A 57671-nucleotide genomic window follows, 5' to 3' on the forward strand; every position below is an offset into this window, starting at 1 on the left:
ACGTGAAGGGCCCGCGCCGGGCAGATCCCCGGCGCGGGCCTTTCGTGTACGAGCACGGGGGTGCAGGAGCCCGGCCTGCCGCGGGTCCGGGCCGTGGCAGGAGACCGGCGTGCACGCAGGGCCCGGCCAGCGGCAGGAAACCGGCCCCCCGCAGGGCCCGCCCGTGGCAGGAGACCGGCCCCTCCGCGGGACCCTGCCGCGCCAGGAGGCCTGGCCTACCGCGGGTCCGGGCCCGTGGCCACCGGGCGGGTCGGGTCGCCGGACCACTCCGACCACGAGCCGGCGTAGAGCGCGGCCGGGATGCCCGCGATCTCCAGGGCCAGGACCTCGTGCGCGCCGGAGACGCCGGAGCCGCAGTAGACCGCGACCGGAGTGTCCTCGGTCGCGCCCAGGGCGGTGAAACGGTCCCGCAGAGCGTCGGCGCCCAGGAACCGGCCATCCGGGTCCACGTTCTCCGTCGTCGGGGCCGAGACCGCACCCGGGATGTGCCCGCCGACCCGGTCGATCGGCTCCACGTCGCCGCGGTAGCGCTCCGCCGCCCGGGCGTCCAGGAGCAGCCCGGCCCGGGCCAGCTCGGCCGCCCCGTCCGCGTCGAGCAGTCCGAGGGCGCCCGGCTCCGGCCGGAAGTCGCCCGGCTCCGGCTCGGGGGTCTTCTCGGAGAGCTCTCCCGTCCAGGCCGCGAGGCCACCGTCCAGGACCCGCACGTCCGGGTGGCCCGTCCAGCGGAGCAGCCACCAGGCGCGGGCGGCGCCCCAGCCGAGACCGCCGTCGTAGACGACGACGGGCCGGTCCGCCGAGACACCCGCCCGGCGCATCGCGGCCCCGAAGGCCGCCACGTCGGGGAGCGGGTGCCGCCCGCCCTTGCCTGCCGGTCCGGCCAGTTCCGCGTCCAGGTCGACGTAGACCGCGCCGGGAAGATGGCCGGCCTCGTACGCGGGCCGTCCGGGCGGTCCTGCGAGCGTCCAACGGACGTCCAGGAGCACCGGCGGCCGCTCCCCGGCCGACTCGCTCAGAAGTTCGCTTGCGGAGATGATGGGCTTCATGGGTGCCATCCTCGCGCAGCCGGCACGGCCGCGGGAGGACCATCCTCGCGTCCTCCCGCGACAACGCGCCCCCGAAAAGCGGTGCGGCCGGGACGCGCCGCCCGCCCGTCGGTGCGACCATCGGCCATGGGGTCGGTCCGGCGGTCAGGGTCGGACAGGGCCCTGAGGCACGCGGCACGGCCACGACGATGGTCCGAGGAGAGAGTGACGATGACCGAGGCGACTCGGCGGACACCAGGCACGCCCTGCTGGGTGAGCCTGATGGTGCACGGGCTTGACGCGACACGGGAGTTCTACCACGCGCTCTTCGGCTGGGAGTTCGTGCCCGGCCCGCAGCACCTCGGCCCGTACGTCCGGGCGCTGCTCGACGGCAAGGAGGTGGCGGGCATCGGCCAGCTGCCGCCCGACCGGCATCTGCCCATCGCCTGGACCACCTACCTGGCCACCGACGACGCCGACGAGACCGCCGAGACGATCCGCGGCTGCGGCGGCACGGTCGCGGTCGGCCCGCTGGACGCGGGCGAGGCCGGCCGACTGGCGATCTGCTCCGACCCGGTGGGCGCGGTCTTCGGCGTCTGGCAGGCGGAGGCGCACCACGGCACGGCGACCGCCGGCCCGCCGGGGACCCCGGTGTGGAACGAGCTCCTCACGTACGAGACGTCCTCGGTCGGCAAGTTCTACCGGTCGGTCTTCGGCTACGAGGTGGAGCCCTTCGTCTCCGCCGACTTCGACTTCGCCACGCTCCACCTGGACGGCCGCCCGGTGGCCTCCCTGCACGGCGTCGGGAACGCGCTGCCGAGGGACCGGGGCGCGCACTGGATGACGTACTTCGAGGTCGAGGACACGGACGTGTCCGCCCGGCTCGTCGTGGAGCTCGGCGGTCATGTGCTGAGGCCGCCGAGGGAGGGCACGGCGGGGCGGCACACGCTGGTGACGGACCTGGAGGGCGCGGTGTTCACGCTCGTCAGGTCCGCCAAGCGCTGACCGCGGTTCAGGACCTTCTGGCCCGGGCGAGACCGCGGCGGAAGCGGGACGTTCCGGTGTCGGCCTGCTCCGGGACAGCGGCGTCCGCCCCGCCCGGCAGGCCGAGCTGGGCCAGCCGCTCGGCGGTGAAGTGGTGCGCGATGCCGGGCTCCGCGTGGTGCTCGGCCAGGAATCGGGTGGCCTCCTCCCGGAGCCCCGGGTGGCTCTTGTGCCGCATGCAGTAGCCGACGGCCCGTACCAGGGGCGCGAGGGAGTCCGGGGCCGCTCCGGGGACCGCGGGCGCCTCGCCCCCCTCCAGGTCCGCGACCAGGTGGTCGACGACGGTGAGCGGGATCCGGTTGCTGTTCTCGAAGGGTGTGAGCCGTTCGAGAACCTCGGCCGTGCCGACGCGGGCGATCGGGATGCCGTAGTAGACGGCGGCGGTCAGCATCGCCGTGGAGAAGCAGCCGACGACGAGTCGCGGCCGGCACCGCTCGTAGAAGGTCTCGGCGAGCAGCGGCCCGTCGAGGACCGTCAGCCGTACGCCGAGCTCCGCCGCCTCCTCGTGGAGGGCCTGGGAGTAGCGGACGGGTGCGGTCGGGTGCGGCTTGAAGACCACCGAACCGTGTCCGGCGGCGGCTGCTCCCCGCAGCATCCGCACGTGCAGCTCCTCTTCCTCCTCTGCGGTGAGGAGGTTGAGGGCGGCAAGGTACTGGCCGAGCAGGAGGGCCGTCGGCCCGGCGGCGACGGCGAGCGCGATCGGCGAACCCGGGTCCGCGCCGGCGCGGGAGGCCTCGGCGATCTCGGCGAGCACCGCCCGGAAGGCGCTGTCGGGGACGAGCTCGGGCTCGACCCCGTACTCGCTCAGGAGCAGGGGCCGCAGCCCGGGCACCAGGTCGAGGTGGAGGACCCGGCGGACGCGGATGGCGATCGACTGGGCGAGGTCGGTACGCGTCGGGCCGTAGCTCATGAGGCCGTCCGCGTAGACCTCGACCGAGCTCTCGGGGAAGGCGGCGGCGAGTGCCTTGGCGGGGTTGACCTGGATCGATTCGACGATCAGCTCGACGCGGGCGGTGCCGAGGTCCCAGGCGCTCCGCAGCACGCGCTGCCACAGCGGGGCCTCCTCGGGCCGGGGTGCCCAGGCGGCGGGGTGGTACGGGTGGATCGTCTCGTTCCAGTCGAGCGTGCCGTCGAAGCGGGCGGCGATCCGCTCGTAGCCGGTCATCGTCTCCAGGCGCAGCGCGGTCTCCGGGATCTCCGCGTTGTGCGAGATCAGCAGGAGGCGGCGGGCCTCCTCGCGGGGGCCGAACTGTCCGGCGTCCAGCGCGGCAGCCAGGGTGGCCGCGCCGTAGAGGGTGGACACCTGGAAGATCTGCACCCGGCGGGCGTCGGGAGCCGTGGTGGGCATGGCGTCGGGAGCCACCGTGGGCGTCGCGTCGGGGGCCATGGCCGGGTTGGCGTCGGGAGCCATGGGCCAGACGGTCCTTCCGGGTTCGCGCAGGCTCCGGAGGAGGGTGCTGCGAGGGATGTCCATGGTGGTCAGGGTCTCGTCGAGGACGTGCTGCGGCATGCGGCGCAGGGCGTCGCCGACGTCGGTGCGCAGCCGTGCGGCGACCTCGGGCTCGTACGTGCCGACCTTGCCCATGTGGAAGGCGATCATCGCGCAGTAGGTGCGGACCGCCTTCGGCAGGAATCGGTCCGCTTCGGCGTCCTGGGAGACGTCGTCGAGCAGGAGATCGTACGAGGGAATGAAGTCCAGCTGCCGGTTGTCGGTGATCTGGGTGAGCGACGTGGTGACGCCCCGTCGGTAGAAGACACCGTGCAGGGAAAGCGCCGCGAAGGTCCGCGCCTTGAGGTGGAGACGCCAGATCCAGAGGCGGTCCTCCGCCGTTCGGAGAGAGGTCTCGAAACGCGAGGCGCCGTTCTCGAAGAGCCGGCCGCTGTAAATACCGAAGGGGACGAAGGGATAATCGACCATCGTCACCATACTGGCGGGCGAGATGCCGTCCCTGGGGTCCATCACCGCGTCGCGGATCTTGGCGGGGGCGTAACGGATCTGCCGCTTCCGGCCCTCGGACAGGACGTGGTCGGTACGGGCGAAATCGCAGTCCAGACGGGAGATTCCGGCCACGGCGGCGCTCAGGTGGCCGGGCGCGTACCAGTCGTCGCCGTCCAGGAAGGTGAGGTAGTCGCCCCGCGCCGCGTCGATTCCGGTGTTGCGCGCCTGGGCGACGCCGAGATTCGTCTCGTGCCGGATGACGGTGGCGTTCGGAAGTCGGTCACGCCAGCGGTCGAGGATTTCCGGGGTGTCGTCCGTCGAACAGTCGTCGATCAGCAGGAACTCGAATTCCGGGTTCGCGTTGTTCGCGAGACTGCGCAGGGTGTCGGGAGCATACGGCCCGACATTGTGGAACGGGACGACGACGGACAGTTTTGGCACTCGGAATCCCCACACTGAATCGAACGATCAAACGCCGGTACGGCGGGCACGTTAGCCGTCCACTTTTCCGGCCCGACGAGCCACGGGTGCACTCCGGGTGAACTCTTGTCGTCCCTGATGGAAACCCGTCAGGGACGCGACCCGCCTGACGGGCGGCGGTCACGCCACCGCTGGTGGCCGAGCGCCTGGCGGTGCCGGAGTGACCGGCGGTGGAGGAGCGCGGTCGCGGCCAGGGCGAGGAGCGCGGCGGCTCCGGCGGCGCCGCCGAGCCGGAGCCCCGGCGGCCGGAAGGAGCAGCTGACCGTGGTCGCCCGCCCGTCGAGGGGGACGGCGACGAGCCCCTGGTACGCGCGGGCGGGCGCGGCCTCCGCGTCGCCCGCGGCGCAGCGCCAGCCGGAGATGCGGGGCACGGCGAGCACGGCGACGCCCGTGCTGCCCGGGGGCAGTTCGGCCGTGACGCTGTGGCCGCCGGCGCTCACCCGGGTGGCTCCGGTGGCGGTGAGCTGTCGTACGGCGGAGTCGAGCCGCGCGCGGTCGAGGCAGGCGACCGGCCGGCGGGGCAGCCGGATCCCGGCCTTGGGCAGCAGGTCGATCCGCACCTCGCCGGAGGCGGGCACGGTCCCGAGGGCCCGCATGGGGGCGCGTACGGCGGGGGGCTTGCCCTCGAAGGTGACGGGACGCTCCCCAGCTCCTGTTCCTGTTCCCGTTCCCGTTCCCGTTCCCGTTCCCGTTCCCGTTCCCGTTCCCGTTCCCGTTCCCGTTCCCGTTCCCGTTCCCGTTCCCGACAGCGTCGCCGAACCCTTGTACTCGGGGGCCCAGAACCAGACTTCGGAACCCGCCGTGCAGCGGGCGGTCAGCGTGCGTCCCGTGCGGCGCGTGTCCCGCGGCAGCTCATACACCGAGGAGCCGAGCAGGAGCTCCTGGCGGACGAAGGCGGAGTCCTCCGGGCGCGGGGCGCGTGCCTCGCGCGGACGGACGGTCACCAACGGCGGCACGGGCGTCGTCGTGACGGTGACCGTGGCGCGGGGCCGGGCGTCCTGCCGTACCGGCTCCGTGGGCTCCGAGCGCATCCGGGTGCCGATGGAGAAGAGCGCGTCGGTCACGGGGTTGTCGAGGGTGACCGGGTGCCGGCCCTTGGCGTAGTAGCCGAAGCCCAGGGCGGCGAGGGTGGAGGAGGTCACGTCGGAGGTGAGGCTGCTGTAGTAGTCGGCGCCCTGGCCTCCGACGAGCAGGACGTCGTTGCCGCCGGGCACCTCGCCCGGGTCCGTACGGGAGCGGGGCCAGGCGTCCGCGCGCGCGACCTCGCGGGCGGCGGCTGCGTGCCAGGGGCCGGTACGGGGCGACCAGGCGACCTCGCTCCGCTGCTGCTCCTCGATCCGCTTCCCGGTGACGACCGTCTCGCCGGCCTGGGCGACGACGAGGAGGACCACGGCGAGGGCGGGCAGGAGGGGCAGGAAGCGGGCGGCGTTCCCAGCGGCGCGGGCGGTGTTCCGGCCGACGCCGGCCACGTTCCGGCCGATCTGAGCGGGGTCTCCGCCGACCTGAGCGGGGTCGCCGCCGACCTGCGCGGCCTCGCCGCCGACCTGCGCGGCCTCCCCGGCGGCGTTCCGCCGGACGCCTGCCCGGGCGAGGAGGGCGGCGGCGAGCGCCGTCGCCGCGGCGGCGAGGAAGGCGGGAAAGGTCCAGTCGTCGATGTCGGCGCTCCCCCGGGCCGCCCAGGCCAGGAGTCCGAGCAGGGCGCCGCCCGCGAGGAGCGCGGCCGGCCGGGGTACGCCCTGGGCGACCGAGAACCAGGCGGCGACGAGCAACAGCCCGCTCAGGACGAAGGCCTGACGGTACGGAGCACCGTTGGGGGAGGCTCCCGCGTGCCAGAGCAGATGGGTGGGCTCCCACTGGAGGGAGAGCGTCACCAGGACGATCGCCGCCGTCCACCCGGCCCGGACGCGCGGGGCGACGGCCCCGTTGAAGGGCAGCGTCAGGGCGAGCGCGAGGGCGGGCGTACCGATGAAGAGGGCGGGGCTGGCCAGGCTCGCGGTGGCGGGCAGGAACCGGGCGAGGAGGTCCGTCCAGGCGGCGGGCGCGAAGGTGGTCACGGGGGTCGGGTCGGCGACCTTGGTGCCGAGGAAGACGACCACGACGAGCGGTGCGGCCAGCCCGACGCCGATGAGCACGCTCCGCGCGGCGCGGAACGCCCCGGCGATCCGCTGCCGGGCGGCCGCGTGCTCGTCCGCGGTGAGGAGCCTGACGCCGAGGAAGACGGCCGCGCCGAGGGTGGCCATGTACGCGGTGTAGAAGTTGGCGATCCAGGCCAGGGCGACGACCAGGGGGCCGAGGACGGGGCGGCGGCCGGTGCGCGCCCACTCGCCGACCAGGCAGAGCAACGGGAAGGCGACGAGCCCGTCGAGCCACATCGGGACGGTGGCGCCGAGGTTGAGGGTCCAGCCGGAGAGTGCGTACGCGGTGCCGAGGACGGCGGCGACGGGCCAGGGGCCGGGGCGCAGCCGCAGGAGCAGGAGCGCCGCGGCGGCTCCCGCGGCGCTGATCTTGACCGCGGTGGCGACGTAGAGGGCGAGCTCGATCCGGTCCGCCGGGAAGAGGACGACGAGCAGATCGAACGGGCTGCTCAGATAGGTCCCGATGTCGCCGAGGAAGTTGGAGCCGAAGCCGGAGTTCCAGTTGAGGAAGGCGTCGCCGTGCGTCTCACCGAGGAGGAGGGCGCGCCAGTAGGCGTGGAACGGCAGGTACTGCTGGCCGAGATCGACGATGTTCCTGGTCACCGGCCCGAAGGGGTACGTGCGGGACAGCGCGGTCGCGAGGCAGAGCAGCGCGGCGGTGAACAGGGACGCGGCGAGCGGGGCGGCGGCGGCCGGGGCGAACGGGCGACGCGGCGACCGGAGCGGTGACCTGAGCGCCGACCGGAGTACCGATCGGAGGCGAGGGGGACGCCGGGACCCGCCGCTCCCCTCCTCGCCGTCGACCTCGTCGAGCACGGCGTCGGCGGCGGGGGGCACACGTCCTCCAGGGGGCACACGGAGCGGGAGACGCCCGGAGGTGGAGACGTCACGGGCCGACCGCCATTACCGCCGAGGCGGACGACCCGTAACCGATCACCAGGCGGTTTTCCGGCGCACCCCGGGTGAACTCCCGGTGCCGCCCCACCGGCTGGGTCAGCCGGCCGGTGCCGGAGACACGAGGTCGTCGACCGTGCGGGCGACGGTTCCGAACAGGTCGGAGACCGTCGTCAGGCTCGCGACCTGGAGCGCGTCCGAGGCGACGACGGTGCCGTCCGGCGCCGGCAGGGAGCGGGTGGCGGTGGCCTCGGCGACCACGGTCGGGCGGTAGCCGAGGTTGAAGGCGCCCTGCGCGGTGAAGAGGACGCACATGTGCGTCATGAATCCGGCGATGACGAGGTCTCCGCCGGCGACGCCGAGGTCCTTGAGGGTCTCCTCGAGCTCCGTCGCGTGGAAGGCGTTCGGGAACTGCTTGACGACCACCTTCTCGCCCTCGACCGGGGCGACTTCGGCACTGATCGAGCCGATCTCGGCCCGGATGTCGTACGGAGTGCCCTCGCCGCCGTCGTTCACGACGTGCACGACGGGCGCGCCGGCGGCACGGGCGGCCGCGAGCAGGCGGGCGCCGGCGGCCACGGCCTCCTCGGCCCCGTCGAGCCGCATGACGCCGGCGCGGTAGGTGTTCTGGAAGTCGATCATGATCAGGGTGGAGTCGCCCAGGCGCGGGAGCTCCTGGGGCAGGCCGATCACATCGCGCAGGGTGGCGGACACGGTCATGGCGGTTCCTTCCGGTTCGGTACGAGGGGAGGTGCGGGAGGGTTGCGGGAGGTGCGGGAGGTGACGGCGGGGCCGGTCAGGAGAGGTCCTCCTCCGCGCCGTGGGGCGCGAGGTCGACGAGCTTCCCGTCGATGCCCTGCTCCTTGAAGGCCCCCACCAGGAAGGTCAGGTCTTCGGAGTAGATGTTCCAGCTGTCGGTGTGGACCGGGACGACCTTGCGGGGGTCGAGCTCCTTGGCCACGAGGGCCGCGTTCTTCGAGGTGAGGGTCAGCGGCGCGTTGTCGAGGATCGCGGGGGTGCGGGCGGCGCCGGCGAAGAGGACGGCCGTGTCGATGGGGCCGATCTCCTTCCTGACGCGGTCCCCGACCTGCCCGGCGACCGTGACCGAGGCGTTGTCGCCGGAGATGTAGGTGGTGGGGACGCGCTCGCCGCTGAGGACGAAGCCGGTGACCTCGCCGTCCGCGCCGCGGTCCACGCCGTCGGGTCGTTCCCCGAACTCTTCACGGGCGACGAGATCTCACACGTGGTGCGCGACGCCGTGATCGGCAAGGCCACCGGGGACGAGCGCGAGGACACCCGGATCGGCGCGGCGACGGTCCTCGCCCAGGCGCTGGTCGGCACCCTCACGGGCACGGCACCCGCCGACGGCGCCGCCCTCGACCACCTGACCCGCTCGCTCCGCCCGCCTACCGCGCCCCCGGAGACGTAACGGGGCCGAGGCCGGACCCCGCGCCGCGCGACCGCGAACGGAAGGTACGGCGGTACGTGTCCGGCGGTACGCCGACCGTGCGGTTGAAGTGCCGGCGCAGCGTCGTGGCGGTGCCCATGCCGGTCGCCGTGGCGATGGCGTCGACGCTGTCGTCGGTGGCCTCCAGCAACTCCTGGGCGCGGCGGATGCGTTGCGTCAGGAGCCACTGCAGCGGCGTGGTGCCGGTCGCCGCCCGGAAGTGGCGGCCCAGGTTGCGCGAGCTCATCCGTGCCCGGCGGGCCAGGTCCTCCACGGTCAGCGGGTGGTCGAGCCGTTCGACGACCCAGGGGAACAGCGCGGTGAGCGGGTGGTTCTCCTGGGCCGGCACCGGCGTGGTGACGAACTGCGCCTGGCCACCCGCCCGTTGCGGGGGTACGACCAGGCGGCGGGCGACCGTGTTGGTGATCGCCGAGCCGTGGTCGAGGCGGACCAGATGCAGGCACAGGTCCATGGCGGCGGCCTTGCCGGCGGAGGTGAGCACGCTGCCGTTGTCCACGTAGAGCACGTCCGGATCGACCTCGACCCGGGGGTAGCGCTCGGCCAGGACCCGGGTGTGCGCCCAGTGCGTGGTCGCGCGCCGCCCGTCGAGGAGTCCGGCGGCAGCCAGGACGAACGCGCCGGTGCACAGGGAGGCCACGCGCGCGCCCGCCTCATGGGCGGCGCGCACCGCGTCGACGAGCTCGGCGGGCGGGTCCACGTCGACGTCGGCCCAGCCCGGGACGATCACCGTGTCGGCGTATGGGAGCCGGTCGAGTCCGGCGTCGGGCTCCAGCTGGAACCTGCCGACCCGCACGGCACCGGGCCCGTGGAGGGAGAAGCCGTACCAGGGGTCGACCAGGTGGGTGAGGTCGGATCCGAAGACCTCGCAGGCCAAGGCGAGTTCGAAGTGCAGCATTCCGTCCGTGACGGCCAACGCGACTGTCTTCATGTCCGAAATTGTACGCACCATGTCGTTCCAGACACTCACGCCGGACGACCGCCACCGTGCAAGATGTTCACAGTTGAACAAACGAGAGCGGCAGGAGAAGTCGATGACACAGGTTCAGACGGTCACGGGTCAGGCGGTAGCGGGTCAGGCGGTAGCGGTGTTCGGTGCCTACGGGCACACCGGCCGTTTCGTGGTGGCGGAGCTGCTGAACCGGGGGTTCGCGCCGGTCCTCACCGGGCGCGACGCCGACAAGCTGGAGGCGCTCGGCGCGTCCTACCCGGGCCTCGCCGTCCGGCCGGCCACGGTCGACGACCCGGCCTCGCTGGACCGTGCCCTGACCGGCGTGGCCGCCGTGATCAACGTCGCCGGGCCCTTCGCCTCGACCGCGGCCCCCGTGATCGAGGCGGCACTGCGCGCCGGGATCCCGTACGTGGACGTGGCCGCCGAACTGGAGGCCAACGCCGACACGTTCGCGCGGTTCGCGGACCGCGCCGCCGAGGCCGGCACCGTCGTGATCCCGGCGATGGCCTTCTTCGGCGGCCTCGGGGACCTCCTGGTCACCGCGGCGATGGGCGACTGGACCTCGGCCGACGAGGCGCACGTCGCATATGCCCTGAGCAGCTGGCACCCCACCGCCGGAACCCGCAGCGCGGGCACCGTCTCCCGGGAGCGCAGGGAGGGCCGGCGCGTCGTCTTCAGCGAGGGCCGCATGCAGTACCGCGACGACGCTCCCCCGGCGACGAAGTGGTCCTTCCCCGACCCGACGGGCGTCCGGTCCGTGATCGGCGAGTTCACCATGGCCGACGTCGTCACCGTCCCGAGCCACCTGGCCGTCCCCGAGGTGCGCACGTACATGAACGTGGAGGCGGTCAGGGACGTGGTGGCTCCGGAGACGCCGGCGCCGACCGCGGTCGACGAGAGCGGACGTTCGGACCAGACGTTCGTCGTCGACGTCGTCGTGCGCTCCGGCGACGAGGAGCGGCGCCTCACGGCGAGCGGCCAGGACATCTACGCCTTCAGCGCGCCGCTCGCGGTGGAAGCGGTCCACCGCGTCCTCACAGGCCGGATCAGGACGGTCGGCGTCGCCTCCGCCGGCGCGATCTTCGACGCGCCCGACTTCCTCCGCACGCTCTCCGAGCAGACGTCGCTGTCCGTCGAACCCAGCGCGTGACGCGCTGCCGTGGCGGCCGACGAGGCGCCTCGTCAGGCGTGGTCGACGGGCACCCACATCGGACCCATCCTGGCCCGACGACCGCTCGCCGGTCGCCGGCGCCCACCGGGCTGCCGGAGCGCCTCGATGATGTCGGCGGGTTCGGTACGACGCCGGTAGTCGCCATCGACCCGCGCGAACAGGACCTTGCCGTCAGGCGCTATGACGTAGGCGGCCTGGGCGGGCAGTTCCCAGCTGCGGCGGTCGCCGCCGTTGGACGCGAGCGGATCGCTGCCCACCCGCGGATAGGTCTCGCGCATGGCCTCGTCGACCTCGAACAGCAGTCCGTAGGCGCGCGGTCTCGTTGCCCTCGTCAGACAACACGGAGAACGCGAGTTCGTTCTTCTCGGCGAACGACAGGGAATGGTCAGGCGTCTGCGGCGAGACGGCGATCAGCTGTGCGCCGAGAGCCTGGAACTCACCGAGCGACTGCTGATAGCTGCGCAGTCGCAGGTTGCAGTACGGGCACCACTCGCCCCGGTGGAAGGTGAGCACGACCGGGAGCCCGTGCGACTCGTCGCCGGGACCTGGCCGACTGCCTGCGGATGCTGGCCTCGGAACTCCTCGAACGCGGCCCGGGGTCCCAGACCCTCGTCGACCGGCTCGTCGACGTCCTGCTGGCGCACGTCGTCCGGCAGTGGCTCGCCTCCCACGACGACGCGGGGGCCTCCTGGCTGTGTGGCCTGCGTGATCCCGAGGTGGCCGCGACGATCACCCTCATGCACGAGCAGCCCGCCCACCCCTGGACCACGGAGGAACTCGCCCAGCGCGGCGGCGTCTCCCGCGCCACCCTGACCCGGCGGTTCACCGCCCTGGTGGGCGAACCACCGCAGTCCTGCCTCACCCGCCGGCGGATGGAGCTGGCGGCGCGAAGTCTGCGCGAGGACCGTGAGCCGCTGAGCATCATCGCCAAAAGCATCGGCTGCACCAGCGAGTTCGCGTTCTCCCGCGCCTTCACCCGGGCCCGCGGCCAGTCCCCAAGCCGCTACCGCTCCGCACACCGCTCAGGACGACCGCAGCCCTGACCCCGCCGGGCGAGCCGGCCCGGCTCGGGGCTCCAAAAAGCCTGTCCGTCAGGCGTGGTTGACCGGGAGGACGTCCGGGGAGAGGGCGCCCGCGTGGGCCGTGGCGGACGTCATGCGCTTGCGGTGGTGGCGGCGGCAGAGGACCTCGTAGCCGATCTCCTCCGCGGGCCGGTTGACGTCGCCGACCACGACCTGGGCGCCCTCGACGACCATTTCGCCGCCCACCGTGCGGGCGTTGTGCGTGGCGCGGGCTCCACACCAGCACAGGGCCTCCACCTGAAGCTGCTCCAGACGGTCCGCCAGCTCGACCAGACGCTGGGAGCCGGGGAAGAGCTTGGTGCGGAAGTCCGTGGTGATGCCGAAGGCGAACACGTCGAGGCCGAGGTCGTCGACGATCCTGGCCAGCTGGTCGATCTGCTCCGGGGCGAGGAACTGCGCCTCGTCCACGATCACGTAGTCGGCCTTGCCGCCCTTCGACAACTGGGCCACCAGGTACGCGTACAGGTCCATGCCCTCGGGCGCCTCCACAGCCTCTGTCACCAGCCCGAGCCGGGACGAGAGCTTGCCCTCGCCCGCCCGGTCGTCACGGGTGAAGATCACGCCCTGGAGCCCGCGCGCGTCACGGTTGTGGGCGATCTGGAGGGCCAGGGTCCTTTTGCTTGGGCATCCGCCATGTGTGAGGAGCGTCCAATCCCTCCCGCGACTGACGGCGGATCATGGTTCAATTCCGTGCGTGACAGCACCCATACCCCCCGATGGAACCCGGCAGCCCCCCGCCGGGCCTCTGCGCCCCGGCGATCCCCGGTCCGTCGGCCCGTACCGGATCGAGGGACGTCTGGGAGCGGGAGGCATGGGCCAGGTCTTTCTCGGTACGTCGGCGGCCGGGCGCAAGGTGGCGGTGAAGGTGATCCGGCCGGAGCTGGCCGCTGCCGAACAGTTCCGGGAGCGGTTCGCGCGAGAGGTGGCGGCGGCCCGGCAGGTCGGCGGGTTCCACACGGCGCAGGTCGTGGATGCCGATCCGGAAACGGAATCTCCGTGGCTGGTCACCGCGTTCGTGCCGGGGCCGACGCTTCAGCAGGTGGTGGCCGGCGGCGGTCCGCTCGGTGCGGGGGCGGTGCTGCGGCTCGGGGCCGGGATCGCCGAGGGGCTCGCCGCGATCCACCGGTGCGGGCTCGTACACCGGGATCTCAAGCCGGGCAACGTGATCATCGCGGAGGACGGGCCACGCATCATCGACTTCGGGATCGCGCACGCGCCGGGCGCGGACGCGATGACGCGGACCGGATCGGTCATCGGGACGTACGCCTACATGTCACCCGAGCAGATACGGGCCGAGGCGGTCTCGCCGGCCAGTGACGTGTTCGCGTTGGGCTCGGTGCTCGCGTTCGCGGCGACCGGCAGCAGCCCTTTCGACGCGTCGACGGTGCCGGCCATCGTGCACCGGGTCGCCGCCGAACAGCCCCGGCTCGACGGACTGACTGGCCCGCTGCGCGATCTGGTCGAGGCGTGCCTCGCCAAGGACCCCGCCCGACGCCCTTCCACGGATGAGGTGTTGGCCCGGCTCTCGGTCACCGGGGCCGGTGGGGTGCCCGGCGTCGGGTTCCACGCGCTGCCGACACAGCCCGCCACCCCGCCCGCCCTGCCGGGTACGCCTGGCGTCCTCAAGACGGAGCCCGTTGCCGCGGCCAGGCAGTTCTCCCGCCGCACCCTGCTCCTCGGCGGGGTGGGCGCCGCGGCGGCCGCAGCCGCCGTACCCGCTTACCTCTTCCGGGACTCCTGGTCCGAGCCGGAGCAGGACCCCACGCGGCCCGTGGCCCGCCTCGAAGGGCACGCCCAGTCGGTGGAGTGCCTCGCCTTCGGCCCGGACGGCCGCACCCTGGCCAGTGGCGGCTCCGCCGCAAACGAGCTGTGGCTGTGGGACACCGTCACCCGCCGTACGGTCGCGAAGTTCGAGGGAGAGATCCCCCAGGTCTACGCGTTGGCCTTCACGCCGGACGGCCGGACGCTGGTGAGTAGTTGCGACGACCGGACCATGCGGCACTGGGACGTACGGACCCGTACTCCGCTGCCGGAGCTCACCGGATTCGACGGCCGGGGCGGGACCGCGTACTCGATTGCGGTCAGCCCGGACGGTACGGTGCTCGGAGCGGTCTCCGGAGGCACGCTCCAGCTTCTGGACATGGTCAGCGGGCGCCACCTCCAGACCTTCGACGCGGGCAACGACGCCGTCTCCGATGTGGTGTTCAGCCCGGACGGCAAGGCGGTGGCCGCAGTCTCCGGCAAGCGCGTGCTGCTGTGGGAGCTCGACGGCGGGGGCCGGGCCAGGACGTTCACCGACGACGCTCTCGAGTTCCGCTTCTCCACGGTGCTGATCAGCCCGGACGGAAAGACCATCGGCGGTGCCGGACCCGGCATCAGGCTGTGGGACAGGACGAGCGGGCAGCCCACCGCCGCCCTCAAGGCGCCGCAGGCGCAGATCGACAAGGCCGCGTACCGGCCGGGCCGTGCGGTGATCGCGGGCGGCGGCTTCGGATTCGGTCCGGGCGACGACGTCGGTGACAAGGCCAAAGCGGACCTGGGTAAGACGATCAGCCTGTGGGACCTGCGGACCGGGCGGATCAGCACCACGTTGACCGCCACCATCGAGGAATCGGCCGGCGCACCCCTGATCTCGGCCCTGGAGTTCAGCCCGGACGGCAAGACCCTCGCGGCGGCCTTCAGCCCTTCCGACGCCTCGATCCAGCTCTGGAAGCTCACCTGACGGGGGCTTCCTCTCTCAACGGACGGTATTCATGGATGCGTTGCTGCCCTTCGACCCGCAGTGGGTCGGCCCCTACCGCCTGGAGGGACGCCTGGGCGAGGGTGGCATGGGCCAAGTGTTCCTCGGTACGTCGCCGGGCGGCCGCAAGGTCGCGGTGAAGCTGATTCGGCCGGAGCTGGCCGCCACCGCGCAGTTCCGGGACCGGTTCGCCCGAGAGGTGGCGGCGGCCCGGCAGGTCGGCGGGTTCCACACGGCGCAGGTGGTGGACGCCGACCCGGGGGCGGAGTCCCCGTGGCTGGTCACCGCGTTCATCCCCGGCCCCACCCTCCACCAGGTGGTGGCCGAACGTGGACCGCTCGCCCCGGCGGCGGCACTGCGGCTCGGGGCGGGGCTCGCCGAAGGCCTCGCCGCGATCCATGGCTGTGGTCTCGTCCACCGCGACCTCAAGCCCGGCAACGTGATCATCGCGGACGACGGGCCGCGCATCATCGACTTCGGCATCGCGCGGGCCGTGGACGCGAGTTCGCTGACCGCGACCGGATCGGTCATCGGCACGTACGCCTACATGTCGCCGGAACAGATCCGTGCGGACCGGGCCGGGACCGCCAGCGACGTGTTCGCCCTCGGCTCGGTGCTCGCCTTCGCCGCCACCGGCCGCGGCCCGTTCGACGCTCCGAACCTGCTGACCGTCGTCCAGCGGATCCTGGACGAACCGCCCGCCCTCGACGGCCTCGACGGCGAGTTCCTGCGCATCCTCACCGACTGCCTGGCCAAGGACCCCGGCGCACGCCCCGCCGTCCACGACTTGCCCGCCCGGTTCGCGGGTGCCGTCGACGGGGTGGCACTCCCCTCGCCCCGGTACGACCCGACGGTGGTGTCGACCCCGGCCGGACAGACCCCGCATCCGGCCGTCGCCGGGCACGAATCGCAGGCGACGCCGGGCGGGGACGGGCAGCCGTACTCCCCGCCGAACCCGCGAGTGCACCTCGCCCAGGGCACGCCTTCCGGCGCTGGGCCGGGCACCTCCGTGCAGAATGCGGCGCCGGTGCGTGCGGCCGTACCCGCGGGCACGATCAGCCCTCCCGGCCAGGCTGCCGGCGCAGCGCGGCACCCGGGCGCCCTGGCGGACGCGGCGACCCAGACGTACGTGCCGGCCATGCCGCTGGCTCCGGGCCCGGACACCCCCGTGCCGGGCCCGGCCCGCCGGGGGCCCTCGCGGCGCACGCTGCTCATCGGCGGCATCTCGGCCGCCGCGGCCGCCGCGATCGGGGTCCCCGCCTACCTGCTGCTGAGGAACGGCGACACCCTCGACGGCCCCAGCAGTGCGTACGAGATCGCCTTCAGCGAGGACGGGAAGACCCTGGCCGCCGCCGGAGGGGACGGCTCGATCTGGCGCTGGTCCATGCCCGGCAGGGAAAGCAGGTCCACACGCATCAGTGTTGCCAAGTACATGCAGCCGTACGTCTTCAGCCCCGATCTCAAGGTGCTGTACCGGGCGGAGGAGCACCAGATCCTGAAGTGGGACGTCGCCTCGGGCCGTACGGTCGGGACGTTCACCGGCGAGACGACGGGCGAGCTCCAGAGTGGGTACGTGCACGGGCTGGGGCTCAGCCCGGACGGGAAGACGCTGGCCGCCAGCAGCGGCCTCGGCCTGTACCTGTGGGACACCGCTTCCGGATCCCGGCTCGCCCTGAACAAGGATGTGAAGAACGGCCCGGCCGCGTACAGCCCGGACGGGACACTCCTGCTTACCAGCTCGCCCGTCCAGCTGCGGAGGATGCCGGAAAATTCGGTCGCGGCCACGCTCAAGGCCACGGTCGCGACCGACGCGGTCTTCAGCCCCGACGGGCAGCTCCTGGCCTTCGGGGATCAGGGTGACGGGGTGCAACTGTGGAACACCAGTACCCACCGGGACGTCGCCACCCTGGAGGGGCACGACGCCCCGGTCCAGGCGCTCGCCTTCCACCCGAGCGGGAGCCATCTGGCCAGCGGTGACCGGGACGGCAAGGTCGTCGTGTGGTCCACGGCCTCGGGTACCTCCACCACAACCTTCGACACCGGCGCCTCCGTCGAGTCGCTGGCATACAGCACGGACGGGAAGACGGTGGCCGCAGGATGCAGTAGCGGCAGCAGCCCCGGCAGCGACGACACGGTGTGGCTGTGGAAGGTGGAGTGACCTGGACTCTCCTGATCAGCCCTGGGGGAGCAACACCAGCCGGTCAGCCCGACGTGACCGGCAGCACATCAGGCGACAGTGCCGCCGCCCGCGCCGACGCGCTCGTCATCCGCTTGCGGTAATGACGGCGGCACAGCACCTCGTACCCGACGATCTCCGCGGCCCCGCCCACATCCCCCACCACGACCTGCTCACCCTCCACGACCATCTCACCACCCACCGTGCGCGCGTTGTGGGTGGCCCGCGCCCCGCACCAGCACATCGCCTCGACCTGAAGCGTCTCCACCCTGTCCGCCAGCTCGATCAGCCGCTGCGAACCCGGGAACAACTTGGTCCGGAAGTCCGTGGTGATACCGAACGCGAACACATCGAGAGACAGATCGTCCACGATCCGGGCCAGCTGATCGATCTGCTCTGTCAAGAGGAACTGGGCCTCGTCCACGATGACGTAGTCGACCTTGCCGCCCCGCGACATGAGTTCCACCACGAACCCGTAGAGATCCAGCTCGGGCGTGGCCTCCACCGCCTCCGTGACCAGGCCCAGGCGGGAGGACAGCTTGCCCTCGCCCGCCCGGTCGTCACGCGTGAAGATCACGCCCTGGAGTCCCCGAGCGGAGCGGTTGTGGCCGATTTGGAGAGCCAGGGTGCTCTTCCCGCAATCCATGGTTCCGGAGAAGAAGACCAGCTCGGGCATGACGGGTCAGGGACCTTTCAGGTCGTGGGGAGGGCGTGCGGCGCAGGGTTCAGGAACGGACTTCGAGCAGCGGGACGAGCTGCTCCGCGGGGGTCATGGACCCGTGCATGCCGACCATCGCCGACTCGTGGGGCTCGTTGACGGACGCGGTGATCGCGACGTCGTCGTGGGCCGCGGCCACCACGTCGCCGATCCTGCCGAACACCCGCTCGTCGATCTCGTCGCCGAACCAGCCGAGGGCGATGGCCTCGTCCCGGCTCGCCACCCAGAACTGCTCGCCGATCACCTCGCGCCAGCAGGTGAGGACGTCCGCCTCGGCGCCGGGCACGGCGTACACATGACGCGCACGGCCCTCGCCGCCGAGCAGGGCCACGCCCGCGCGCAGCTCCCAGTCCTCGTCGAAGTCGATGCGGTGCTGCTCGTCGAAGGGGATGTCGACCATGCCGTGATCGGCCGTGACGTACAGCGCCGAGCGAGGCGGCAGCTGCTCGGCGAGACGCTGCACGAGCCGGTCGACGAACATCAGCTGGCCGCGCCACGCGTCGGAGTCGATGCCGAAGCGGTGTCCCGCGCCGTCGAGTTCGCTGTAGTACGTGTAGACCAGCGAGCGGTCGCCGGCGGCGAGCTGCTCGGCGGCGAAGTCCATGCGCTCCTCGCCGGAGAGCCGTCCGTGGAACGTTCCGCCGCTGAGCGCGACCATCGTGAGCGGGGTCTGTTCGAAGATCGGGGAGGACACCTGGGCGGTGTGGACCCCGGCCTTGTGCGCGAGCTGGAAGACGGTGGGGTACGGCTGCCAGACGCGCGGCTCGCTCCACGGCCTCCAGCGCAGCTGGTTCATCAGCTGGCCGGTGTCGGGGTTGCGCACGGTGTAGCCGGGCAGTCCGTGCGTACCGGGGTAGCGGCCGGTGCCGACCGAGGCGAGCGAGGTCGCGGTGGTGGCGGGGAAGCCGGCGGTGATCGGCCGGCCCGTGTCGCCGCGCGAGGAGCCGAGGAGCGAGGTGAGGTACGGGGCCTCGTCCGGATGGGCCTTGATCTGCTCCCAGCCGAGCCCGTCGATCAGGAAGACGCAGTTCCGGTCGGCCGGGGTCAGCTCGGCGATCCTCGGGGCGAAGCCGGGCACGCCCTGTGCCGCGACGAGCGTCGGGAGCACGTCGCCGAGGGAGCCGAAGGTGTACTCGGGCACCGGTGCGGTGTCCGGGGACAGCGGGACCGGGTCGTCGGGCCAGCCGTGAGCGACGGCGGTGGGCTGGACCATCAGCGCGTGGGCGCGGCGGTGGCCGCGATGGCTTCGGAGAGCGCCTGGGCGAAGGCGAGGGTCTGCCGGACGGTGTCCGGGCCGTCGCCGGCCTCGCTCACCCGCAGGCTGAGGTCGTCGGCGGTGGCGTTGCCCGTGTAGCCGTGGTCGGCGTCACAGTTGGCGTCGCCGCAGGCGGCGGGCTCCAGGTCGATCCGGGAGACGGCGCCCCAGCCGATGGTGAGCACCACCTCGCGGGGCGGCGTGCCCGGGGTGTACGACTCGGGGTTGGCCACGACACGGCTGACGACGACCGAAGCGATCCGGTCGAGCTTCACGGACTCGGTGGACGTCGTGGCGTACGGGGTCGGGGAGCTGGTGTCGGCAGCCTGCTCGTCGGTGTGGCTCACGATGAAGCGGTGCGGCGTCAGGACGAGCACGGTGACGTGGCGCCGGACCTCGTTCGCGTCGAAGGTGGTCTCCTGGTGCACCACGTACGACGCCACGGCCTCGCCGCCGACAGCGGCCTCCACCGCCTCGGCCACGAGGGCCGGGTAGTAGCCGCTGCGCTCGATCGCCGCGCGCAGCCCCTGGGTCGTCGTACCGCTCTTCGCCATGGGCTCCATCCTAATCCGTATGTAAGGACGGCTTGGCCGATTGTGAAGGGGGCCGGGCCGTTCGAGAGCGCCGGGGCTGTGACATCTGACTCCATCCGGGCTCGTGAAGCCTTCCCGTAGATCGGTGGGCGGTCCTGGCGCTCGTTGTGATGGTGGTCGGGCGGGTGTCGAGGCGACGCCTTCCGTAATCCGGGCACGCGATGCCTCTACGGAGATCGTGCGGGTCTCGGCACCTTCCCGGCCGCCACCACAGTGCGGATGTTGATGTTCGTCGGTGCTGGGCGTGACGCCTTGAGTTCTCACGGCCTGAACGCCTCGCGACAGATCGTGCGCCGCCCAGGACCGTCCAGCGTCAGCACCCGCACCTTGATCACTCGTTGGTGTTGGTGGTGCGAGCCCGCCACACGGTGACCTCTTGATACGCCCGAGCCATCCCGAGCTCCCGCATAGACCGAGGCCCGTGGGGTGAGCTGGTGCCACGAACAGCTACTGAGGTGGCGGACCGACCCTCGTGTCGAGTCCTGGGATTAGGTCGCTGCGTGGTTCCGCATGAGCTCGTGATCAGCAAGAACAGTCCATGGGGAGGAAAACTCTGGCAAAGCGCCACATCACTGACGACGCCACCGGGTACAAGATCCTGCTGGATCTGCTCGCCGAATACGGAGACACTGAGGACAGCCCGATCCCGGTCGCGATCGAGACCTCCCGCGGCCTGCTCGTCGCCGTGCTGCGGACCGGCAAGCGGCAGGTGTTCGCGATCAACCCGATGGCCGCCGCCCGCTACCGCGACCGCCACTCGGTCTCCCGGAAGAAGTCTGACCCCGGCGACGCACTGGTCCTGGCGAACATCCTCCGCACCGACATGCACGCCCACCGGCCGCTCCCGGACGACTCCGATTTAGCCCGGGCCGTCGCGGTTCTCGCCCGAGCCCAGCAGGACGCGACATGGAATCGGCAGCAGATCTCCAACCAGCTCCGATCCCTGCTGCGGGAGTACTACCCCTCCGCGCTGGCCGCCTTCGACCCCTGGCGCAATGACCTGTGCCGGCGCGAGGCCCACGAACTCCTCAAGACCGCACCCACACCGGCCCGTGCGGCCCGATTGACCCGTACCCAGCTCCAGGCTGCACTCAAAAGGGCAGGTCGCCAGCGCGGGATCGAGGCCGAGGCCGAACGGCTCCGCGAGGTCTTCCGGGCCGACTGGGCCCACCAGCCCGCGCTGGTCGAGGACGCGCTCGGCAAGCAGATGCTCGCCCTCCTCATTCAGCTGGAGGCCGCGTGCACCGCCGCCGGCCAGCTCGCCGAAGCGGTGGAGGAAGCGTTCCCTCAGCACCCGGACGCTGAGATCATCCTCAGCTTCCCCGGCCTGGGCACCCAGCTCGGCGCCCGGATGCTTGCCGAGCTCGGAGACGACCGCAGCCGGTTCGCCGACGCCCGCGGCCTGAAGGCATACGCGGGCTCCTCGCCCATCACCCGGGCCTCCGGCAAGAAGTCGTCCATCACCAGACGGTGGGTGAAGAACGACCGTCTGAACGCCGTCGGCTACCTCTGGGCCTTCTCGTCAATCACCGCATCGCCCGGCGCCAAGGCCCACTACCGGCGCCGCCGCGACCAGGGCGACTGGCACGCTTCAGCCCAGCGCAACCTGTTCAACCGCATGATCGGACAGCTCTACCACTGCCTCCAACACGGCTACCACTTCGACGAGGCTGTGGCCTTTGCCGCACCCGCTTCTGCGGTCGCGCAAGTGGCCTGAGGGCGGAAGCCTCACAGGAGTCCGGCGGCCTGCCGAAGCGTCGCTCGATCGGCAGGGCTGATCAGTTCCTCCGCCAGCGTCGCCACCACGCTCGCGTGTTCCGTGAACACGGCCCGGCACTGCTCACGCTCGGGATGATCGTTGTCGCTGCCGAACCAGCGCACCATGGCCTCGTTGCGCCCATCGATCGGCTCGGAGAACCCGGCGACAGCGACCAGAAGATCCAGCAGTCCGGACCGCGCAGGGACCTGTGGGTCGCTTGCCAAGCGGAACAGGAACGGCAGCACTGTCGGCATGGCCGCGTTCATCTCGGCGATGCTGTTGAGAATGGAGTTGGTGAGCACTCGCTCCGCCTCGGACGCCGCGGTCTGATCGAGAAGACCGTGCAGCAGCACCGGAATCTCGGCGGGGCACTCCGGGAACTCGGACCAGCGCACATCCTGACATCCCTGGAGGGCAGGATGGCCACGGCCAGCATCAACAGCCTGCGGGTACTCGTGGAGGAACCGAGCGATCGCCGCCTCCTTGGCGGCCACATCCATCTTGCACACGTGACTCTCCCCCCCCCGGCTCTACCGTCGCAAGCCCTAATCTCCGTGCCAGCCGCACTCTTGCGCGACCGGAGATCCGTGCGCAACCCAAGACCGCGAACCGACTGTGTTCGAATCCCGAGCCACACAGAGCAGCGCGACTTGACGAGTTGGGCGCCTGAGGTGTCTACGGGGCCCAGGGGCCCCTCCGATCCTCAGTAACTCGGGAGGCGGCGCGGGCCGAGGTCGGTGCGGGGCGGGGGCGGGGCCAGCCGGACGGTGGCTCCGAGGACGGAGAGGCCGCCCGGCGCCACGACGACCGGCTCCAGGGAGACGGCCACCACCTCGGGGTGGTCGTCGACCAGCCGGGAGACCCTGAGCAGGAGTTCCTCCAGCGCGGGGGTGTCGACGGGGGCGGATCCGCGCCAGCCGAAGAGCAGCGGGGCGGTACGGATGGAACGGACGAGCTCGGCGGCGTCCCGGTCGGTGGCCGGGACCAGTCGGTGGGCCGTGTCGCCGAGGAGCTCGGAGGCCGCGCCCGAGAGCCCGAAGGAGAGGACGGCTCCGACGGCGGGGTCGATGGCGGAGCGGACGAGGGTGTCGACGCCCCGGGGCACCATCGCCTGGACCACGGGCTGGAGCTCCTCGGGCTTGCCGAGGACCTCGGTCAGCTCGGCGTAGGCGGTACGGAGCTGCTCCTCGGTGGCCAGGTCCAGCCGGACGCCGCCGAGGTCGGGGCGGTGGCGCAGGTGGGGCGCGGTGGTCTTGAGCGCGACGGGGTAGCCGAGCCGGCGGGCGGCGGCGACGGCCGCGTCGGGGGTGGGCGCGGGGAGGGTGGGCAGCACGGGGATCCCGTACCGCGAGAGCAGCTCCCCCGTGTCCGCGGTGTCGAGGGTCACACCCCGCGTGTCCGCGTCACCGCCGGCACCGAGCACCCGCTCGATGAGCGTGGCGGCCCCGGCCTCGTCGATGTCCTCGTACTCGGGCACACGCCCGGGCTCGGCGGCCTGCCGCCGCCACTGCCCGTACCGCACGGCCTCGGCCAACGCCCGCACGGCCCGCTCGGCGGCGGGGTAGGCGGGGATGCTGGTCGGCTGGGGGGTGGAGGCCGGGGCGGGGGCGGGGGCTTGGGTGGCGGCTTGGTCGGCGGGCGGCTCGGTGGTCTGGGCGGGGGTCCGGCCGGTGGGCGGCTCGGTGGTCGGGCGGGGGGCCTGGGCTGGGTCTGGGCCGGCGCCTCGGCCTCCCGTCGCGTCGGCGACCGGGGTGCCGGCCCGCGTGCCGGTTGCGGCCGTGGACGGGGTGGCGGCCGTCGCGGGGCGGACCGGCGTCGGCGACGTACGGGGCCCCGTCGGCGCCGGTCCTGTGGTCGTCGGCGCCGGCCTGGTGCTCGTGGCGATCGCGAGGGCCTCCGCGAGGCCGCCCATCTCGACGTGGACGACGACGACGGGCTTCGCCGGGGCGGGGACGGACGCGACGGCCTCGCGCAGGGAGGCCGCGAGGACCTCTCCGTCGCCGGACTCGGTGGCGCCGTTCTCCCCCACCCACGGGATCGCGGTCACCACGACCGCGTCGGACGTCTCGTCCGCGAGCGCCGCCGCCAGCGCGTCCCGGAAGTCCGCCGGGCCCGCCGCGGTCGTCAGGTCGAGCGGCCGCAGCGGGCGCAGCCCCTCGGTCAGGCACGCGTCGTACGTGAGGAGTCCGAGCGACTCGGAGTTGCCGAGGATCGCGACCCTCGGCCCGGCGGGAAGGGGCTGCGCGGCGAGGAGCAGTCCGGCGTCCACGAGTTCGGTGACGGTGTCGACGCGGATCACCCCGGCCTGGCGCAGCAGCGCGGAGACCGTGGCGTGCGGGATGCGGGTGACGGGCACCCGGTGGCCGGGCGGCGCGCTGCCGCTGTGCCGGGCGCCCTTGACGACCACGACCGGTTTCACCGCGGCGGTGCGGCGGGCCAGCCGTGTGAACTTCCGGGGGTTGCCGATCGACTCCAGATAGAGGAGGACGACGTCCGTGCCCGGGTCGTCGTACCAGTGCTGGAGGAAGTCGTTGCCGGAGACGTCGGCGCGGTTGCCGGCCGAGATGAAGGAGGAGAGTCCCGCGCCGTGCCGGTGGAGCCCGGCGAGGAGCGCGATGCCGATCGCGCCGGACTGTGTGAAGAGCCCGATCCGCCCGGCGGCCGGCATGTGGGGGGCGAGGGAGGCGTTGAGCCGGACGGCCTCGGAGGTGTTGATGATCCCGAAGGCGTTGGGCCCGATGATCCGCATGCCGTACGAGCGGGCCTGCCGTACGAGCTCGCGCTGCCGCTCCCGGCCGGCCGGGCCGCTCTCCGCGTATCCGGCGGAGAGGACGACGAGGCCCCGTACTCCGTGCTCGCCGCAGTCGGCGACGACCTCGGGCACCCGGTCGGCGGGGACGGCGACGATCGCCAGGTCCACGGGTTCGCCGATGGCCTGTACGGAGGGATGGGCGGGGACGCCGTCGAGCTCGGCGGGACCGTCGGTGAGTGCGGCGTTCACCGCGTGGACGCGGCCGGTGAAGCCGGCGCCGAGAAGATTGCGCAGGACGGTCCGCCCGACCCCGCCGGGGGTGCGCCCGGCGCCGACGACGGCGACGGACCGGGGGGTGAGGAGCCGCTGGACGGAGCGGGCCTCCGCCCGCTGCTCCCGCGCGCGCTGGACGGCGAGGGAGCGGTCGGTGGGTTCGAGGTCGAGGTGGAGCCGGACGGAGCCGTCCTCGAAGCTCCGCTTCTGGGTGTAGCCCGCGTCGGTGAAGACCTTGATCATCTTGTTGTTGGCGGGCAGCACCTCCGCGGCGAAGCGCCGGATGTCCCGCTCGCGCGCGACCGCCGCGATGTGTTCGAGGAGGGCGGAGGCGACGCCGCGCCCCTGGTGGGCGTCCTGCACGAGGAACGCGACCTCGGCCTCGTCGGCCGGACCGGAGGCGGGCATGCCGCGGTCGTCGATGCGGTCGTAGCGGACGGTGGCGATGAACTCCCCGCCCACGGTCGCGGCGAGACCCACCCGGTCGACGAAGTCGTGATGGGTGAACCGGTGGACGTCCTTGGCGGAGAGCCGCGGGTAGGGAGCGAAGAAGCGGTAGTACTTCGACTCGTCCGACACCTGCTCGTAGAAGCTGACCAGCCGGTCGGCGTCATCGGCGGTGATGGGCCTGATGCGCGCGGTGCCGCCGTCCCGGAGCACCACGTCGGCCTCCCAGTGATCGGGATAGGCGTGCTCCGGTGTGGAGGCCGGTGCCGGTGATGCCGGTCGATCCGCCGCTTCCGACTGCTCCGACGCGCTCTGCATGGGGCCAGCCTACGGCCGGTACGGGCCACCGGCACCGGTCGCGCCGCGGGTGCGCGCCGTGCAGGGTGGGGAGGGCCGAAGGGCGGTCCGATCCGGTTCGAAGGTCGGCACGAGCACCGCGCACCGCATGAGAGACTGGTCTAGACAACCCGCTTGAGACTTGAAGGGCAACACCATGGCTGAGCGCCGCGTCAACGTCGGCTGGGCCGAGGGCCTCCACGCCCGCCCCGCGTCCATCTTCGTCCGTGCCGCCACGGCTTCCGGCGTTCCGGTGACGATCGCCAAGTCCGACGGCACCCCCGTGAACGCCGCCTCGATGCTCGCGGTGCTCGGCCTGGGCGCGCAGGGCGGCGAGGAGATCGTCCTCGCCTCGGAGGCCGAGGGCGCCGAGATCGCGCTGGACCGCCTCGCGAAGCTGGTCGCCGAGGGCCTCGACGAGCTCCCCGAGACCGTCTGACCCCGCCTTTCCCGTACGACGAAACCGCGGCTGCCGGAATTCCGGCGGCCGCGGTTTTCGCTTTTCTGGAGCCGGTATTTCCGGCAGCGCACATCAGCTCCAGCGAATTCCTATTCTTTGTATACGGTGCACGTGTTAATTCCGGACGCTCGCCGTGTTGACGACATGTTGCGAAACCCTCACACGGCCGCGCTCGGGCCTTTTCAGCCGGTGCAGCACCAGCGAGCGCTCCGCATGCAGCGCCGTCAGCGCCCTGGCCCGCTCGGCGTCGCCGCGCGCGACGGCGTCCACGATCGCGCCGTGCTCGGACCAGGCCTCGGTGGGGTGGGCGGGCTGGTCGACCGCGTACATCCAGGCGATCTTGTGCCGTAGCTGGGTGAGCAGCGCCGTCAGGGCCGGGCTGCCGGAGGCCTGCGCCAGCGTCTCGTGGAACCAGCCGCCGAGCGAGCGCAGGTCCTCGCCCTGGCCGCGTCTGGCCCGCTCCTGACCCAGCCTGACCAGGCCCCGCAGCACCTTCAGATGTGCCTCGGTGCGCCGCTGTGCGGCGCGGGCGGCGCCCAGGGGTTCGAGCAGGGCCCGCATGTCGAGCAGATCGGCCGCCTCCTGCTCGGTGGGCTCGGCGACATGGGCGCCTGCGTGGCGGCGGGTGACGACGAAGCCCTCGGACTCCAGGGTGCGCAGGGCCTCGCGGACCGGGACACGGGAGACCCCGTAGCGGCGCGCGAGCTGCTCCTCGGTCAGTCGCCCGCCCCGCTCGAAGACGCCGGAGACGATGTCGTCCCGGATCGCCGTGCATACCGATTGCGCGGGAACGCGCATGTCCGACCTCCGCCTTGGTCCGCGAGAGACAATTCGAGCGACGCCTGTTCTGCGTCCGCTCTGCGACTCTATTGCAGCAGGCCGGAATTTCCGATGCCCCCATGGAATCCGCGCATATGTTTCGGTCAGCGAAAAGCCCCGGCTCAGTACGAGCCGGGGCTTTTGCGACGCGATGCGTGTGACGCCAGGGGCTTCCGTGTGGCGTCAGCGGCTTCCGCCTGGGGTCAGAGGCTGACGCCGCGGGAGCGGAGGTACGAGATGGGGTTGAGGTCGGAGCCGTACTCGGAGCTCGTCCGCGCCTCGAAGTGGAGGTGCGGGCCGGTCGAGTTGCCGCTCGAACCCGAGACGCCTATCTGCTGGCCCGGCTCGACGCTCTGGCCCACGTAGACCCCGATGGACGAGAGGTGCCCGTACTGGGTGTACGTGCCGTCGTTCATCCGGATGACGATGTTGTTGCCGTACGCGCCGCCCCAGCCGGCCTCGACGACGGTGCCGGAGCCGACGGAGACGACCGAGCTGCCGTAGGACGCGTGGAAGTCGATGCCGGAGTGGCTGCCGGAGGACCAGAGGGAGCCGCCGGTCTTGTAGCCGGTGGTCACGTACGAGCCGGCCACGGGGAGCTGGAAGGAGTTGAGGCGGCGGCGCTCGGCCTCGCGGGCGGCGCGCTCACGCTCCTCACGGACCTCCTTGGCGCGGGCCTCGGCCTTGCGCTTCGCCTCGGCGCGAGCCTCGGCCTGGGCCTTCGCCTTGGCGATGGCCTCGAAGGCCTCCTGCTCCTGCGCGGCGACCTGGGCGTTGACGCGGTCCGCGAGGGAGTCCTCGGTGATCACCTGCGTGAGGCCGGTGTCCTCGACGGAGCGGTTGTCCGTGTCGGCGGCGAGCGCCGGGGAGGCGAGGGTTCCGATGACGCCGGTGGTGGCGAGTGTCGCGACGCCGGCGATGCCCACGCTGCGACGCGCCATCCGGCTCGGCCCACGATGCTTCCCGGTGGCACGGGTGAACGCCATGTAGGGGCTGTTCCTTTCCTTCCTTCTCGCCTACCGGGTTAGCTGACGGGTTCGGAGCAGGAAGGTCTCCTACGAGCCCCTCCGTGCGTGACGAAGGCGCCCGATTCACCCCAGGGACTGTGTGGGTCCCCGGCTCCCCAGGCTCGCGCCTGACGGGGACTCGGCGATGACTGTCCGCTGCCGCGAATGCGGCACGTGCACTGACGAACAGCCGCACCGACGCTATGCGGATCGTCTTTCAATAGCCAAACAAACACGCCTGTTTGTAAGACATGCCACAGGGCAGACGCCCCATTCCTCTCAATTCGGGCAAAGCGGAAGGCCTCGACGAAATCGTGACGTCGAGGCCTTCCTTGCCGGGTCCGCGGGTGCGATCAGCCGGTCACGACGGTGACTTCACCGATGCCGAGCGCGCGCACCGGCTCCGCGATCTGCGCCGCGTCGCCCACGAGCACGGTGACGAGCCGGTCCACGGGGAAGGCGTTGACCACGGCCGCGGTCGCCTCGACCGTGCCCGTCTCGGCGAGACGCGCGTACAACTGCGCCTGGAAGTCGTCCGGAAGGTGCTGCTCGACCTGGTCGGCGAGCGTCCCGGCGACCGAGGCGGCCGTCTCGTACTTGAGCGGCGCCACACCCACGAGGTTCTGCACGGCCGTCTCGCGCTCGGCGTCGGTCAGGCCCTCCGCGGCGAGGGTCCGCAGCACCTTCCACAGGTCGTCAAGTGCCGGGCCGGTGTTGGGGGTGTCGAACGAGCCGCTGATGGCGAGCATCGACGCGCCGTTCCCCGCGGCGTCCGAGCGGAGCACCTGCCCGAAGGCCCGCACGCCGTACGTGTAGCCCTTCTCCTCGCGCAGGACCCGGTCGAGGCGCGAGGTCAGCGTGCCGCCGAGGGAGTACGTGCCGAGGACCTGGGCCGCCCAGACGCTGTCGTGGCGGTCCGGACCGATGCGCCCGATCAGCAACTGCGTCTGGACGGCGCCGGGACGGTCGACGATGACGACCCGTCCGGTGTCGTCCGCGGTGATCGGCGGCATCGGCAGCGGCTCGGCCGGCTCGCCGGACCAGGCGCCCAGCGTCTCGGCGAGGACCTTGTCGAGGTCGACACCCGTCAGGTCGCCGACGACCACGGCGGTGGCCGTGCCGGGGCGGACGTGCGCCTCGTAGAAGGCGCGGACGGCGGCGGAGTCGATCGCGGCGACCGTCTCCTCCGTGCCCTGGCGCGGCCGGGACATGCGCGACTCGGCCGGGAAGAGCTCCTTGGAGAGCTGCTTCGCGGCGCGGCGGGACGGGTTGGCCGTCTCGTGCGGGATCTCGTCGAGGCGGTTGCGCACGAGGCGCTCGATCTCGGTGTCCAGGAAGGCCGGGGCGATCAGCGCCTCGGAGAGCAGCCCGAGCGCCTTGGGCAGCCGGGAGACGGGCACCTCAAGGGAGACCCGTACGCCCGGGTGGTCCGCGTGCGCGTCGAGCGTGGCGCCGCAGCGCTCCAGCTCGGCCGCGAACTCCTCGGCACCACGCTGGTCCGTGCCCTCGGAGAGCGCGCGGGCCATGATCGTGGCGACGCCGTCGAGACCGGCCGGCTCGGCGTCCAGCGGGGCCGGCAGGAAGATCTCCACGGCCACGACCTGCTGGCCGGGGCGGTGGCTGGTGAGCACGGTCAGGCCGTTGGCCAGGGAGCCTCGCTCCGGGGCCGGGAAAGCCCAGGGCCTGGCGATGCCCGGCTCGGGCCGCGGGTGGAAGTCCATGCTCGTCAAAGACACGGCAGCGTCGGTCACTGGTCCGCTCCCTCTTCCTCGTCGCTGTCGCTCTCGCTCTGTTCGGTGGCCACCGGCTCGTAGACGAGCACCGCGCGGTTGTCGGGGCGCAGTCGGGCCTTGGCGGCCGCCTGCACCTCCTCGGCGGTGATGTCGAGGACCCGGTCGACGGCCGTGAGGGCGAGCTGCGGGTCGCCGAACAGCACCGCGAACCGGCACAGTTCGTCCGCGCGGCCCGCGACGGTGCCGAGCCGGTCGAGCCACTCGCGCTCCAACTGGGCCTGCGCGCGCTCCATCTCCTCGGGCGTGGGGCCCTCGGCGGCGAAGCGGGCGAGCTCCTCGTCGACGGCCGCCTCGATCTGCGGGACCTCGACGCCACCGGAGGTCTTGACGTCCAGCCAGCCCAGCGAGGGGGCACCGGCGAGCCGCAGCAGGCCGAAACCGGCGGCGACGGCCGTCCGGTCGCGGCGGACCAGACGGTTGTGCAGACGGGAGGACTCGCCGCCGCCGAGGACCGTCAGCGCCAGGTCGGCGGCGTCGCACTCGCGCGTGCCGTCGTGCGGCAGCCGGTAGGCGGCCATCAGCGCGCGGGCCGGAACCTCCTCGACGACGACCACACGCTGCTCCCCGCCCATGACGTCGGGCAGCGAGCCGTCGCGCGGGGGCCGCTTGCCGTCGTGGGAGGGGATCGAGCCGAAGTACTTCTCGACCCAGGCGAGGGTCTGCTCCGGGTCGATGTCGCCGACGACCGACAGCACCGCGTTGTTCGGCGCGTAGTACGTGCGGAAGAAGTTCCGCGCGTCCTCCAGCGTCGCCGCGTCCAGGTCCGCCATGGAGCCGATCGGCGTGTGGTGGTACGGGTGGCCCTCCGGGTAGGCCAGCGCGGTCAGCTTCTCGAAGGCCGTGCCGTACGGCACGTTGTCGTACCGCTGGCGGCGCTCGTTCTTGACGACGTCGCGCTGGTTCTCCATGGACTCGTCGTCCAGGGCCGCGAGCAGCGAGCCCATGCGGTCGGCCTCCAGCCAGAGCGCGAGCTCCAGCTGGTGGGTGGGCATGGTCTCGAAGTAGTTGGTGCGCTCGAAGCTCGTCGTGCCGTTGAGCGAGCCGCCGGCGCCCTGCACCAGCTCGAAGTGCCCGTTGCCGTGGACCTGCTTCGAGCCCTGGAACATCAGGTGCTCGAAGAGGTGGGCGAGACCCGTGCGGCCCTCGACCTCGTGGCGCGAACCGACGTCGTACCAGAGGCAGACCGCTGCGACCGGGGTCAGGTGGTCCTCCGAGAGCACCACGCGCAGGCCGTTCGCCAACCGGTGCTCGGTCGCTGTCAGGCCGCCGGAGCCGGCCTCGGCCGTGGCCGTGTGACCCATGGGCATGTACGTCCCTTCGATCGCGATGTGAAAAAGTCCTGCCACTGTATGCAAGCGCGTCGACACCTCGCGAAGTTCCCGCCCCTTCCAGATGTCCCTCTTCCGGGTCGCGGTCGGCGTTGTCGGTGGCACGGTCCACAATGGTCCGCGTCAGATCAACCTTGTTGGTGAAGGAGCCGCAGCCGCGATGGCCCGCCGCAGCACGAAGACACCGCCGCCGGACGACGCGTACGAGGAGAGGATCCTCGACATCGACGTCGTCGACGAGATGCAGGGCTCCTTCCTCGAGTACGCGTACTCGGTGATCTACTCGCGCGCTCTCCCCGACGCCCGAGACGGCATGAAGCCCGTCCAGCGCCGCATCGTCTACCAGATGGGCGAGATGGGGCTCCGACCCGACCGCGGGTTCGTCAAGTGCGCCCGCGTCGTCGGCGAGGTGATGGGCAAGCTCCACCCCCACGGCGACGCGTCGATCTACGACGCCATGGTCCGCATGGCGCAGCCCTTCTCCATGCGGCTGCCCCTCGTCGACGGCCACGGCAACTTCGGCTCCCTGGGGAACGACGACCCGCCCGCCGCCATGCGGTACACGGAGTCGCGGATGGCCCCGGCGGCGCTGATGATGACCGAGTCCATCGACGAGGACACGGTCGACTTCACGCCGAACTACGACGGCCAGGAGCAGGAGCCGGTGGCCCTGCCCGCCGCCTACCCGAACCTGCTGGTCAACGGCGCGTCCGGGATCGCGGTCGGCATGGCGACCAACATGCCGCCGCACAACCTCGGCGAGGTGATCGCGGCGGCCCGCCACCTGATCCGCCACCCGAACGCCGACCTCGAGACGCTGATGCGCTTCGTGCCCGGCCCCGACCTGCCGACCGGCGGCCGGATCGTCGGCCTGTCCGGCATCAAGGACGCGTACGAGAACGGCCGCGGCACGTTCAAGATCCGCGCCACGGCGACCGTGGACAACGTGACGGCGCGCCGCAAGGGCATCGTCGTGACCGAGCTGCCCTTCACGGTCGGCCCCGAGAAGGTCATCTCCAAGATCAAGGACCTCGTCGGCTCCAAGAAGCTCCAGGGCATCGCGGACGTCAAGGACCTCACCGACCGCAGCCACGGCCTGCGTCTCGTCATCGAGATCAAGAACGGCTTCGTGCCGGAGGCGGTCCTGGAGCAGCTCTACAAGCTGACGCCGATGGAGGAGTCCTTCGGCATCAACAACGTGGCGCTGGTGGACGGCCAGCCGCTCACGCTCGGCCTCAAGGAGCTCCTGGAGGTCTACCTCGACCACCGCTTCGAGGTCGTCCGCCGCCGCTCCGAGTTCCGCCGGACCAAGAAGCGCGACCGGCTCCACCTGGTGGACGGCCTGCTCGTCGCACTCCTCGACATCGACGAGGTCATCCGGATCATCCGGGAGAGCGACAACTCCGCTCAGGCCAAGGAGCGCCTGATGGAGCGCTTCTCGCTGAGCGAGATCCAGACGCAGTACATCCTGGACACCCCGCTGCGCCGCCTCACCCGGTTCGACCGGATCGAGCTGGAGACCGAGCGCGACCGGCTGAACGGCGAGATCGACGAGCTGACCGGGATCCTCGACTCGGACGCGGAGCTGCGGAAGCTGGTCTCGGCGGAACTGGCGGCGGTCGCCAAGAAGTTCGCCACCGACCGGCGGACGGTCCTGCTGGAATCGGCGGGCGCGCCCGTCACCGCCGTGTCGCTGGAGGTCGCGGACGACCCGTGCCGGGTGCTGCTCTCCTCGACGGGCCTGCTGGCCCGTACGGCGACGGCCGAGCTGCCGCCTGCCGACCCGGACGCCCCGCGCACCAAGCACGACCTGATCGTCTCGGCGGTGGCCGCCACCCAGCGCGGTGACGTCGGCGCGGTCACCTCGGACGGCCGGCTGCTGCGGATCGCGGTGATCGACCTGCCGCAGCTCCCGGACACCGCGACCACCCCGAACCTCGCGGGCGGCGCGCAGCTCTCGGAGTTCCTGTCCCTGGAGGCGGACGAGACGGTGGTCTGCCTGACCACGCTCGACGAGGCCTCGCCGGGGCTCGCGCTCGGCACGCTCCAGGGCGTGGTGAAGCGTGTGGTGCCGGACTACCCGGCGAACAAGGACGAGCTGGAGGTCATCACCCTCAAGGACGGTGACCGGATCGTCGGCGCGACCGAGCTGCGGACGGGCGAGGAGGACCTGGTCTTCATCACGTCCGACGCCCAGCTGCTGCGGTACCCGGCCGCGCAGGTACGACCCCAGGGCCGCCCGGCGGGCGGCATGGCGGGCGTCAAGCTGACCGCGGGCGCCGAGGTGCTCTCGTTCACGGCCGTGGACCCGGCGGCGGACGCCGTGGTCTTCACCGTCGCGGGCTCCACCGGCACGCTGGACGCCTCGGCGGGTACGTCGGCGAAGCTGACGCCCTTCGACCAGTACCCGCGCAAGGGCCGCGCGACGGGCGGTGTCCGCTGCCAGCGGTTCCTGAAGGGCGAGGACGTCCTGATCCTGGCCTGGGCGGGCACCACTCCGGCACGGGCCGCGCAGAAGAACGGCACCCCGGTGGCGCTGCCGGAGGTGGACCCGCGCCGCGACGGCTCGGGCGTCCCGCTGCCCAAGCCGGTCGACGTGGTGGCGGGCCCGGCGAGCTAGGTCGTGTCCGGAAAGTAGCGCCGTCTGCCCGGAGGGCAGGCCGGACGAAGGGCCCGGCCCTCGTCCGGTCAGCCCTCGTCCGGCTCCTCGTCCCTCTGTCGTACGTACCGCAGGACGCCCCACATGCTGTGCTCGTCGGGGGCGTCCTGCGGGCCGTTCTGCTCGCAGGCGGCGAGTTCCTTGCGCAGGCCGGCCGCGTCGACGCCGGAACCGATCAGGACGAGCTGGGTGAGCCGCTCCTCTCCCGCGGGCCACGGCTCGGGGTAGAAGCGCAGGAAGCGGCCGACGGCGTGCACCGCGTAGCGGTTGGCCGGGTCGGCGGCACCGAGGTCGACGAAGCCCTTGATCCGGTACAGGCCCTCGGGCCGCGCGTCCAGGAAGGCCATGAGGCGCCGCGGATGGAGCGGGGTCGTGGCGGTCAGGGAGACCGTCTCGTACTCCGCGTGCGGATGGGCGTGGCCGTCGTCCCCGGGGCCGTACAGGATGTCCTCGATGGACATCTGGCCCTCGATCTCGCCCTCGGGCACCACCCGGTCGAAGAGCAGCTCCGGATCGACCCGCCCGTGCGAGGCGTCCACCACGGCGGCCTTGCCGGCGAGCGCTCCCACCGTCTCGCGTACGGCGGACAGCTCGTCCGGGGAGACCCGGTCCGCCTTGTTCACGACGACGAGGTCGGCGATCGCGAGGTGCCGGTCGGTCTCGGGGTGCCGCTGCCTGGTGGCCCGGAACTCGGCCGCGTCGACGACCTGGACGAGCCCTCCGTAGACGATCCGCTCGTTCTCGCTGGCGAGCACCATGCGGACCAGTTCCTGCGGCTCGGCGAGGCCGCTGGCCTCGATCACGATCACGTCGAGCCGGGACTCGGGCCGGGTCAGGACCTCCAGGTACTCGTCGAGCTCGCTCGCGTCGACCGCGCAGCAGAGGCAGCCGTTGCCGAGGGAGACGGTGGAACCCACCTGTCCGGCGACCGTCATCGCGTCGATGCCGATGTCCCCGAAGTCGTTGACCATGACCCCGATCCGGGTGCCCCGGGCGCTGCGCAGCAGGTGGTTGAGGAGCGTGGTCTTCCCCGCCCCGAGAAACCCGGCGAGGACGACGACGGGGATCTGCTGCGTGCTCAAGGGTCGTGCCTCCGGTCGCGGGGTTCCTTCCCACGGCCGTGGGAAGGCCCCAGGATAGGCGGGATCGCCCGGGACGGCCGAGATCGTCCGGGGATCGCCCGGGGGTCACCCGGAGATCGCCCAGAGATCGCCCGGGGATCGCCCGGGGATCGCCCGGGGATCGCCCGGGGATCGCCCGGGAGTCACCCGGAGATCGCCCGGGACCGGCCCGACATTTCCGGTCCCGGGTCCCGGCCCCTTACCTTTTCTGGCATGAGCCCCGCACAGACCAGCCCCGCGCGGCCCCTCGCGCGCCGTCGGCGGTTCGGGTGGCCCCGGCGGGTGTTCGCGCAGGTCCTGCTGATGCAGCTGGCCATCGCGACCGGTGTGACCGTCCTCGCCACCGGTCTCTTCCTCGCCCCGCTCAGTGCCCAGCTCGACGATCAGGCCATGCGGCGGGCCCTGGCCATCGCCGAGACCACCGCCTCCCCCGGGCTCGCCGCCGACCTCACCGGCACCGCGCCCTCCGCGCGGGGGCCGGTGCAGACGGAGGCCGAGCGGATCCGGCTGTCCACGGGCGCCGAGTACGTCGTGGTCATGGACACCCGGGGCGTGCGCTGGTCGCACACCGACCCCGCCCAGATCGGCCGCCGCGTCTCCACCGACCCGAGCGCCGTCCTCGCGGGGCGGGAGGTGATGGAGATCGACAGCGGCACGCTCGGCCGCTCGGCGCGCGGCAAGGCACCGCTGCGCGACGCGGACGGCCGGATCATCGGCGCGGTCTCCGTCGGCATCGAGTACGACAGCGTCCGCGACCGGCTCCTCGCCGCCATCCCCGGCCTCCTCGCGTACGCGGGCGGGGCACTCGCGGTCGGAGCCCTGGCCGCGTACCTGATCTCCCGACGGCTCCAGCGGCAGACCCACGACCTGGCCTTCTCCGACATCTCCGCGCTGCTCGCCGAGCGCGAGGCCATGCTGCACGGCATCCGGGAGGGAGTCGTGGCCATCGACCGCACCGGCTCCGTACGGCTCATGAACGACGAGGCGCAGCGCCTCCTCGGCCTCGGCCCCGAGGCCGCCGGCCGGCCCCTGGACGAGGTCCTCGGCCAGGGCCGTACAGCCGACGTCCTCGCGGGCCGGGTCACGGGCGAGGACCTCGTCACCGTCCAGGGCCACCGGGTCCTGATCGCCAACCGGATGCCCACGGACGACGGCGGCGCCGTCGCGACCCTGCGCGACCGCACCGAGCTGGAGCGCCTCGGGCGCGAGCTGGACTCGACGCGTGGCCTGATCGACGCACTCCGCGCCCAGGACCACGAGCACGCCAACCGGCTGCACACCCTCCTCGGCCTCCTGGAGCTGGACATGCACGAGGAGGCGGTCGAGTTCGTCACGGAGGTCGTGGGAGTGCACCGGGCCACCGCCGAGCAGGTCACCGAGAAGGTCCACGACCCGCTGCTCGCGGCGCTCCTGGTCGGCAAGGCGACCGTCGCCGCCGAGCGCGGCGTGGCCCTGCGGATCTCCCCGGAGTCCCTGCTGCCCGACCGGCTCGTCGACCCCCGTGAGCTGGTCACGGTCGTCGGCAATCTCGTCGACAACGCCCTGGACGCCGTCGCGGGCACACCCGGCGCCCGGATCGAGGTGGCCTTCCGCACCGAGGGCCGTACGGTCGTGCTGCTGGTCACGGACAGCGGCCCGGGCGTCCCCGAGGAGCGCCGCGAACTGATCTTCACCGAGGGCTGGTCGACCAAGGAGCCGCCGCCCCACGGCAGGCGCGGGCTCGGTCTCGCCTTCGTGCGCCGGCTGGCCGAGCGCCGGGGCGGCACGGCCCGCGCGGCCGGGGGCCCGGGCGGGGGCGCGGAGTTCACCGTCGTCCTCCCGGACGCCCTGACCGAGCCGCAGCCCGGCGGAACGGCCTCCGCACCGGAGCCGGCCGGGGAGGCGGCGCGATGATCGACGTGCTCGTGGTGGACGACGACGTGCTCGTGGCGCGGATCAACGCCGCGTACGTCGCCAAGGTCCCCGGCTTCCGGGTGTCCGCCGTCGCCCACTCGACGGCCGAGGCGCTGGCGGCCCTGGCCGAGCACCCGGTGGACCTGATCCTCCTGGACCACTACCTCCCGGACGAGAACGGCCTCGCCGCCGTACGGGAGCTCCGTGCCCGCGGCCACCAGTGCGACGTGATCATGGTGACCGCCGCCCGGGACGTGGCCACCGTGCAGGCGGCGATGCGCCACGGCGCCCTCCAGTACCTGGTCAAGCCGTTCAACTTCGCCGGGCTGCGTACCAAGCTGGAGGCGTACGCGGCGCTCCGGCGCGCCCTGGGTGCCGGCGGCGAGGCGGAACAGGCCGAGGTGGACCGGATCTTCGGGGTCCTGGCGGCGGGCACCGTCGCCCCTGACCTGCCGAAGGGGCACTCCCCCACCACGGCCGAGCTGGTCCGCCAGGTCCTGCTCGCCGCCGGCGGCCCGCTCTCCGCCCAGGAGATCGCCGAGCGGGCCGGCGTGAGCCGCCAGACCGCCCAGCGCTACCTCAAACTGCTCGAACGCACGGGCCGGGTGAGCCTCTCCCTCCGGTACGGCGAGACGGGCCGCCCCGAGCACCGGTACGCCTGGGCGGCCTCACCACCCGCCTGAGGCCGCCTGCCGCCCGAACCGCCTGCAGCCCTGCCGTACGAGGCCGACCGCCGCCCGAGGGGCTCGCTCAGACGGCCCCGGCCCCGGTCAGCGCCCGGACCTCGGTCTCGGCGTGCCGCGCCTCGTCCGGCGGTTCGGTCGAGGTGACCGTACCGACCCAGCCCGCGAGGAATCCGAGCGGGATGGAGACCACACCGGGGTTCTGCAGCGGGAAGACCTGGAAGTCGACACCGGGAAACAGCGCCTCCGGGCTGCCCGAGACGACCGGCGACAGCAGGACGAGCAGGACCGCGGGCACGAGCCCGCCGTACACCGACCAGACCGCGCCCCGGGTGGTGAACTTCCGCCAGAACAGCGAGTAGAGCAGTACGGGCAGGTTGGCGGAGGCCGCGACGGCGAAGGCGAGACCGACGAGGAAGGCCACGTTGAGATCGCGGGCGAGCAGCCCGAGGCCGATGGCGGCCGCGCCGATCCCGGCGGCCGCGAACCGCGCCACGGTCACCTCGCTGTACTGCTTCTTCGCGTGCCGGCGCCGCAGGGAGCTGTACAGGTCGTGGGCGACGGAGGCCGAGGAGGCGAGCGTGATCCCGGCGACGACGGCGAGGATCGTCGCGAAGGCGACGGCGGCGACGACGGCGAAGAGGACGGTGCCGCCGGTGGAGCCCGCGCCCCCGCCGAGGTCGAGGGCGAGCAGCGGGATGGCGGTGTTCCCCGACGCGCTGGAGGCGCGGACCTCGCCAGGCCCGATCAGGGCGGCCGCGCCGAAGCCGAGCACGATGGTCATCAGGTAGAAGCTGCCGATGAGGCCGATGGACCAGACGACGGAGCGGCGGGCGGCCCGGGCGGTGGGCACGGTGTAGAAGCGCGACAGGATGTGCGGCAGTCCCGCGGTGCCCAGGACCAGGGCGATGCCGAGGCTGATGAAGTCGAGGCGCGCGGTCCAGTCGCCGCCGTAGCGCAGCCCGGGGGCGAGGAAGTCCCGCCCGTGGCCGCTGCGGTCGGCCGCGGTGGAGAGCAGGCTGTTCACGTCTCCGTGGAAGCGGATCAGGACGAGGACGGTGAGGGCGACCGTGCCCGCCATGAGCAGGACGGCCTTGACGATCTGGATCCACGTGGTGGCCCGCATGCCGCCGAGCGACACGTAGATCACCATCAGCGCCCCCACGCCGATCACGGTCCAGGAACGGGCCGCCTCGCTGCTGCCGCCGAGCAGGAGCGCGACCAGGCTGCCGGCCCCGACCATCTGGGCCACGAGGTACAGCACGGAGACGGCCACGGAGGAGGTTCCGGCGGCGATCCGCACCGGCCGCTCGGACATCCGCGCGGCAACGACGTCCGCGAGCGTGAACCGCCCGCAGTTGCGGACGAGTTCCGCGACCAGGAGCAGGACGACCAGCCAGGCGACGAGGAAGCCGACGGAGTACAGCATGCCGTCGTAGCCGTAGAGCGCGATCAGTCCGGAGATGCCGAGGAACGAGGCGGCGGACATGTAGTCGCCGGCGATGGCGAAACCGTTCTCCATGGGCGAGAAGAGCCGGCCCCCGGCGTAGAACTCCTCGGCCGAGCCGTGCCGGTTGCGGCTCACCCAGGTGGTGATCCCCAGCGTGACGGCGATGAAGACGCTGAAGAGCACGAGCGCCAGGGTCTGGTGGTCTCCGGTCACCGCTGCGCCACCCCTCGGGTCATCTCCTGGGTGTCCCAGCGGAGTTCCAGGGCGGCCCGGTCCCGGCGCAGACGCGCGTGGCGCGCGTAGGCCCAGGTCAGCAGGAAGGTGGAGAGGAACTGCCCGAGACCCGCGATCATCGCCACGTTCACCGCGCCGGCGACGGGCCGTGCCATGAGCCCGGGGGCCGCGGTCGCCGCGACGACGTATGCGAGGTACCAGAGCAGGAACGCGACGGCGGCCGGGAAGACGAACCGGCGGTAGCGGCGGCGCACTTCCTGGAAGGCGGGGCTCCGCTGGACCTCCAGGTAGATCTCCGCCGCGCCGGGAACGCGCTGTCGCGGCACTGCCGTGTCGTACCAGGGCTCGTCGATCGGCATCGCCGAAACGTCGCGCCCCTCCAGATTGTCCACCTGCTCCACCGGCCAACTCTCCTTGTCAGCGAACCGTTTCGGCCGCGTGCCCAAGGATGGACAGAGCAGGAAGATCCCGGACTCTCCTCCTCCCTCTCTTCACCCCATCAGGTGACACTTCTCCCGGTTGGCCTGACCGGACCGTGCTGATATGCGTACCGCACGGCCCGGTCCTGCCCCACCGGCCTTCGTCAGGCGTCGATGCGCGAGCGGTCGAGGGTCGCCGCCGAGCTGGTGATGAACTCCTTGCGGGGGGCCACGTCATTGCCCATGAGGAGGTCGAAGACCTGCTCCGCCGAGTCCAGGTCCCCGATGTTGATCCGGCGCAGGGTGCGGTGGCGCGGGTCCATCGTGGTCTCCGCGAGCTGGTCGGCGTCCATCTCGCCGAGACCCTTGTAGCGCTGGATGGAGTCCTTGTAGCGGACCCCCTTCCGCTGGAACTCCAGCAGGGTCTGCCGCAGCTCGTTGTCCGAGTACGTGTAGACGTACTTGTCCTGGCCCTTCTTGGGCTGGACGAGCTCGATCCGGTGCAGCGGGGGCACGGCGGCGAAGACGCGTCCGGCCTCGACCATGGGCCGCATGTAGCGCTGGAAGAGCGTCAGCAGCAGGCAGCGGATGTGGGCGCCGTCGACATCGGCGTCGACCAGCAGCACGATCTTTCCGTAGCGGGCGGCGTCGATGTCGAAGGTGCGGCCCGAGCCCGCTCCTATGACCTGGATGATCGCCCCGCACTCGGCGTTCTTGAGCATGTCCGAGACCGAGGACTTCTGGACGTTGAGGATCTTGCCGCGGATCGGCAGCAGGGCCTGGAACTCGCTGTTGCGCGCGAGCTTGGCCGTGCCGAGGGCGGAGTCCCCCTCGACGATGAAGAGCTCGCTGCGCTCCACGTCGTCGCTGCGGCAGTCGGCGAGCTTGGCCGGCAGCGAGGAGGACTCGAGCGCGGTCTTCCTGCGCTGCGCGTCCTTGTGCTGGCGGGCCGCGATGCGGGTCCTGGCGGCGGCGACGGCCTTGTCCAGGACGGCGCGGGCCTGCGCCTTGGCGTCCCGCTTGGTCGAGGTCAGGAAGTCCTTGAGCTCCTTGGCGACCACGTTCGCCACGATCCGGCGGGCGGCGGAGGTACCCAGGACCTCCTTCGTCTGACCCTCGAACTGCGGCTCGGCCAGGCGGACCGTCACGACGGCCGTGAGCCCCTCGAGGGCGTCGTCCTTGACGATGTCGTCCTCGGCGACGCGCAGCATCTTGGTCGAGCGGAGCACCTCGTTCACCGTCTTGGTGATGGCCTGCTCGAAACCGGAGACATGGGTGCCGCCCTTGGGGGTGGCGATGATGTTGACGAAGGACTTGACCGTGCTGTCGTAGCCGGTGCCCCAGCGCAGGGCGACGTCCACGGCGAGCTCGCGGGTGACCTCGGTCGGGGTCATGTGCCCGCGGTCGTCGAGGACCGGGACGGTCTCCTTGAAGGTCCCCATGCCGGTGAGACGCTGGATGTCGCAGACGGCCTTGTCCTGCGCGAGGTACTCGCAGAACTCGCTGATGCCGCCGTCGAAGCGGAACGTCTCCTCGCTCTTGCCGATCCCGGCCAGGTCCCGCTCGTCGCGGACGACGATCGTGAGGCCGGGCACGAGGAAGGCGGTCTGCCGGGCGCGCTGGTGGAGGGTCTCCAGCGAGAGCTTGGCGTCCTTGAGGAAGATCTGCCGGTCGGCCCAGTAGCGGACCCGCGTGCCGGTCCGGGTCTTGGGGACGCGCTTGGTCTTCCGCAGGCCGTTGCCCGGGTCGAAGGGGCTGTCGGGACCCTGCTCCGTGAAGATGCCGGGCACACCGCGGCGGAAGCTGATCGAGTGCGTGGAGCTGTTCCGGTCGACCTCGACGTCGAGGCGGGCCGACAGGGCGTTGACCACGGACGCGCCGACGCCGTGCAGACCGCCGGACGCCGCGTACGAGCCGCCGCCGAACTTGCCGCCGGCGTGCAGCTTGGTCATGACGACCTCGACGCCGGAGAGCCCGGTCTTCGGCTCGACGTCGACCGGGATGCCACGGCCGTTGTCCCGGACCTCGACGGAGGCGTCGTCGTGGAGGATGACCTCGATGTGGTCGCAGTAGCCGCCGAGGGCCTCGTCGACCGAGTTGTCGATGATCTCCCAGATGCAGTGCATCAGGCCGCGGCTGTCGGTGGACCCGATGTACATACCGGGGCGCTTGCGGACCGCTTCGAGCCCTTCGAGTACGAGCAGGTGCCGCGCGGTGTAGTTGGAAGCGTCACGGTCTGCGGTCAGCAGCGCACTGGACGGCACGGACGTTTCGGCGGTCACGCGGTTCGCTCCTCGCTGAATTTGAAAACTGGCCCGGTGGGTAAGGGCCCGGCGTCGTTCACCGGTCAGAGGGTACCGATGCCTGGTAGAGCCGTTGCCACGCCACCCACCCGGTTTCCTCATGCTAGTCCAGGGTCGTATGGATGTTCGATCCCTCGAAGGGGTGACGCGAACATCACGTTCCCTTCCAGGCATGAACCATTTAGGCTCCGGGCACGTCCTCATCAACAACCGGCAACCACGCCGGGAGGACGCACCGAGACAAGCAACGCGAAATCCGTAGAGCGACGCAATACGGCTCATTCGCCGCCAACCGGCAGCAGACAGCCACCTTGGGAAAAAGTTTCGAGGAAAAGCCACGAGCGGGAACGTTTCCGGCCTGGTTGGATGTTGACCCTGGTACGACAGCTCGTCGAGCTAGAGAAGAGGCGACGTGACTACTGTTCTGACCCCCGCGAGCCCCCTGACGGCCGCTGACCGCTGCGACCGCTGCGGCGCCCAGGCGTACCTGCGCGTCGTCCTGACCAGCGGAGGTGACTTGCTCTTCTGCGCCCACCACGGCCGCAAGTTCGAGCCGGAACTCAAGAAGATCGCCGCTGAGATACAGGATGAGACGGACCGGCTCACCGACGTGCCGGCCCGCACGACGGGCGACGAGCACTGACCGCCTCGCGCATCCGACGAGCCCAGAGCCGGTAGCGTCGCTGACCGGACACGGGCGGTCACCCCCGCAAGCAAGGGGGGTGACCGCCCGTTCTCGTACCCGGAAGCCGGTGCCGGCGGCCGGGGCCGTCTCTCAGATCCGCTCCGGCAGCACCGCCGCGACCCTCGTGTAGACACCCGGGTTCTCCGCCTGCCCGCAGCCGCTCCCCCAGGACACCAGGCCGACGAGCAGCCCCTTGGCGACCAGCGGTCCGCCGCTGTCCCCCTGGCACGCGTCCCTGCCGCCCTGCGGGTCTCCCGCGCACAACATCGTCTCGCTGCGGTACGGGACGCCGAAACCGCCCGGATACGCCCGTTGGCACGCCGTGTCCGGCAGCACCTGGACGCGGGCCGTCCGCAGCGTGGAGGCGTAGGTCCCGTGGCCGGTCGTGTCGCCCCAGCCGTAGACGTCCGCCTCCGTTCCCGGCGCGTACGCCGGGTCCCCGGAGCGGGCCACGCCGATCACGTACGACTGCGGGAGCGCGCTCGCCAGGGTCAGCACCGCGAGATCGCCCGAGTTCGTCGTCGGGTCGTAGTCGGGATTGATCCAGGTGTCCGAGATCCCGACCTCCTGCCCGCCCTGCCCTCGCAGCGCGGCACGGCCGGCGATGACCACGAAGTCGCGCACCTCCCACGGCTCGCCGCCGAGGACCTCACGGCCCAGGCAGTGGGCCGCCGTGAGCACCTTGGTCGGCGCGACGACCACGCCACCGCAGAACTGCCCCGCCCGGGTACCCCCGAACCGGTCACGGCTGGACAGCGCCACGACCCAGGGCGCTTCCGCGATCAGGGCCTGGCGGCCGCCCACCACGACGCTGTCGGCGGTCGCGGGGGCGGCGGTGGCGACCTGCCCCGCCGCGGCCGTGATCAGGCCCAGGGCACCCGTCAAGGCACGGGTGAAGGGACCACGCATGGAGCCTCCTGACTCTCCGGTGATGTCGGTTCACCCAGCGTCCTGCACGCGTGCGCCCCTTGCACCCGCGCACACGCGAAGGGCCCGGTTCGTCCCTTTCGGGGAACCGGGCCCAACGCGAGTCGCTCTGCGCCTCGGACGGATCAGTCGAGGTAGTCGCGCAGGACCTGCGAACGCGACGGGTGACGCAGCTTCGACATCGTCTTCGACTCGATCTGACGGATCCGCTCTCGCGTCACGCCGTAGACCTTGCCGATCTCGTCCAGCGTCTTCGGCTGGCCGTCGGTGAGGCCGAAGCGCATCGAGACGACGCCCGCCTCACGCTCGGAGAGCGTGTCGAGCACGGAGTGCAGCTGCTCCTGGAGAAGCGTGAAGCTCACCGCGTCGGCCGGCACGACCGCCTCGGAGTCCTCGATGAGGTCACCGAACTCGCTGTCACCGTCCTCACCCAGCGGGGTGTGGAGGGAGATCGGCTCACGGCCGTACTTCTGGACCTCGATGACCTTCTCAGGGGTCATGTCGAGCTCCTTGGCCAGCTCCTCCGGGGTGGGCTCACGGCCCAGGTCCTGGAGCATCTGACGCTGCACACGCGCGAGCTTGTTGATGACCTCGACCATGTGCACCGGGATACGGATGGTGCGGGCCTGGTCGGCCATGGCGCGGGTGATCGCCTGACGGATCCACCAGGTGGCGTACGTGGAGAACTTGTAGCCCTTGGTGTAGTCGAACTTCTCGACCGCGCGGATCAGACCCAGGTTGCCCTCCTGGATCAGGTCCAGGAAGAGCATGCCTCGGCCGGTGTAGCGCTTGGCCAGGGAGACCACCAGACGGAGGTTGGCCTCCAGGAGGTGGTTCTTGGCCCGGCGCCCGTCCTCGGCGATGATCTCCAGCTCGCGCTTGAGCTTCGGGGCGAGCTTGTCCGAGTTCGCCAGCTTGTCCTCGGCGAACAGACCGGCCTCGATGCGCTTGGCGAGCTCGACCTCCTGCTCGGCGTTGAGCAGCGGGACCTTGCCGATCTGCTTGAGGTAGTCCTTGACCGGGTCGGCGGTGGCACCGGCGACGGCGACCTGCTGCGCGGGAGCGTCGTCCTCGTCCTCGTCGGACAGGACGAAGCCCTTGCTCTCGCCCTCGGTCTCTTCCTCTTCGCCCTTGCCAGGCGCGGCGTCATCGAGGAGCTCTTCGCCCTCGGCGAGCTCGTCGGCGTCCTTCTTGGACGTGCTCTTCTTGGCCGCCGTCTTCTTGGCGACGGTCTTCTTGGCCGTCGCCTTCTTGGCGACGGTCTTCTTGGCGGCCGCCTTCTTGGCGGGCGATCCGGCCTCGTCGGCCAGGTCGTCGCCGTCCGCCGCGGGAGCCGTCGTGGCCGAGACGGTGGTCTTCGTCACGGTCGCCCTGGCGGTGACGGCCTTGGTGGCGGTGCGCTTGGCCGGGCTCTTCGCAGCGACGCTCTTGCGGGCGCGCTTCGGCGACTCCGCTGCACTGACCATCAGCGTCACACCCTCTTCCTCGAGGATCTGATTGAGGCTGCGCAGAACATTCTTCCACTGGGTTGGCGGAATCTGGTCGGCTTCGAAGGCCCGACGCACGTCATCGCCGGCGATCTGCCCATCAGCCTTTCCCCGCTCGATGAGCGCCATCACAGACTCGGACTCGGCGATCTCCGGCGGGAGCGTACGGGATGTGCTGGCCGACACGAACAACCTCTCGGAACGATGGAAACGGCTTCCGGCCCCGCCCTGGATCGGGCTGGAGCCGACGACCGTCGGCGGGAAATGTGCCGACGGCGCGGGTTGGGCCGGGGAACTGGACAGCGCCTCCAACGGCTGCTGTATTCCTTCCTCGGCTGTCACCTCTTAGGTCATCGCACGGCTGGGAGGAGTGTTACGCCCAATCTTCGTGGCCCGAGTCACACCTCATTCGCGGCGAAACGGCCGAAGCGGTAGATCATGGCACATTCGCGCCGCCGGAACCCTGGCGCCGTCCGGGGAGCCGGGCTCCCCGGACCACGCTCGGACCCGGCGGCACGCGAAACGTGTGCCTCCACGTTCCCGGCCACGACCCGCGGTCAGTGTTCGCGGGGGGCGGGAACGACGCGCTCCACCTCGGGGTAGACGGTCAGCAGCTGGCGCATGGCGGCTTCGGCGCCCTGCGCGTCGCCCGCCGCCAGCGCGTCGGCGATCCGGGCGTGATGACCGAGGGACGCCTCGCTCGGGCGGTCACAGCCCGTGACGGGCCCGCCGGAGACCTGGAGCGCCGCGCCGACGATGCCGGAGAGGTGCTCCAGCATGCGGTTCCCGGCGAGCTGGATGAGCAGGGAGTGGAACTCGGTGTCCGCGCGGGAGAAGGTGATCGCGTCACCCTGCGCGTACGCGTGTCCCATGATCTCGACCATGTCGGAGAGGCGCTGCTGGACGTCCTCGCGGCCGTGTCCGGCGGCGAGGCGGGCGGCCAGGGGCTCGATGGTCCAGCGCAGCTCGTTCAGCTCGCGGCGCTGGTCGTCGCGCTGCGGGCCGAAGGCGCGCCACTCGATGATGTCGGGGTCGAGGAGGTTCCAGTCGCTGACGGGCCTGACGCGGGTGCCGACGTTCGGGCGGGCGCTGACGAGGCCCTTGGCCTCCAGCACGCGGAGCGACTCACGGACGACGGTGCGCGAGACCTCGAACCGCTGGCCGATCTCCTCGGGGACGAGCGGGCGGTCGGCTCCGAGGTCGCCGGAGACGATCATCTGGCCGAGCTGCTGGACGAGCTGACCATGGAGCCCCCGGCCCCGGCTGCCGGCACTGCGGCGGCCGACCCGGCCCAGGTCGGTGTCCACACCCTCCCAGGAGGGCGGACCCACACGGCCGGCGCCGGGCGCCTCCGCGTAGGGGTAGCGGTCGAGATCGCCCGGGGCGCCGAGGCCGGACTCGACGGGACGGGCGGCGGTCATCATGGTGTGCGCAAGGGTACTCACGCATCCTTTGTCGGCGTTGCTTCCGTGACCCTTGAGGTCTTTGGTGAAAAGCACACGAAAGGGTGATCGGCACCCCCTACACAATTGACGATTATTCGGACATAAGCGGCAACTTTCAAGGGAGTTGATCTAATCCGGAACGATTTGATCCGAATGTGATCACCAACGGGCCCTCCGGCGAAGCCCGGTGAGCACATAGGCACAGAGCAAGCCGGTCAACACCAGCGAGAGGGCCACCCCCGCGGGCTGTCCGACCACCCGCAGCGCCCCCGTCAACCACCGGTCCACGACAGGGGACCACTGCGGACCGGCGATCTCGCGCAACCGCGCGGGCAGCCCGGCGACCGAACGCACCGAAGGTCCCGTGAGCACCTTCTGCAGAAGCGGAACAAACGCGACCGGTACGGCGAGGACCGCGGCCACGCCGGCGGCGGCGGCCCGGAACACCCCGGCGCCCAGCACTCCCGCCCAAGCACATCCGACGAGCAACCCCAGCCAACTCGCACAGAGCGACGGCCAGTTCTGCGGTACGGGAATCAACTCGCCGCCGTAGACGAGTCGCAGGGCCCCCAGATCCGCCGCCACGACGAGCGCCCCGAGACCGAGGGCCACGGCGGCCGCCACGACGAGCTTGGCGAGCAGCAGGCCGAGCCGCCGCGGCACGGCGCCGCGACCAGCGGTGAGCGCGGGGTAGCGGTACTCCTCCCCGAAGGAGAAGGCGCCGATCAGTCCGGCCCCGAGGGCGGCGGGCGGCAGGGGGGAGAGCGCGGGCCAGCCGGCGAGGACCACGGGCAGCGCGGTCGCGCCCCCGCGCCCGAGGAGCAGGGCGACGGTCACGGAGACGAGCAGGACCACGGCCACGACCAGCGGGGTGCTCGGCACGCCCACGAGCCGGTGGAACTCGTAGCGCAGCGGGCGCGAGGGCGAGCGGGCCGGCCTCCGGGGGGCGGCCCGCTCCCCGGTCGCGTCGCCGCGCCCAGTGACGCCGGACCCCGGCTCGGCGTCCCGCGAGGTCGGGACGCGACGCCGGGGGGATCCCTGCCCGAGCGCGTCACGTCCGGGCACGTCCCTTCCGGGCAGGACGTCCTGGCCGGGCACGCCCTGCCCAGGCACGTCCTGGCCTGCCACGTCCTGGCCTGCCACGTCGTCCTGGCCTGGCGCGGCGCTCTCCGGTGACCGGGGCGCGGGTGCCGTGTCGCCGGTCTCGTCGGCGAGCCGGTGGATCACCACGCCGTGCCGGAACGCGGTATCGCCGACGGCCGCGCAGTCACTGCCGTAGACCGACAGCAGGTTGCCGCCCTCCGCGACCACCTCGACCGGCCGGCGGGCGGCCCTGGCCTCCTGGGTCACGGCGGCGGCCAGTCGGGCGACATGGGGCGTGCGGACGGCGACGCGGGGACGCAGCCGGGTGCGGGCGAACTCTGTCGCGTCCTGGTCGGCGACGACGCGGCCGCCGTCGAGCGTGACGACCCGGTCGGCGTTGCGGGCCGCGTCCTTGGGGTCCTGCGTCGTGTAGAGCACCGTTCCGCCGTCGGCCGCGTGCGCGCGCAGGAGCTCGTAGACCCACGCGCTCTCCGTGACGGAGAGACCGGCGCCCGGCTCGTCGAGCAGCAGGGCGTGCGGGGTGCCCAACAGTGCGCAGGCCAGGCCGAGTCGGCGGTCCGCGCCGAGTGGCAGGGTGCCGATCCGCCGCCCTTCGAGGCCCGCGAGGCCGACGGACCGCAGCACTTCCCCGGCCCGGGCGACGGGAGTTCCGGAGGCGGCGCAGAGCATTCGCAGCTGCCCGCGGAGGGTGCGGGCGGGGTGCCCGGGGACATCACCGAGGAACACGCCGACCTCGCGCGACGGATGGGCGACGCCGTGCAGCTGCCGGCCCCGGAAGTACGTGATCCCGCGGCCGGGATCGAGGTCGAGCATGAGCCGGAGCGCGGTGGTCTTGCCGGAGCCGGGGGGACCGAGGAGCGCGGTCACGGCACCCGGCCGCGCCTCGAAGGTCAGATCGTCCACGGCGGGCGGGCGATCGCGGCGGGGAGTGCTGGTCAGTCCGATTGCCTGGAGCATCGCTTCTCTCGCGGTAGGTGACACCGCTCCGCGGCAGGGCGGCGCTACCGCAGCAAGATAACGCTACATTTCGGACTTCGGGCGCAGGGTTGGCGCCCTGGGGCGCCGGACGGCCGGGTCTGTCAGACCTCGGGGCGCAGCATCGGCGGGTTGAGGAGGGTGGCTCCACCTGCCCTGAAGAGCTGGGCGGGACGGCCGCCCTGACGGGTCGTGGTGCCGCCGGCCGGGACCAGGAAGCCGGGCGTGCCGGTCACCTTGCGGTGGAAGTTGCGCGGATCGAGGGCTACGCCCCAGACGGCCTCGTAGACGCGCCGCAGCTCTCCGACCGTGAACTCCGGCGGACAGAAGGCCGTGGCGAGGGAGGAGTACTCGATCTTGGACCTGGCCCGCTCCACCCCGTCGGAGAGGATCTGGGCGTGGTCGAAGGCGAGCGGCTCGGCCTCGCCGAGCAGCTCCTCGACGGGGGCCCAGCGGGCGCTGTTCGCGTCGCCGCCCGCCTTCGGCGCGGGCAGGTCCGGGGCCAGCGCCAGGTGCGCGACGCTCACCACCCGCATCCGCGGGTCGCGGTCGGGAGCCCCGTAGGTGGCCAGCTGCTCCAGATGTGCGCCGTTTCCCGGTACGGGCGGCGGGTCGCCCGGGTCGTGGGCGCGGAGTCCGGTCTCCTCGGCCAGCTCACGGGCAGCCGCGGCGCCGAGGTCCTCGCCCGCGCGGACGAAGCCGCCGGGGAGCGCCCAGCGCCCCTGGAACGGCGCTTCCCCTCTTCTCACGATCAAGGTGCAGAGCGCGTGGCGCCGCACGGTGAGCACGACCAGATCGACGGTGACAGCGAAAGGCGGAAAGGCCGACGGGTCGTAGGGAGACATGCCGCGATCATAGTCGTCTCCCTGACGATAAACACGCCTCGCGGAAGGATCGGCGGCTACTTCCTCACCGCGCCGTGAAGCTTCCGTCGTGTCTGCGCCCGGCATCCCGTCACACCCCCAGTTGAAGGCCCGCTGCGGCCTCCTCGACCATACCGAGACCGAGCCTGCCGACCCGCACGGCGAACGGCTCGCCCGCCACCACGAGTCCCGAGAGACGGATCGCCCCGAGCGGGGCAGAGGGCATGGGGTGCACCGAAACGGAGCGCCCCGGCGCGTCGGGGCGGATCCCGGCGAGGGCGACGAGCGCCTGGACCGCCCCGGCGGCCGCGACAGCCGCCGGCCTGCACGCGGCCGGGTGCGGCACCGGGCGCCCTCCCGCCGTCCGCTGCTCCCCCGCGTACATCTCAGGCAGCCGATGGGCGAAGGCCTCCGAGGCGTCGAGCAGCCCCCGGAGCAGAGAGGCGGCCTCCTTCTCGTGGCCGACGGCGGCGAGGCCGGCCACGGCGACCGCCGTCTCATGCACCCGGACCGCGCCGGCCCGGTGGCCGAAGGGGTTGTGGCCGGGCTCCTTGGTTCCCAGACCGCGCAGGCCCCAGCCGGAGTCGAGGGCCGGTGTGGCGAGCAGTCTGGCCACCTGCTCGGCCTCCGCCCTGTCGAGCAGTCCCTGCGCGTACCTGCCGCCGCCCAGGAGCCCGGTGTCGAGCAGGTGCGCGGCCCAGCCGCCCAGCTGGGACCAGGTCCGGCCGTCCGGCGCGCGGGCGACGGCGGGCCGGCCCCCCGCCAGGTCGTCGATCCAGAACTCGCGCCGGAACCGCTCCCGCAGTGTCCGCGCCCCGTCGCGCAGGGCGTCTCCCCCGGGTCTCCCGCAGGCGTCGAGCAGGTCGGCGCCGAGCAGTGCCGCACGGTGCGCGTGCGCCTGGGTCTCCGCCCGCCACAGCCCGGCGGGCCCCGGGTCGGGTACGAAGCCGCCGTGGCCGATCGTGCGGTGCAGCCAGCCGAGGCATCGCTCCGCCACGGGGAGCAGCTCGTCCAGGTCCGCGGCGGGCAGCCCCCAGCGGCGGGCCTCCGCGAGGACGACGGGAAAGGCGAGTGTGGCCTCGATACCCGTGCAGCGGGGCGGGAGGTGGGGGCCCGCGTCTCTGAGGGGGCCGGGAAGCCGACCGGACTCCTGCCCGGTTCCCTGGAGTTGGGCGCGCCCCAGCGAGCGGAGGGTGGTCGCGGCCAGCCGGGTCCCGAGGGGGAGGACCATGCGGGCGGCCCACAGTGCTTCGGCCGTGACCGGTCCGCAGCGCCAGGGGACGCCGGCCGCGAGATGGACGTCGGCGGGGTGAGCGGGATCCCGCTGGAGCAGAGCCCGCAGGTCCTCGACGGAGGCGCGCAGCAGTTCCCCCGGGCGCGGGTCGTCGCCCTCGGCCAGCGCCTCGGCGAGGAGGTGCCCGCCGGGTCGTCCTCCGCCGCCTCCCGAGGGGACGGCGGGCCCGGGGACCCGGTCGCCGCGTACCCGCAGCCGGATCGTGAACGGCGCTCCGGGCGCCAGTTCGGCGTCCCAGCGCAGGACGCCGGCCGCCGCCAGGGAGTCCATGGGCGGCGGGTCCGCGGTGACGGCGACGGATCGTCCGTCGCCGGTGGTCCAGCGCAGTCCGGCGCCGTGGACGCTCGCGGTGAGCTCGGGGCCCGCCCTCCCGGACGCCACCGCGCCCAGGTCCGCGAGATCCGTGCCCAGAGCGAGCTCCACGGGGAGGCGGAGGAGCCGGGCGGTCGCGTTGCGCAGGGTGATGCGCTCGGTTCCGTCGGCATCTCGCGAGCGCTCGACGGCGAGCCCGGGATCGGGTCCCACGTCCCCCGGGACCCGCAGGACGCCGAGGAAGACGGCCCGGTCGGCAGCCGCCATCCGGCCCTGGAGCGCGATGGGTTCGCGACCCGCGACCCGCAGGACGCAGCGGGACAGGAGCCGTCGCCCCGCCACGTACACGCCTTCGGGTCCGTCTCCCGTGAGCTGACCGTGCTCGGCGCAGACGGCGAGGGCGGGCAGGGCGACGCAGAGGAGCGCGCCGTGCACCGACGGCAGTTCGCCCGGCCGCACCGCGCGCGGTGCGGCGCCCCCGCCGGACTGGTGTCCGTGCGCGGGTCCCTTCGGGTGTCCTGCGGGGCGTCCGGGGGCCGGGACGGGGCTGAGGGCCATGGCGGGTGTGGGGTGCTCTCTGTGCGGTCCGGGCGGCCGGCGGGGCATCGGCGGCACACTGTGTCCGACTCCGCCAGAGAGGTGAACGCGCGCGCGGGCGGCCGGGTCACGGTCGTCATCGCCCGCTCCTGCTGCCGCGCTGCCCGCCGTGGCGCGGGGCTCCGCTCCTCGGCCTGCCCGTGGCCGGGCCGCTCGGCCGGACCCCGGCCGGTGCCCCGCGGTCCCCGCCGGTCTGCCGACCGGGCTTCCTGAGGCTCTGCCGGGCGCTCTGAGGGCGGGCGGCGGTCCGGGTCCTGACCCGCCGGGAAGTCGCGGGCGCGGTCCGTTCCACCGCGATCCGGGAGTCCCGCTCGCTCCTCAGGCAGGAGCGCAGCGACTCGGGGTCGAGGCCCTCGTTGCAGGCCTGGTGCAGCAGACGGGCGAAGACGTACTCGGGGTCGGCGACGAGGGCCAGTCCCAGGGCGACCCGGGCGGTCGGTTCGTCGCCGGTGGACCAGGCCGCCCAGCCCGCGAGGGTGAGGGGCGCGGCGGCGTGCTCCTGGTAGGGGGTGACGCAGCGGCGGGCCAGGACGCGCCAGAGCCGCAGGGCTGCGGCGCCCTCCCAGCCCTCCATCCACTCGGCGGCACGGTCCCGGGTGGCCCGGTCCTGGAGGCCCAGGATGATCGCGGCGGCCTCCTCCGTCCCCACCAGGGCGTCATCGGCCGCGTCGGCCGCCGCCACCCCCGCGGACGGCTCTGTGCGGGCCGCCGCATCGGCGAACCGGCGGAGGATCTCGCGGGCGGTCCGCAGGGTCGCCTCGCGCACCTCTTCCCGGCCCCGTCCGGGCGGACCTTCGAGGATGCGGGGCACGACGGAGGCGGCTGCCGCGTCGAGGGCGGCACGCTGCGGTTCGTCGCCGGCGGTGCCGGGCGGCGTGAGGCGGGCCTGCATGTCCCGGAGCGAGCCTCGTACCTGCACTCCGGCGTAGGTGGCGGTGGCCGCCATCACCGAGGTGCCGGTCAGCCCCATGGGCGTACCGCCGGGCGGGCAGCACCGGTCGTCGGGGCAGCAGTAGGAGAAGTAGAGCCCGTCGGAGATGCACAGGGCTTCGTAGACGGGGATGTCGAGGGCGCCGCAGGCGGTGCGCAGTCGCTGCGCGAAGGGGCGCAGCCGCTCCATGACCCTGCTGCCCGTCTCACCGGGCTCCGGGTCCTGACACAGGAAGACGACGATCCCGTCCGGTCGGTCGCCGTTCCGGTCGCCGCTCTCGACGAGACATTCGGCGAGGTGGTCCGCGGTGGACGCCCATTCGCGGGGTGAGCGCGGGATACCGAGCCTGACCCGGCCGCCGAAGCGGCCGCGCTCACCGTGGAGGGCGACGAGGACGACGGAGTCGGTGGGGTGGAAGCCCAGCATGAAGGGCAGGGCGTCGGCCAGTTCCGCGGGGCCGCGCAGGGTGATCCGCTGGGTACGGGAGGGGACGCTGGATTCGTGGTGATTCGCGTTCATGGTCACGACGGTCTCGTGATCTCCCGAATCACGAAACCCCTGTGGATAACTCCCGGAACGTGACGCTCGCGGCCCCGTGGAGTTGTCCACAGGGCCGACGTCGCGGCGGCTCCGAAACCCCTATGCTCGTGACCGCTTGACGGTGGGTGAGGAGTTCGCGGGCTCAGCCCGCGGCGGCGAGGACCAGCGGGAGGACCTGCTCGGCGCCGGCCTGGCGGAGCAGGCGGGCGGCGACCGCGAGGGTCCAGCCGGAGTCCGTGCAGTCGTCCACGAGCAGGACGGGCCCTGGCGCCGCCGCCAGGGCACCGGCCAGGTCTTCCGGGACGGCGAAGGCCCCGGACAGCGCCCTGAGGCGCTGGGCGGAGTTGCTGCGGCGTGCCGCGTGCGCGCCGTTCGGCCCGGTGTACGCCAGGGTGCCCAGGAGGGGAAGGCGCCCGACGGTCGCGATGCCCTGGGCGAGGCTGCCGACGAGCTGGGGACGGGTCAGGGACGGCACGGCGACGACGCCCACGGGCCGGGCGGAGGCGTCCGGGACGTTCGGCGCCCAGCCGCCCGGCGAGCGCGCCCAGTCGGCGAGGACGGCCACCGCGGCCTTCAGGACGTCGTCGGGGACCGGTCCGTCGGGAGCGTTCTCGGCCAGCAGCGGACGCAGCCGGTTGCCCCAGCCGATGTCCGAGAGCCGCCCCAGGGCGCGGCCGGTGGAGCACTGCTCTCCGACGGGGATGCGTCCCTTCAGATTGACGCCCAGCGCGGGCATCCCCGTCGGCCACATCCGGCGTGGCTCGACCTCCACGCCCGGGCGGTCCAGTTCCTTCGCCGCTCCGGTCAGCGTCTCCGCGGAGACGGAGGAATTCGCCCAGGGCCCCGCGCAGTTGTCGCAGCGGCCGCACGGAACGGCCCCTTCGTCGTCCAGCTGCCGGCGCAGGAACTCCATCCGGCACCCGGACGTGCTCACGTAGTCGCGCATGGCCTGCTGCTCGGCGGCCCGCTGCCGGGCCACCCAGGCGTACCGCTCGGTGTCGTAGGTCCACTCCTGGCCGGTGGAGGTCCATCCGCCCTTGACCCGCTTGACCGCCCCGTCCACGTCGAGGACCTTCAGCATGGTCTCCAGCCGGGTCCGGCGAAGATCCACCGCCGCCTCCAGAGCCGGTACGGACAGCGGACGCCCCGCGTCGGCGAGAGCGGAGAGGGTCTGACGGACCTGGGCCTCGGGCGGGAAGGCCGTGTCGGCGAAGTAGCGCCAGATGGCCTCGTCCTCCTTGCCCGGGAGCAGGAGGACGTCGGCGTGCTCGACCCCGCGTCCCGCGCGGCCGACCTGCTGGTAGTAGGCGATGGGGGACGACGGCGACCCCAGGTGGACCACGAAGCCGAGGTCGGGCTTGTCGAAGCCCATGCCCAGCGCCGACGTCGCGACAAGCGCCTTGACCCGGTTCTCCTGCAGGTCGACCTCGGCCTGCAGCCGGTCGGCGTTCTCCGTCCGCCCCGTGTAGGAGGCGACCGTGAAGCCGCGCTGCCGCAGGAACGCGGTCGCCTCCTCGGCGGCGGCGACGGTCAGGGCGTAGATGATCCCCGACCCCTGGAGCTCGTCCAGGTGCTCGGCGAGCCAGGCCAGGCGGTGCGCGGCGTCCGGGAGCCGGACCACGCCCAGGCGCAGGCTCTCCCGCTCCAGCGGGCCGCGCAGCACGAGCGCCTCGCCGGCCCCTGTGCCCAGCTGCTCGGCCACGTCCGCGGTCACGCGCGCGTTGGCGGTCGCGGTGGTGGCCAGTACCGGCACTCCGGGGGCGAGCTCGGCGAGCATCGCCCGAAGACGGCGGTAGTCGGGCCGGAAGTCGTGTCCCCAGTCCGAGATGCAGTGCGCCTCGTCGACCACGAGGAGACCGGTCGTGGCCGCGAGCTTGGGCAGCACCTGCTCGCGGAAGTCCACGGAGTTGAGGCGCTCCGGGCTGACGAGGAGGACGTCGGTCTCGCCGCGCTCGACCTCGTCGTAGATCGTGTCCCACTCCTCCGGGTTGGCCGAGTTGATCGTGCGCGCCTGGATGCCGGCGCGCGCCGCGGACTCGACCTGGTTGCGCATCAGGGCCAGCAGCGGCGAGATGATCACCGTGGGGCCCGCGCCGCGGCGCCGCAGCAGAGCGGTGGCGACGAAGTACACCGCCGACTTGCCCCAGCCGGTCCGCTGCACCACCAGAGCCCGCCGACGCTCCTCCACCAGGGCCGCCACAGCCTGCCACTGGTCTTCCCGCAGCCGCGCCGAACCCCCCGGGGCACCGACGAGCTCAGCGAGGATGGCATCGGCTTCGGTGCGGAGCTCCTGGTTGTCCATGCCCCCATGCAACCCGATGGCACGGACAATCGCCCAACTCACTCAGCGTGACGCGTCGCTCGCGCACGGCCCGCTCGTCGCTCGTCCGCCACTCGTCCGGGCCCCGTCCGCCACTCGTCCGCCGCTCCTCCGCCGCTCCTCCGCCGCGCAAGCGGTCGACGGCAGCCTGAGGCGGAAGGAACGTTTCCGCTGAGGCTCTCCCCCCCCCGGAGGTGAAACAGGAGGGGAAACGGGGAGTGAACAATGGGCAACTGGGCAGGGATATGAAAGGCATACCACCGCATTCCCGTCAGCGACCTCGATTGCTCATTGCCGCTCGCGCACGGGCCGCGCCAGAATTGGGGAACCGCCCCGCACGGCCCTTCAGCGGCCCGGAAGGACCGTGCCGTGGTGCGCCCTCACCCGACCTTGCCCGCCGCGCGGGCGCGTATCCGAAGGGAGGACCGTGACCCTCGGATTCGCTCCGTCCACAGCCACCTCGACCAAATCGTCGCCCGAGTCCGCCAGCCGCCTCTCACGGATACTCGAACCGGCCGAGTGGGCCGCGGCGGGAATCCCTCTGCTCGGCAATCCGCGTGAAGTCGTCAGCGGACTGCACTCGCGCCACACTCCCACACCGTCGATGGCGGTCGTGGCGGTCCTGGACCACGAGGAACGGCTCACGGCCAGCGCCTCGTTCGTCCGCCGCCCCACACCGGCGGACGGCTGGGACTTCCGGAACGTGCTCCTCGCGCACCTGCGTCGGGTCCTGCCGCACGACCTCCGGCGCCGCGCCCCCGTACGGACCGCGGTCCTGCTGTACTGCCGCGAGGGCGACGAGCGCTGGACGGAGGAGGACGGAGCCTGGATGTGGGGGCTCCGGGACGCCTGCACACTGCACGGACTCCGTTGCGGCGCGTACATCACGCTGACCCGAGAGGGCTGGCAGGTGCTCGGAGAGGGCCGTGGAGGCCGCCGGCCGAGCTCCGACTCGCATCCGGTCCCGATCGGCAGCGAGGCGGCCGAACCGGTCCGGCTCACACCGAGAACGGCGAGCGGCGCGTCCGAACCCCTGCGCAGGGCCGCCGCGCGCTGACGGACGAGCGCACGCCGACGGCGGCAGGTCACGACCGCCCTTGACGCCCGCCGGCTGACGGCCACCCACTGACCACCAACCGCCTCACGGCCGCGCGCCGACGGCCACCCGAACGACGCCCCGGAAAGACGCTCTCCCGCCGAGCCCGTTAGTCGGTCCGGCGGGAGGGGCGATCAGTCAGCGGGCGGGGTGTGGCACTCCGGTCAGACGCCGGCGCCGACGAGCGCCGTGACGCGCGCCGGATCGCCGCAGACGATCAGCAGCGCACCCGCGCGGGTCATCGCCAACGGCAGGGCCCTGACAGCGGCCTCATCGCCGCCGCCGTTGACAGCGACGATCACCACGGGGCGGACGGTGGCCCGCTCGGCGGCGGCCGCGTCCGCGAAGAACACGTCGTCGCCAGTGTCCTGCTGAGACCAGTAGGCGGCCTCGCCGAAGGACAGCTCGTGCGCCGCCCACGGGTGCTGGTCGCCGGTGGTCAGCACCAGGACGTCGCCGGGCGCCCGACCGCTCTCCAGGAGCAGGTCCAGGGCCTCCTCGGCGGCGTCCAGCGCACCCTCGGTCGAGGCCGGGATCACCTGGAGCTGCGGAGCGGACCGCTGGTCGGAACGATTCTCCTGGCTGGCGGCCGGGGACTGCCCGGCACCGGGGTGCGGGCTCGGGACCGGCGGCGCGGGCTTAGCCGGGCCGGGGACCGGACGCCCGGGACGCGGGGAGGCCGCGGAACGCGGGCCGGGTACGGGACGGGGGGTCGACGCGGGACGGCCGGCGGCCGCGGTGGCGCGGGGACCCTGGGCGCTCTCGTGAATCTGAGGCTCCTCGGGGGTGAGAGGCATGGGTGGATGTCTATCAAACGCCGCTGCGCGGGGCATCGGCGGGTGGGCGCACAGGTGCGCCCCGGCTGCTCGGGCGACCCTCGAAGAGGGCTCGGCAGCCGGAAGTTCAGAAGTCGAAGCCGAGTTGGCCCCCGCTTTCCAGCGCGGCCGCCTCCGCGGAGAGGCGGACCTTTTTGAGGTGGCGCCATTGCGGCAGCGCGTCCAGGTACGACCAGGAGAGGCGGTGGTACGAGGTGGGCCCCAGCTCCTCCAGCGCGGCCTTGTGGACCGGCGAAGGGTAGCCCGCGTTCGCCGCGAACCCGAACGCGGCACAGGCCTCGGCCCCGGTCTCGAGCTCGGCCATGACGGTGTCCCGCCGGACCTTGGCGATGACGGAGGCGGCGGCGACGGCGACGCAGGACTGGTCGCCCTTGATCACCGTACGGACCCGCCAGGGGCTGCCGAGGTAGTCGTGCTTGCCGTCGAGGATCACGGCGTCCGGCCGGACGGGAAGCCCTTCGAGGGCCCGGACCGCCGCGAGCCGGAGCGCCGCGGTCATCCCGAGTTCGTCGATCTCCTGCGGGGAGGCGTCGCCGAGGGCGTACGCCGTGACCCATCGCTCCAGCTCCGCGGCCAGCGTAGTGCGGCGCTTGGGGGTGAGCAGCTTGGAGTCGGTGAGTCCGTCGGGCGGCCTGCGCAGTCCGGTGACGGCCGCGCACACCGTGACGGGACCGGCCCACGCCCCGCGCCCGACCTCGTCGACTCCGGCGACGATCCTGGCGCCGGTGGTCGCTCGGAGCGATCGCTCGACAGTGTGAGTGGGAGGTTCGTACGGCATGGCGCCAGCCAGGTTACGCCGCTCGGTGCCGCTCGCGATACCCGGATTCCCCTCAGGTCGCCCCGACCCGGAGCAGCGG

45 protein-coding genes, 2 pseudogenes and 1 riboswitch (1 of these 48 only partly in view) are annotated in these 57671 nt (G+C 72.4%); of the genes and pseudogenes, 13 read left to right on the plus strand and 34 right to left on the minus strand.

From position 1 onward, the window contains the following. Positions 1 to 215: 215 nt before the first annotated feature. Positions 216 to 1043 (minus strand): sulfurtransferase, encoded by an 828-nt coding sequence (locus ACWFR1_RS05510; protein ID WP_453546757.1) that lies wholly within the window; start codon positions 1041 to 1043, stop codon positions 216 to 218. Positions 1044 to 1253: 210 nt separating this feature from the next. Here ACWFR1_RS05510 and ACWFR1_RS05515 point away from each other — a divergent pair, with 210 nt between their 5' ends. Further along, positions 1254 to 2027 (plus strand): VOC family protein, encoded by a 774-nt coding sequence (locus ACWFR1_RS05515; RefSeq protein ID WP_453546759.1) that lies wholly within the window; start codon positions 1254 to 1256, stop codon positions 2025 to 2027. Between the two features lie 7 nt (positions 2028 to 2034). Here ACWFR1_RS05515 and ACWFR1_RS05520 read toward each other — a convergent pair whose 3' ends face one another. The 5 genes and pseudogenes from ACWFR1_RS05520 to ACWFR1_RS05540 all read right to left on the minus strand — a co-directional run bounded on the left by ACWFR1_RS05520 (position 2035) and on the right by ACWFR1_RS05540 (position 8709). After that, the gene (locus ACWFR1_RS05520; protein WP_453546893.1) at positions 2035 to 3414 is read right to left on the minus strand and encodes a polysialyltransferase family glycosyltransferase; all 1380 of its coding nucleotides are present in this window, start codon (positions 3412 to 3414) and stop codon (positions 2035 to 2037) included. A gap of 672 nt (positions 3415 to 4086) precedes the next feature. Further along, positions 4087 to 4461: pseudogene (locus ACWFR1_RS05525) on the minus strand (glycosyltransferase family 2 protein); the annotation flags it as partial. 113 nt (positions 4462 to 4574) lie between these two features. After that, complete coding sequence (locus ACWFR1_RS05530; protein ID WP_453546761.1) at positions 4575 to 7457, minus strand: YfhO family protein; 2883 nt, start codon at positions 7455 to 7457, stop codon at positions 4575 to 4577. A 156-nt stretch (positions 7458 to 7613) separates the two neighbouring features. Then, entirely contained in the window at positions 7614 to 8234 is a 621-nt protein-coding gene (locus ACWFR1_RS05535; RefSeq protein WP_453546763.1) for an isochorismatase family protein, read from the minus strand. Between the two features lie 76 nt (positions 8235 to 8310). After that, positions 8311 to 8709, minus strand: a complete 399-nt coding sequence (locus ACWFR1_RS05540) for a hypothetical protein (protein ID WP_453546765.1) — start codon at positions 8707 to 8709, stop codon at positions 8311 to 8313. A gap of 48 nt (positions 8710 to 8757) precedes the next feature. Here ACWFR1_RS05540 and ACWFR1_RS05545 point away from each other — a divergent pair, with 48 nt between their 5' ends. Next, the gene (locus ACWFR1_RS05545; RefSeq protein WP_453546767.1) at positions 8758 to 8943 is read left to right on the plus strand and encodes a hypothetical protein; all 186 of its coding nucleotides are present in this window, start codon (positions 8758 to 8760) and stop codon (positions 8941 to 8943) included. Here the strand turns inward: ACWFR1_RS05545 and ACWFR1_RS05550 are convergent. After that, positions 8921 to 9910 (minus strand): helix-turn-helix domain-containing protein, encoded by a 990-nt coding sequence (locus ACWFR1_RS05550; protein WP_453546769.1) that lies wholly within the window; start codon positions 9908 to 9910, stop codon positions 8921 to 8923. The two genes, ACWFR1_RS05545 and ACWFR1_RS05550, sit on opposite strands and share 23 nt — an antisense overlap. Before the next feature lie 103 nt (positions 9911 to 10013). On the opposite strand from ACWFR1_RS05550, the gene ACWFR1_RS05555 reads away from it, so the two are divergent. Then, a complete protein-coding gene (locus tag ACWFR1_RS05555; RefSeq protein WP_453546771.1) occupies positions 10014 to 11081 on the plus strand; it encodes a saccharopine dehydrogenase family protein in 1068 nt (355 codons plus the stop codon). A gap of 32 nt (positions 11082 to 11113) precedes the next feature. Here the strand turns inward: ACWFR1_RS05555 and ACWFR1_RS05560 are convergent, their stop codons facing one another. Together ACWFR1_RS05560 and ACWFR1_RS05565 are read right to left on the minus strand one after the other, a co-directional pair. Then, positions 11114 to 11380, minus strand: coding sequence for a hypothetical protein (locus ACWFR1_RS05560; protein ID WP_453546903.1), 267 nt, complete (start codon positions 11378 to 11380; stop codon positions 11114 to 11116). Next, complete coding sequence (locus ACWFR1_RS05565) at positions 11274 to 11615, minus strand: redoxin domain-containing protein (protein WP_453546773.1); 342 nt, start codon at positions 11613 to 11615, stop codon at positions 11274 to 11276. Before ACWFR1_RS05565 ends, ACWFR1_RS05560 begins: the two co-directional genes overlap by 107 nt. Before the next feature lie 50 nt (positions 11616 to 11665). On the opposite strand from ACWFR1_RS05565, the gene ACWFR1_RS05570 reads away from it, so the two are divergent. After that, positions 11666 to 12145, plus strand: coding sequence for a helix-turn-helix domain-containing protein (locus ACWFR1_RS05570; protein WP_453546775.1), 480 nt, complete (start codon positions 11666 to 11668; stop codon positions 12143 to 12145). Positions 12146 to 12193: 48 nt separating this feature from the next. Here the strand turns inward: ACWFR1_RS05570 and ACWFR1_RS05575 are convergent, their stop codons facing one another. Further along, on the minus strand, positions 12194 to 12793 hold the full coding sequence (locus ACWFR1_RS05575; protein ID WP_453546895.1) for a thymidine kinase: 600 nt from the start codon (positions 12791 to 12793) through the stop codon (positions 12194 to 12196). Between the two features lie 85 nt (positions 12794 to 12878). On the opposite strand from ACWFR1_RS05575, the gene ACWFR1_RS05580 reads away from it, so the two are divergent. Together ACWFR1_RS05580 and ACWFR1_RS05585 are read left to right on the plus strand one after the other, a co-directional pair. Next, positions 12879 to 14906, plus strand: coding sequence for a WD40 repeat domain-containing serine/threonine protein kinase (locus tag ACWFR1_RS05580; RefSeq protein ID WP_453546778.1), 2028 nt, complete (start codon positions 12879 to 12881; stop codon positions 14904 to 14906). Between the two features lie 31 nt (positions 14907 to 14937). Further along, positions 14938 to 17082 carry a protein kinase domain-containing protein gene (locus tag ACWFR1_RS05585; protein ID WP_453546780.1) on the plus strand — a complete coding sequence of 715 codons (2145 nt, stop codon included), beginning with the start codon at positions 14938 to 14940 and terminating at the stop codon, positions 17080 to 17082. Between the two features lie 43 nt (positions 17083 to 17125). Here the strand turns inward: ACWFR1_RS05585 and ACWFR1_RS05590 are convergent, their stop codons facing one another. The 3 genes from ACWFR1_RS05590 to ACWFR1_RS05600 are packed head-to-tail and all read right to left on the minus strand — an operon-like array spanning position 17126 to position 19627. Further along, positions 17126 to 17776, minus strand: coding sequence for a thymidine kinase (locus tag ACWFR1_RS05590; RefSeq protein WP_453546783.1), 651 nt, complete (start codon positions 17774 to 17776; stop codon positions 17126 to 17128). A 49-nt stretch (positions 17777 to 17825) separates the two neighbouring features. Further along, entirely contained in the window at positions 17826 to 19031 is a 1206-nt protein-coding gene (locus ACWFR1_RS05595) for an alkaline phosphatase family protein (RefSeq protein ID WP_453546785.1), read from the minus strand. Next, positions 19031 to 19627 carry a DUF5998 family protein gene (locus ACWFR1_RS05600; protein ID WP_453546787.1) on the minus strand — a complete coding sequence of 199 codons (597 nt, stop codon included), beginning with the start codon at positions 19625 to 19627 and terminating at the stop codon, positions 19031 to 19033. Before ACWFR1_RS05600 ends, ACWFR1_RS05595 begins: the two co-directional genes overlap by 1 nt. A 592-nt stretch (positions 19628 to 20219) precedes the next feature. On the opposite strand from ACWFR1_RS05600, the pseudogene ACWFR1_RS05605 reads away from it, so the two are divergent. Next, positions 20220 to 21383, plus strand: a pseudogene (locus ACWFR1_RS05605) (IS110 family transposase); the annotation flags it as partial. An 11-nt stretch (positions 21384 to 21394) separates the two neighbouring features. Here ACWFR1_RS05605 and ACWFR1_RS05610 read toward each other — a convergent pair. Beyond that, positions 21395 to 21934, minus strand: a complete 540-nt coding sequence (locus ACWFR1_RS05610) for a hypothetical protein (RefSeq protein WP_453546789.1) — start codon at positions 21932 to 21934, stop codon at positions 21395 to 21397. Positions 21935 to 22128: 194 nt separating this feature from the next. Beyond that, a complete protein-coding gene (locus ACWFR1_RS05615; RefSeq protein WP_453546791.1) occupies positions 22129 to 25215 on the minus strand; it encodes a GNAT family N-acetyltransferase in 3087 nt (1028 codons plus the stop codon). Between the two features lie 175 nt (positions 25216 to 25390). Between ACWFR1_RS05615 and ACWFR1_RS05620 the strand changes: the two genes are divergently transcribed. Continuing rightward, positions 25391 to 25672, plus strand: a complete 282-nt coding sequence (locus tag ACWFR1_RS05620) for an HPr family phosphocarrier protein (protein WP_384147749.1) — start codon at positions 25391 to 25393, stop codon at positions 25670 to 25672. 135 nt (positions 25673 to 25807) lie between these two features. Here the strand turns inward: ACWFR1_RS05620 and ACWFR1_RS05625 are convergent, their stop codons facing one another. The 4 genes from ACWFR1_RS05625 to ACWFR1_RS05640 all read right to left on the minus strand — a co-directional run bounded on the left by ACWFR1_RS05625 (position 25808) and on the right by ACWFR1_RS05640 (position 30613). After that, on the minus strand, positions 25808 to 26491 hold the full coding sequence (locus ACWFR1_RS05625) for a GntR family transcriptional regulator (protein WP_453546793.1): 684 nt from the start codon (positions 26489 to 26491) through the stop codon (positions 25808 to 25810). Between the two features lie 224 nt (positions 26492 to 26715). After that, positions 26716 to 27498: a M23 family metallopeptidase gene (locus ACWFR1_RS05630; protein ID WP_453546795.1), complete on the minus strand. Its 783-nt coding sequence runs from the start codon at positions 27496 to 27498 to the stop codon at positions 26716 to 26718. Between the two features lie 13 nt (positions 27499 to 27511). Beyond that, positions 27512 to 27674, minus strand: a riboswitch (cyclic di-AMP (ydaO/yuaA leader). Between the two features lie 198 nt (positions 27675 to 27872). Continuing rightward, entirely contained in the window at positions 27873 to 29240 is a 1368-nt protein-coding gene (locus tag ACWFR1_RS05635) for a M16 family metallopeptidase (RefSeq protein WP_453546897.1), read from the minus strand. A 26-nt stretch (positions 29241 to 29266) separates the two neighbouring features. Continuing rightward, positions 29267 to 30613, minus strand: coding sequence for a M16 family metallopeptidase (locus tag ACWFR1_RS05640; protein ID WP_453546899.1), 1347 nt, complete (start codon positions 30611 to 30613; stop codon positions 29267 to 29269). Between the two features lie 187 nt (positions 30614 to 30800). Between ACWFR1_RS05640 and ACWFR1_RS05645 the strand changes: the two genes are divergently transcribed. Further along, the gene (locus ACWFR1_RS05645; protein WP_453546798.1) at positions 30801 to 33260 is read left to right on the plus strand and encodes a DNA gyrase/topoisomerase IV subunit A; all 2460 of its coding nucleotides are present in this window, start codon (positions 30801 to 30803) and stop codon (positions 33258 to 33260) included. A gap of 68 nt (positions 33261 to 33328) precedes the next feature. On the opposite strand, the gene ACWFR1_RS05650 is transcribed toward ACWFR1_RS05645, so the two are convergent. Continuing rightward, entirely contained in the window at positions 33329 to 34381 is a 1053-nt protein-coding gene (locus ACWFR1_RS05650; protein ID WP_453546800.1) for a CobW family GTP-binding protein, read from the minus strand. 252 nt (positions 34382 to 34633) lie between these two features. Here ACWFR1_RS05650 and ACWFR1_RS05655 point away from each other — a divergent pair, with 252 nt between their 5' ends. Both ACWFR1_RS05655 and ACWFR1_RS05660 read left to right on the plus strand, forming a co-directional pair. Beyond that, positions 34634 to 36313 (plus strand): ATP-binding protein, encoded by a 1680-nt coding sequence (locus ACWFR1_RS05655; protein ID WP_453546802.1) that lies wholly within the window; start codon positions 34634 to 34636, stop codon positions 36311 to 36313. Beyond that, positions 36310 to 36996 (plus strand): DUF7342 family protein, encoded by a 687-nt coding sequence (locus ACWFR1_RS05660; protein ID WP_453546804.1) that lies wholly within the window; start codon positions 36310 to 36312, stop codon positions 36994 to 36996. Before ACWFR1_RS05655 ends, ACWFR1_RS05660 begins: the two co-directional genes overlap by 4 nt. A gap of 67 nt (positions 36997 to 37063) precedes the next feature. On the opposite strand, the gene ACWFR1_RS05665 is transcribed toward ACWFR1_RS05660, so the two are convergent. The 3 genes from ACWFR1_RS05665 to ACWFR1_RS05675 form a co-directional block, all read right to left on the minus strand. Next, complete coding sequence (locus tag ACWFR1_RS05665; RefSeq protein WP_453546806.1) at positions 37064 to 38659, minus strand: solute symporter family protein; 1596 nt, start codon at positions 38657 to 38659, stop codon at positions 37064 to 37066. Next, the gene (locus ACWFR1_RS05670; protein ID WP_453546808.1) at positions 38656 to 39081 is read right to left on the minus strand and encodes a DUF485 domain-containing protein; all 426 of its coding nucleotides are present in this window, start codon (positions 39079 to 39081) and stop codon (positions 38656 to 38658) included. The genes ACWFR1_RS05665 and ACWFR1_RS05670 overlap by 4 nt, the downstream gene beginning before the upstream one ends. 182 nt (positions 39082 to 39263) lie before the next feature. After that, positions 39264 to 41381 (minus strand): DNA gyrase/topoisomerase IV subunit B, encoded by a 2118-nt coding sequence (locus tag ACWFR1_RS05675; RefSeq protein ID WP_453546810.1) that lies wholly within the window; start codon positions 41379 to 41381, stop codon positions 39264 to 39266. Positions 41382 to 41814: 433 nt separating this feature from the next. On the opposite strand from ACWFR1_RS05675, the gene ACWFR1_RS05680 reads away from it, so the two are divergent. Further along, positions 41815 to 42045, plus strand: coding sequence for a DUF7455 domain-containing protein (locus ACWFR1_RS05680; protein WP_024754955.1), 231 nt, complete (start codon positions 41815 to 41817; stop codon positions 42043 to 42045). A gap of 132 nt (positions 42046 to 42177) precedes the next feature. On the opposite strand, the gene ACWFR1_RS05685 is transcribed toward ACWFR1_RS05680, so the two are convergent. From ACWFR1_RS05685 to ACWFR1_RS05720, 8 genes are all read right to left on the minus strand, one after another. Further along, on the minus strand, positions 42178 to 42996 hold the full coding sequence (locus ACWFR1_RS05685; RefSeq protein WP_453546812.1) for a S1 family serine peptidase: 819 nt from the start codon (positions 42994 to 42996) through the stop codon (positions 42178 to 42180). Between the two features lie 143 nt (positions 42997 to 43139). Then, the gene (locus tag ACWFR1_RS05690; protein ID WP_453546815.1) at positions 43140 to 44687 is read right to left on the minus strand and encodes an RNA polymerase sigma factor; all 1548 of its coding nucleotides are present in this window, start codon (positions 44685 to 44687) and stop codon (positions 43140 to 43142) included. 371 nt (positions 44688 to 45058) lie between these two features. Beyond that, the gene (locus ACWFR1_RS05695; RefSeq protein ID WP_453546817.1) at positions 45059 to 45946 is read right to left on the minus strand and encodes a FadR/GntR family transcriptional regulator; all 888 of its coding nucleotides are present in this window, start codon (positions 45944 to 45946) and stop codon (positions 45059 to 45061) included. Positions 45947 to 46105: 159 nt separating this feature from the next. Then, complete coding sequence (locus ACWFR1_RS05700; RefSeq protein ID WP_453546819.1) at positions 46106 to 48007, minus strand: ATP-binding cassette domain-containing protein; 1902 nt, start codon at positions 48005 to 48007, stop codon at positions 46106 to 46108. Positions 48008 to 48129: 122 nt separating this feature from the next. Further along, on the minus strand, positions 48130 to 48870 hold the full coding sequence (locus tag ACWFR1_RS05705) for an NUDIX hydrolase (protein WP_453546821.1): 741 nt from the start codon (positions 48868 to 48870) through the stop codon (positions 48130 to 48132). A gap of 109 nt (positions 48871 to 48979) precedes the next feature. Beyond that, positions 48980 to 51052, minus strand: coding sequence for a glycogen debranching N-terminal domain-containing protein (locus tag ACWFR1_RS05710; protein WP_453546823.1), 2073 nt, complete (start codon positions 51050 to 51052; stop codon positions 48980 to 48982). 115 nt (positions 51053 to 51167) lie between these two features. Then, positions 51168 to 52541, minus strand: coding sequence for a DUF4192 domain-containing protein (locus ACWFR1_RS05715; protein ID WP_453546825.1), 1374 nt, complete (start codon positions 52539 to 52541; stop codon positions 51168 to 51170). Positions 52542 to 52704: 163 nt separating this feature from the next. After that, on the minus strand, positions 52705 to 54864 hold the full coding sequence (locus tag ACWFR1_RS05720; RefSeq protein ID WP_453546827.1) for a RecQ family ATP-dependent DNA helicase: 2160 nt from the start codon (positions 54862 to 54864) through the stop codon (positions 52705 to 52707). Positions 54865 to 55309: 445 nt separating this feature from the next. Between ACWFR1_RS05720 and ACWFR1_RS05725 the strand changes: the two genes are divergently transcribed. Beyond that, positions 55310 to 55939, plus strand: coding sequence for a hypothetical protein (locus tag ACWFR1_RS05725; protein ID WP_453546829.1), 630 nt, complete (start codon positions 55310 to 55312; stop codon positions 55937 to 55939). A gap of 203 nt (positions 55940 to 56142) precedes the next feature. On the opposite strand, the gene ACWFR1_RS05730 is transcribed toward ACWFR1_RS05725, so the two are convergent. The 3 genes from ACWFR1_RS05730 to ACWFR1_RS05740 form a co-directional block, all read right to left on the minus strand. Beyond that, positions 56143 to 56775, minus strand: a complete 633-nt coding sequence (locus ACWFR1_RS05730) for a hypothetical protein (RefSeq protein WP_453546831.1) — start codon at positions 56773 to 56775, stop codon at positions 56143 to 56145. Positions 56776 to 56881: 106 nt separating this feature from the next. After that, positions 56882 to 57592 carry a ribonuclease HII gene (locus tag ACWFR1_RS05735; protein WP_453546834.1) on the minus strand — a complete coding sequence of 237 codons (711 nt, stop codon included), beginning with the start codon at positions 57590 to 57592 and terminating at the stop codon, positions 56882 to 56884. 52 nt (positions 57593 to 57644) lie between these two features. Next, positions 57645 to 57671, minus strand: the 3' end of a protein-coding gene (locus ACWFR1_RS05740) for a TetR/AcrR family transcriptional regulator (protein ID WP_453546836.1). It continues 600 nt past the right edge of the window; the window shows 27 of its 627 coding nt (coding positions 601-627); the start codon falls outside the window, past its right edge — the gene reads right to left on this strand; it ends in the stop codon at positions 57645 to 57647.

The sequence above is a fragment of the Streptomyces sp. NPDC055103 genome (assembly GCF_053607625.1).

Coding starts and splice junctions, on each gene's coding strand:
- ACWFR1_RS05685 (WP_453546812.1), bottom strand. CDS start 42,996: ATGCGTGGTCCCTTCACCCGTGCCTTGACGGGTGCCCTGGGCCTGATC.
- ACWFR1_RS05655 (WP_453546802.1), top strand. CDS start 34,634: ATGAGCCCCGCACAGACCAGCCCCGCGCGGCCCCTCGCGCGCCGTCGG.
- ACWFR1_RS05705 (WP_453546821.1), bottom strand. CDS start 48,870: ATGTCTCCCTACGACCCGTCGGCCTTTCCGCCTTTCGCTGTCACCGTC.
- ACWFR1_RS05600 (WP_453546787.1), bottom strand. CDS start 19,627: ATGGCGAAGAGCGGTACGACGACCCAGGGGCTGCGCGCGGCGATCGAG.
- ACWFR1_RS05515 (WP_453546759.1), top strand. CDS start 1,254: ATGACCGAGGCGACTCGGCGGACACCAGGCACGCCCTGCTGGGTGAGC.
- ACWFR1_RS05710 (WP_453546823.1), bottom strand. CDS start 51,052: ATGGCCCTCAGCCCCGTCCCGGCCCCCGGACGCCCCGCAGGACACCCG.
- ACWFR1_RS05720 (WP_453546827.1), bottom strand. CDS start 54,864: ATGGACAACCAGGAGCTCCGCACCGAAGCCGATGCCATCCTCGCTGAG.
- ACWFR1_RS05715 (WP_453546825.1), bottom strand. CDS start 52,541: ATGAACGCGAATCACCACGAATCCAGCGTCCCCTCCCGTACCCAGCGG.
- ACWFR1_RS05735 (WP_453546834.1), bottom strand. CDS start 57,592: ATGCCGTACGAACCTCCCACTCACACTGTCGAGCGATCGCTCCGAGCG.
- ACWFR1_RS05660 (WP_453546804.1), top strand. CDS start 36,310: ATGATCGACGTGCTCGTGGTGGACGACGACGTGCTCGTGGCGCGGATC.
- ACWFR1_RS05630 (WP_453546795.1), bottom strand. CDS start 27,498: ATGGCGTTCACCCGTGCCACCGGGAAGCATCGTGGGCCGAGCCGGATG.
- ACWFR1_RS05550 (WP_453546769.1), bottom strand. CDS start 9,910: ATGAAGACAGTCGCGTTGGCCGTCACGGACGGAATGCTGCACTTCGAA.
- ACWFR1_RS05625 (WP_453546793.1), bottom strand. CDS start 26,491: ATGCGCGTTCCCGCGCAATCGGTATGCACGGCGATCCGGGACGACATC.
- ACWFR1_RS05595 (WP_453546785.1), bottom strand. CDS start 19,031: ATGGTCCAGCCCACCGCCGTCGCTCACGGCTGGCCCGACGACCCGGTC.
- ACWFR1_RS05700 (WP_453546819.1), bottom strand. CDS start 48,007: ATGCTCCAGGCAATCGGACTGACCAGCACTCCCCGCCGCGATCGCCCG.
- ACWFR1_RS05620 (WP_384147749.1), top strand. CDS start 25,391: ATGGCTGAGCGCCGCGTCAACGTCGGCTGGGCCGAGGGCCTCCACGCC.
- ACWFR1_RS05590 (WP_453546783.1), bottom strand. CDS start 17,776: ATGCCCGAGCTGGTCTTCTTCTCCGGAACCATGGATTGCGGGAAGAGC.
- ACWFR1_RS05510 (WP_453546757.1), bottom strand. CDS start 1,043: ATGAAGCCCATCATCTCCGCAAGCGAACTTCTGAGCGAGTCGGCCGGG.
- ACWFR1_RS05730 (WP_453546831.1), bottom strand. CDS start 56,775: ATGCCTCTCACCCCCGAGGAGCCTCAGATTCACGAGAGCGCCCAGGGT.
- ACWFR1_RS05535 (WP_453546763.1), bottom strand. CDS start 8,234: ATGACCGTGTCCGCCACCCTGCGCGATGTGATCGGCCTGCCCCAGGAG.
- ACWFR1_RS05560 (WP_453546903.1), bottom strand. CDS start 11,380: ATGCGCGAGACCTATCCGCGGGTGGGCAGCGATCCGCTCGCGTCCAAC.
- ACWFR1_RS05570 (WP_453546775.1), top strand. CDS start 11,666: ATGCTGGCCTCGGAACTCCTCGAACGCGGCCCGGGGTCCCAGACCCTC.
- ACWFR1_RS05640 (WP_453546899.1), bottom strand. CDS start 30,613: ATGGGTCACACGGCCACGGCCGAGGCCGGCTCCGGCGGCCTGACAGCG.
- ACWFR1_RS05635 (WP_453546897.1), bottom strand. CDS start 29,240: ATGGACTTCCACCCGCGGCCCGAGCCGGGCATCGCCAGGCCCTGGGCT.
- ACWFR1_RS05645 (WP_453546798.1), top strand. CDS start 30,801: ATGGCCCGCCGCAGCACGAAGACACCGCCGCCGGACGACGCGTACGAG.
- ACWFR1_RS05520 (WP_453546893.1), bottom strand. CDS start 3,414: ATGCCCACCACGGCTCCCGACGCCCGCCGGGTGCAGATCTTCCAGGTG.
- ACWFR1_RS05615 (WP_453546791.1), bottom strand. CDS start 25,215: ATGCAGAGCGCGTCGGAGCAGTCGGAAGCGGCGGATCGACCGGCATCA.
- ACWFR1_RS05585 (WP_453546780.1), top strand. CDS start 14,938: ATGGATGCGTTGCTGCCCTTCGACCCGCAGTGGGTCGGCCCCTACCGC.
- ACWFR1_RS05555 (WP_453546771.1), top strand. CDS start 10,014: ATGACACAGGTTCAGACGGTCACGGGTCAGGCGGTAGCGGGTCAGGCG.